At 42.1% G+C, this 42,120-nt stretch carries 30 protein-coding genes and 1 pseudogene; 13 read left to right on the top strand and 18 right to left on the bottom strand.

Annotation, left to right across the window (positions count from 1 at the left end; translation table 11 throughout):
• Nucleotides 1-133: pseudogene (locus RMY31_RS16305) on the bottom strand (photosystem II q(b) protein); the annotation flags it as partial.
• Between the two features lie 169 nt (nucleotides 134-302).
• The gene (locus RMY31_RS16300) at nucleotides 303-653 is read right to left on the bottom strand and encodes a histidine triad nucleotide-binding protein (protein WP_322664260.1); all 351 of its coding nucleotides are present in this window, start codon (nucleotides 651-653) and stop codon (nucleotides 303-305) included.
• 66 nt (nucleotides 654-719) lie between these two features.
• On the opposite strand from RMY31_RS16300, the gene RMY31_RS16295 reads away from it, so the two are divergent.
• Complete coding sequence (locus tag RMY31_RS16295; RefSeq protein ID WP_322664259.1) at nucleotides 720-2,252, top strand: YifB family Mg chelatase-like AAA ATPase; 1,533 nt, start codon at nucleotides 720-722, stop codon at nucleotides 2,250-2,252.
• A 25-nt stretch (nucleotides 2,253-2,277) separates the two neighbouring features.
• On the opposite strand, the gene RMY31_RS16290 is transcribed toward RMY31_RS16295, so the two are convergent.
• A complete protein-coding gene (locus RMY31_RS16290; protein WP_322664257.1) occupies nucleotides 2,278-2,496 on the bottom strand; it encodes a helix-turn-helix transcriptional regulator in 219 nt (72 codons plus the stop codon).
• Nucleotides 2,497-2,663: 167 nt separating this feature from the next.
• Between RMY31_RS16290 and RMY31_RS16285 the strand changes: the two genes are divergently transcribed.
• Both RMY31_RS16285 and RMY31_RS16280 read left to right on the top strand, forming a co-directional pair.
• Complete coding sequence (locus RMY31_RS16285) at nucleotides 2,664-2,900, top strand: hypothetical protein (RefSeq protein ID WP_322664272.1); 237 nt, start codon at nucleotides 2,664-2,666, stop codon at nucleotides 2,898-2,900.
• A 262-nt stretch (nucleotides 2,901-3,162) separates the two neighbouring features.
• Nucleotides 3,163-4,152 carry a glycosyltransferase family 2 protein gene (locus RMY31_RS16280; protein ID WP_322664255.1) on the top strand — a complete coding sequence of 330 codons (990 nt, stop codon included), beginning with the start codon at nucleotides 3,163-3,165 and terminating at the stop codon, nucleotides 4,150-4,152.
• A gap of 104 nt (nucleotides 4,153-4,256) precedes the next feature.
• On the opposite strand, the gene RMY31_RS16275 is transcribed toward RMY31_RS16280, so the two are convergent.
• Together RMY31_RS16275 and sufR are read right to left on the bottom strand one after the other, a co-directional pair.
• Complete coding sequence (locus RMY31_RS16275; protein WP_322664253.1) at nucleotides 4,257-4,517, bottom strand: hypothetical protein; 261 nt, start codon at nucleotides 4,515-4,517, stop codon at nucleotides 4,257-4,259.
• A 117-nt stretch (nucleotides 4,518-4,634) separates the two neighbouring features.
• Nucleotides 4,635-5,342, bottom strand: a complete 708-nt coding sequence (gene sufR / locus RMY31_RS16270) for an iron-sulfur cluster biosynthesis transcriptional regulator SufR (RefSeq protein ID WP_322664251.1) — start codon at nucleotides 5,340-5,342, stop codon at nucleotides 4,635-4,637.
• Nucleotides 5,343-5,584: 242 nt separating this feature from the next.
• Between sufR and sufB the strand changes: the two genes are divergently transcribed.
• The 5 genes from sufB to RMY31_RS16245 all read left to right on the top strand — a co-directional run bounded on the left by sufB (nucleotide 5,585) and on the right by RMY31_RS16245 (nucleotide 11,148).
• Nucleotides 5,585-7,024, top strand: coding sequence for a Fe-S cluster assembly protein SufB (gene sufB / locus RMY31_RS16265; RefSeq protein ID WP_322664249.1), 1,440 nt, complete (start codon nucleotides 5,585-5,587; stop codon nucleotides 7,022-7,024).
• Nucleotides 7,025-7,086: 62 nt separating this feature from the next.
• Nucleotides 7,087-7,869, top strand: a complete 783-nt coding sequence (gene sufC, locus RMY31_RS16260; protein WP_322664247.1) for a Fe-S cluster assembly ATPase SufC — start codon at nucleotides 7,087-7,089, stop codon at nucleotides 7,867-7,869.
• Nucleotides 7,869-9,224 (top strand): Fe-S cluster assembly protein SufD, encoded by a 1,356-nt coding sequence (gene sufD, locus RMY31_RS16255; protein WP_322664245.1) that lies wholly within the window; start codon nucleotides 7,869-7,871, stop codon nucleotides 9,222-9,224. Before sufC ends, sufD begins: the two co-directional genes overlap by 1 nt.
• A gap of 66 nt (nucleotides 9,225-9,290) precedes the next feature.
• Nucleotides 9,291-10,553: a cysteine desulfurase gene (locus tag RMY31_RS16250; RefSeq protein ID WP_322664243.1), complete on the top strand. Its 1,263-nt coding sequence runs from the start codon at nucleotides 9,291-9,293 to the stop codon at nucleotides 10,551-10,553.
• Nucleotides 10,554-10,764: 211 nt separating this feature from the next.
• Nucleotides 10,765-11,148 carry a hypothetical protein gene (locus RMY31_RS16245; RefSeq protein ID WP_322664241.1) on the top strand — a complete coding sequence of 128 codons (384 nt, stop codon included), beginning with the start codon at nucleotides 10,765-10,767 and terminating at the stop codon, nucleotides 11,146-11,148.
• 144 nt (nucleotides 11,149-11,292) lie between these two features.
• Here the strand turns inward: RMY31_RS16245 and RMY31_RS16240 are convergent, their stop codons facing one another.
• From RMY31_RS16240 to RMY31_RS16200, 9 genes are all read right to left on the bottom strand, one after another.
• Nucleotides 11,293-11,703: a phosphomannose isomerase type II C-terminal cupin domain gene (locus RMY31_RS16240; protein ID WP_322664239.1), complete on the bottom strand. Its 411-nt coding sequence runs from the start codon at nucleotides 11,701-11,703 to the stop codon at nucleotides 11,293-11,295.
• A gap of 123 nt (nucleotides 11,704-11,826) precedes the next feature.
• Nucleotides 11,827-13,167, bottom strand: coding sequence for a sorbosone dehydrogenase family protein (locus tag RMY31_RS16235; RefSeq protein ID WP_322664237.1), 1,341 nt, complete (start codon nucleotides 13,165-13,167; stop codon nucleotides 11,827-11,829).
• 93 nt (nucleotides 13,168-13,260) lie between these two features.
• Nucleotides 13,261-15,567: an NACHT domain-containing NTPase gene (locus RMY31_RS16230; RefSeq protein WP_322664271.1), complete on the bottom strand. Its 2,307-nt coding sequence runs from the start codon at nucleotides 15,565-15,567 to the stop codon at nucleotides 13,261-13,263.
• A 393-nt stretch (nucleotides 15,568-15,960) separates the two neighbouring features.
• Nucleotides 15,961-17,055, bottom strand: coding sequence for a response regulator (locus RMY31_RS16225; RefSeq protein ID WP_322664235.1), 1,095 nt, complete (start codon nucleotides 17,053-17,055; stop codon nucleotides 15,961-15,963).
• A 183-nt stretch (nucleotides 17,056-17,238) separates the two neighbouring features.
• Nucleotides 17,239-18,462 (bottom strand): EAL domain-containing response regulator, encoded by a 1,224-nt coding sequence (locus RMY31_RS16220; RefSeq protein WP_322664233.1) that lies wholly within the window; start codon nucleotides 18,460-18,462, stop codon nucleotides 17,239-17,241.
• A gap of 13 nt (nucleotides 18,463-18,475) precedes the next feature.
• Nucleotides 18,476-22,459 (bottom strand): PAS domain S-box protein, encoded by a 3,984-nt coding sequence (locus RMY31_RS16215; protein WP_322664231.1) that lies wholly within the window; start codon nucleotides 22,457-22,459, stop codon nucleotides 18,476-18,478.
• 191 nt (nucleotides 22,460-22,650) lie between these two features.
• The gene (locus tag RMY31_RS16210; protein WP_322664229.1) at nucleotides 22,651-25,341 is read right to left on the bottom strand and encodes a family 10 glycosylhydrolase; all 2,691 of its coding nucleotides are present in this window, start codon (nucleotides 25,339-25,341) and stop codon (nucleotides 22,651-22,653) included.
• A 178-nt stretch (nucleotides 25,342-25,519) separates the two neighbouring features.
• Nucleotides 25,520-26,851 (bottom strand): TIGR03279 family radical SAM protein, encoded by a 1,332-nt coding sequence (locus tag RMY31_RS16205; protein WP_322664227.1) that lies wholly within the window; start codon nucleotides 26,849-26,851, stop codon nucleotides 25,520-25,522.
• 76 nt (nucleotides 26,852-26,927) lie between these two features.
• On the bottom strand, nucleotides 26,928-27,887 hold the full coding sequence (locus RMY31_RS16200) for an undecaprenyl-diphosphate phosphatase (protein ID WP_322664269.1): 960 nt from the start codon (nucleotides 27,885-27,887) through the stop codon (nucleotides 26,928-26,930).
• 295 nt (nucleotides 27,888-28,182) lie between these two features.
• On the opposite strand from RMY31_RS16200, the gene RMY31_RS16195 reads away from it, so the two are divergent.
• From RMY31_RS16195 to nadB, 3 genes are all read left to right on the top strand, one after another.
• The gene (locus tag RMY31_RS16195) at nucleotides 28,183-28,962 is read left to right on the top strand and encodes a DUF3120 domain-containing protein (RefSeq protein ID WP_322664225.1); all 780 of its coding nucleotides are present in this window, start codon (nucleotides 28,183-28,185) and stop codon (nucleotides 28,960-28,962) included.
• A 423-nt stretch (nucleotides 28,963-29,385) separates the two neighbouring features.
• Nucleotides 29,386-29,814 carry a photosystem II complex extrinsic protein PsbU gene (psbU, locus tag RMY31_RS16190; RefSeq protein ID WP_322664267.1) on the top strand — a complete coding sequence of 143 codons (429 nt, stop codon included), beginning with the start codon at nucleotides 29,386-29,388 and terminating at the stop codon, nucleotides 29,812-29,814.
• Nucleotides 29,815-29,985: 171 nt separating this feature from the next.
• Nucleotides 29,986-31,668 (top strand): L-aspartate oxidase, encoded by a 1,683-nt coding sequence (gene nadB, locus RMY31_RS16185; protein WP_322664264.1) that lies wholly within the window; start codon nucleotides 29,986-29,988, stop codon nucleotides 31,666-31,668.
• A gap of 79 nt (nucleotides 31,669-31,747) precedes the next feature.
• On the opposite strand, the gene RMY31_RS16180 is transcribed toward nadB, so the two are convergent.
• From RMY31_RS16180 to btpA, 4 genes are all read right to left on the bottom strand, one after another.
• Nucleotides 31,748-32,071: a hypothetical protein gene (locus tag RMY31_RS16180; RefSeq protein WP_322664223.1), complete on the bottom strand. Its 324-nt coding sequence runs from the start codon at nucleotides 32,069-32,071 to the stop codon at nucleotides 31,748-31,750.
• Nucleotides 32,072-33,111: 1,040 nt separating this feature from the next.
• Nucleotides 33,112-35,340 carry a CHASE2 domain-containing protein gene (locus RMY31_RS16175; RefSeq protein WP_322664221.1) on the bottom strand — a complete coding sequence of 743 codons (2,229 nt, stop codon included), beginning with the start codon at nucleotides 35,338-35,340 and terminating at the stop codon, nucleotides 33,112-33,114.
• Between the two features lie 679 nt (nucleotides 35,341-36,019).
• Nucleotides 36,020-37,006, bottom strand: coding sequence for a vitamin K epoxide reductase family protein (locus tag RMY31_RS16170; protein WP_322664219.1), 987 nt, complete (start codon nucleotides 37,004-37,006; stop codon nucleotides 36,020-36,022).
• Between the two features lie 123 nt (nucleotides 37,007-37,129).
• Nucleotides 37,130-37,984, bottom strand: coding sequence for a photosystem I biogenesis protein BtpA (btpA, locus tag RMY31_RS16165; RefSeq protein ID WP_322664262.1), 855 nt, complete (start codon nucleotides 37,982-37,984; stop codon nucleotides 37,130-37,132).
• A 722-nt stretch (nucleotides 37,985-38,706) separates the two neighbouring features.
• On the opposite strand from btpA, the gene rimO reads away from it, so the two are divergent.
• Nucleotides 38,707-40,044: a 30S ribosomal protein S12 methylthiotransferase RimO gene (gene rimO / locus RMY31_RS16160; RefSeq protein ID WP_322664217.1), complete on the top strand. Its 1,338-nt coding sequence runs from the start codon at nucleotides 38,707-38,709 to the stop codon at nucleotides 40,042-40,044.
• A gap of 36 nt (nucleotides 40,045-40,080) precedes the next feature.
• A complete protein-coding gene (locus tag RMY31_RS16155; RefSeq protein ID WP_322664216.1) occupies nucleotides 40,081-41,613 on the top strand; it encodes a DEAD/DEAH box helicase in 1,533 nt (510 codons plus the stop codon).
• Nucleotides 41,614-42,120: the final 507 nt, after the last annotated feature.

The following is a 42,120-nucleotide window of genomic DNA, read 5'->3' as shown; positions in this document are numbered from 1 at the left end:
TTGCGGCTAGCAACGTTGGAATCATCAATACGCCGAACCAACCGACATAAATCCGGTTTTCGGTGCTGGTGATCCAGTTGCAGAACCGTTCCCATACGTTGGCGCTTTCGCGTCTTTGTAAGGTTGTGGTCATTGTTTTATAAATGCTTTGGTTTTATGAATTGGTAGGTAAACTTGCTTACCTCTCCTCTACCTTAAAAGCAAAATTGAGATTTGTAAAGCAATTTTAATTAAGTATTTATTATGACAACTATTTATTTTTGTGATGAATCACGTCACCAGACGCGATTCACAAAGTTTTATCAACCAGGTGGCCAGTCCATCTGCCGTCCTCCCAGAATATGTAGATGTAAGTGATAGACAGTTTGACCACCGTCAGCATCTGTGTTTATGACAACCCGATAACCGTTGCTTAGTCCAGCTTCTTCGGCAACGCGCTTGGCAGTTAACAAAAGATGCCCCAAAAGAGCTCGATCTTCAGATTCGGCATCATCTAGTTTGGCAATGGGTTTTTTCGGAATGACGAGGATGTGAACTGGTGCTTGGGGGTGGATATCTTTGAATGCTAAAGCTAAATCATCTTCATAGACTATGTTAGCTGGAATTTCTCGACGAATGATTTTGCTGAAAATCGTCTCTGTGGTTTCACTCATGCCGATTTACCTACTCATCTGCTAGAGATTCTAAAGGTTTACTGCTATAGAAGAAATATTTAACCAATGCTTGCTAGAGTCTGGAGTGCATCAATTGTGGGCATCGATGCCGTCAAAGTAGGCGTGGAAGTCGATGTGTCAGGGGGATTACCGGGAATTGTGATCTTGGGATTACCAGATGCAGCAATTCAGGAATCAAAAGAAAGGGTGAAAGCTACATTGAAGAATGCTGATTTTGCCTTTCCTATGCGAAAAATTGTGATTAACTTAACTCCGGCAGATTTACGCAAGGAAGGGCCATGTTTCGATTTGCCTATTAGTGTGGGAATTTTGGCAGCTTCGGAACAAGTGAGTGCTGACTTACTAGGAGATTATCTTTTTTTAGGCGAAGTCTCTCTGGATGGCAGTTTGCGCCCTGTAGCTGGTGTTCTACCCATTGCTGCTACTGCTCAAAAGATGGGAATCGCTGGTTTAGTTCTGCCTGTTGATAATGCCCAAGAAGCAGCAGTGGTAGAAGGATTGGCTGTTTATGGCTGTAAAAATCTTTCTGAAGTGGTTGATTTTTTAAACCATCCAGAGCTTTACAAACCTATGAGGCTAGATGACAAAGTAGAGACGTTAAATACAATGTCTCTACATTTTGCAGATTTGAATGACGTAAAAGGACAGGCTCATGCTCGCCGTGCTTTAGAAATTGCTGCTGCTGGGGGACACAATTTAATCTTTGTTGGGCCGCCTGGTAGTGGCAAAACGATGCTAGCCCGGCGTTTACCAGGTATTTTGCCACCATTGGAATTTGCTGAGTCTTTGGAAGTGACTCGCATTCACTCAGTGGCTGGTTTATTGAAAAATCGCGGTTCATTGGTGCGCGATCGCCCTTTTCGCAGTCCCCATCACTCAGCATCCGGGCCGTCTCTTGTTGGGGGCGGTAGCTTCCCTCGTCCTGGAGAAATTTCTTTAGCACACCGAGGTGTACTTTTTCTGGATGAGTTAACAGAATTTAAACGTGATGTTTTAGAATTTCTCCGCCAGCCTTTGGAAGATGGCTATGTCACGATTTCCCGTACTAGACAATCAGTCATGTTTCCCGCACAGTTTACTTTGGTAGCGAGTACCAATCCCTGTCCTTGCGGTTACTATGGCGATACCATCCAACAGTGTACTTGTTCGCCAAGGCAACGCGAGCAATATTGGGCTAAACTTTCCGGGCCGTTAATGGATCGGATTGATTTGCAAGTGGCGGTGAATCGTTTGAAACCAGAGGAAATTACTCAACAACCTATGGGGGAAGCATCTCTGAAAGTGAGAGAACGAGTGCAACAAGCACGCGATCGCGCCATCACCCGTTTCCAAGGAGAATCAAATCTGCGTTGCAATGCCCAAATCCAGAGTCGTCATCTCCAAAGATGGTGCAAGTTAGATGATGCTAGTCGTAATTTGTTGGAAGCGGCAATTAGAAAATTAGGTTTATCAGCTAGAGCAAGCGATCGCATTCTGAAAGTAGCGCGCACCATTGCAGATTTAGCGGGTGATGATGAGCTAAAAGCTAATCATGTAGCGGAGGCAATTCAATATCGCACGATAGATAGAATGCAATAATGAAGTCGAACTTTTGACATCAAGGCTATGCCTCTTGAGCTTGCATCGACTCTTTTACCGCTTGCACTAACTCTTCTTCTGTACATTCATACAAATCCCGCAGGCGGAAAACTTGCCATACCTCAAGCTTTGGCGTTGTTCTCCCCTTTTCCCAATTGCGAATTGAAGATTCCGCGCAGTCTAAGTCTTTCGCTACGTCTAAGACTGTAAGCCTTGCACGTTCTCTCAAGGCTCTCAAATTCATAGCTGACTAGACCTACTATCTACTTTTGTTATATTGTTAAAACTTAACGCTAAGTATTGACGAACAGTAATAATTTGCACTTTAATCATGATTGAAGAGGCGTTAGTGCATCCCCGGCAAGAGACTCGCTAACGCCTTTCACTAAATTCCTGATGGACAACATAATGATGCCACAAAATACAAATTACAACGATTCTTTGCTAGAGAGTCAGGCGATCGCTTACAAAGAACGTCTTAATTCTTGGGCTATAGCTCGTTTACTTCCTAATATGCAACGGGTGATTATTGCTCGATTTCGCAGTCGTTCTGATGCAGACGGTCATTTACAACGTTTACGTCAGCTGATACCTGATGCTAGCTTCGTGCTGGTGTTTGATTGTCAACGTGACGAAGCCGTAATTTAAGTTTTGGTAGCGATCGCATTCTGTGAGGTAAGGGTGCGATCGTGCTTGGTGGATGTAACCTTGACTGAACTCAAGGTTTTCAGTTAATTCATAGTATTTATCTTCATAATTTAAGTATTTTTATTAAAGTTTTCTTCTCAGAAAATACACTTCATTTTTAAATAAATCTATAGGAAAATACATAGCAGCTTTACATTTTTATTTTTCTATAAGCATATACTCGTAAAACATAAGAGAATCATGCTAAAAATACTTAAACTCTATGTTAGAACCTCAAGTTACAATTGTTGTGGTTCCACGGGAACGCTTCAGTTATACAAAATTTTCGTTAGAAGGTATTTACGCACATAGTGATATTCCCTTTAAATTAATTTACATAGATGCTAATTCGCCTCAGCCAATTAAGCAGTATCTAGAACAACAATCACACGAAAAAGCGTTTCGCTTGATTCGTACAGAAAATTATTTATGTGCTAATCAAGCACGTAACCTAGCATTGCCTTACGTTGATACTAAATACGTTGTTTTCATTGATAATGATGTTCAGGTTACGCCTTATTGGTTGAAGAAACTCGTGCAGTGTGCTGATGATACAGATGCATGGGTTGTAGGGCCACTTTACTTAGATGGAGTACATGGAATAGAAACCCAAAATATTCATATGGCGGGTGGCTTTTGTGAATTTCAGCAGGAAGATGGGAAACTAGACTTACGCGAACAACGATATTTTGCCAAAAATTTATTACCCGCAGTAAAATCTCAACTGCTACGAGAACAAACGCAATTGATAGAATTCCATTGTTTTTTAGTACGTACTAATGTTTTTAACCAGATAGGTTACTTGGATGAGAAATTAATGAATCTTGGAGAAGAGACTGATTTTTGCTTATCAGTGCGTGCAGTTGGTGGGACTATTTATTTTGAGCCAGCTAGTACTGTTATTTATGTACTTCCAGCACCATTGGCATGGTATGACATACCCTATTTTTGGTTACGGTGGAGTGATGCTTGGAATAAAACCTCGCTGAGCCACTTCCAGCAAAAATGGGGTTTAGCCAAAGATGCTAAATTTATTTCTATTGGCTACAAATGGGCAAACCGCCATCGACTGGTTCCTCTACAACCAGTACAAGATTTGCTGTTAAGTATTTTACCTTGGCAACTTAATTCTAATACTTACCTCAATTTTAGAGGATTTGTAGAGAGTGTACTGACTCAGTTTTTTGTAAAAGATAAGAGTCAAGAAATTTAAAATTAAGTCAACTTAAACAATAATTAATTATGGGTAACTTGTAATTTTTATGAGTTACCCATTATCATTTATCTATTGATTATTTTCTGCGATCGCTCCAAATTTTACCACTTCAAAAATGAAGCTTCAATTCCCTCTTCGCGCCTAATCTTACTATCTTTCTCAAACCAAGCAATCACTTGATGGGTTGTCAAATCTTCTATAGCGACATTGTACTCTTGGGCAATATATTTCAAGAGTTTGAGTGATGAAATAGTCAATCTTGTTAAAAACTTTTCTGGCGAAGACAACAAAGCCGCATCTACTTTTGCTGACTCTTCCAAAGTTAAAAATTGTGTTGATGGTTGCTGTGGTGCTACATCCATAAATTGAATATGAAATTTAGTTAAATAATTACTGATGAACAATTGGGAATAGTTGATTGGTAAAGCCCTTTACTACTCAGCAATGATTCACAATTTAAACTAGATTTGGACAAAAATTTACTCATAAGACTTTTGTTTTCGAGCTTGCACTAAATAGCCGCAACGATGTTCGCCATTGATAATCCAGTGGGTGCGTTCTACTGTACAATCTGGTAGTATTGCGGCAAACATTTCTAATTCATGACCGCAAATAGTAGGAAAAGACTCAGCAACGTTGGAAATCGCACAATTATGCTCCATAAAAATAAAGCGATCGCGTAGTGTGTCCCCAGGACTCTCGCCAACCGAAGAGTCATCCAAGTCTACAGCGTGGTACTCTGCCATGAAACCTTCAGCTTTTCTCAGTTCCACTAAATTTTCCACACGCTCTCGTAGCGAACCTTTACCCATGCGATCGCAGTATTCTTGTGCCTTGCGCTCCCATTGTTTTTGTAAAATCGATTTGAATTGGTCATGCCCTACAGTTTCTGCTAAAGTATCCAGCAAGGAAACGGCGAATTCACCGTAGCGATCGCCACTTGGCGATTGCAGGCGATCGCGTCCTTGACGACTCAGTTGATAAACGTGCTGCGGACGGCCCATACCCCCTTGCACTATTGGCGAGTACAAAACTAGCTCCTCCGCCTCCAAATCCTTGAGATGACGACGAATCGCTTGGGGGCTAACATCTAAAACTTCAGATAGCTCAAAAGCCGTTGCTTGTGAGTGTTTCAGCAGATATTCTAGGATATCTTGCTTGGTTGAGGACTGGTGGGTAGTCGCCATCTTCTCTACGAGACGCTTCGCGAACGTTCCAAAAATTTCTCAGAAAAATTGACTTTGACAACAATGTTGTTGTTAATCTAGCTTAAAATGAAGATACATTAAACAACAAATATGTTGTTTTACTCTCCATCCTTATTTTAACAGCCGTGTAACCTACTCGGTAACGCCAGATGAGAATCGGCTAACCCAAGCCCGTCTCCCATCTTTATAGAGATTGAACTGAACACGAGAGATTATTAACGATGAGTGCCACTGTCAAAACCTTAGTCAACCAACCCTACAAGTACGGCTTTGTCACCGATATTGAAGCCGACACTATTCCGCGTGGACTAGACGAGGACGTTATCCGCTTAATCTCCACCAAGAAGAACGAGCCGGAATTTATGCTGGAGTTTCGCCTCAAAGCGTATCGCCAGTGGCAAAAAATGACAGAGCCAACTTGGCCGAATGTTAAGTACCCGCCAATAAATTATCAAGATATCATTTATTACTCCGCTCCGAAACGCAAGACAGAAAAACTCAACAGTCTGGAGGAAGTCGATCCCACCCTTCTAGAAACTTTCGAGAAGTTGGGCATTCCCCTATCTGAACAGAAGCGACTGGCGAACGTGGCCGTTGATGCGATTTTCGATAGCGTTTCCGTCGCCACTACATTTAAAGAAAAGCTAGCCGAAGATGGCGTTATCTTCTGCTCTATTTCCGAGGCACTACAGGAACACCCAGAACTAGTGCAGAAGTATCTTGGTAGTGTCGTCCCCACAGCAGACAACTACTTTGCCGCGCTGAACTCCGCTGTATTTAGTGATGGTTCTTTCGTCTACATTCCCAAAGGCGTGAAATGCCCGATGGAACTGTCTACCTATTTCCGAATCAACTCCGGCGATACAGGACAATTCGAGCGGACTTTGATTGTTGCTGAAGAAGGTAGCTATGTTTCCTACCTCGAAGGTTGCACCGCGCCGATGTATGACAGCAACCAACTACACGCCGCCGTTGTGGAACTTGTCGCCCTCGACAACGCTGAAATTAAATATTCCACCGTGCAAAACTGGTACGCCGGGGATGCTAAAGGTAAAGGCGGTATTTACAACTTCGTTACCAAGCGCGGTTTGTGTCAGGGTGTCAATTCTAAGATTTCTTGGACTCAAGTGGAAACTGGTTCAGCAATCACTTGGAAGTATCCTAGCTGCGTGTTGGTAGGCGATAACTCTGTGGGTGAATTCTACTCGGTGGCGCTGACAAATAACATGCAGCAAGCCGATACTGGTACCAAAATGATTCACGTCGGTAAGAACACTCGCAGCACAATTATCTCTAAAGGAATCTCTGCTGGTAACTCTAGTAACAGTTACCGGGGTTTGGTGAAAGTCAACCCGAAAGCTCAAGGGGCAAGAAACTATTCCCAATGTGATTCGATGCTGATTGGGGATAATGCCCATGCCAATACTTTCCCTTATATCCAGGTGCAAAATAATACTGCCAAGGTGGAACATGAAGCTTCCACTTCCAAGATTGGGGAAGATCAACTGTTCTATTTCGCTCAACGCGGAATTTCCGCAGAAGATGCAATCTCGATGATGATTAGCGGCTTCTGCAAGGATGTGTTCAACCAGCTGCCCATGGAATTCGCAGTGGAAGCTGATAAGCTGTTGAGTCTGAAGTTGGAAGGTAGTGTTGGGTAAAGCTTGTAGTCAGGGCAAAAGGCGCTTTAGCGCCTACTACGAACTAAGAGAGAAGAGAGAACATGATTAGAGAAAATAGTGAAGTTGTGCTGTCAGTCAGAGATTTGACGGCTACAGTTAATGGAACACCGATTCTCAAGGGTCTAAATCTTGAGGTACGCTTGGGTGAAATTCATGCAATTATGGGGCCGAATGGTTCCGGGAAAAGTACTTTCTCCAAGGTGCTGGCTGGGCATCCAGCTTATGAGGTGACTGGTGGTGAGGTGATTTTCCAAGGGCAAAATCTGCTGGAATTAGATCCGGAAGAACGGGCAAGAAGTGGGATATTTCTGGCTTTTCAGTATCCTTTAGAAATTCCCGGTGTCAGCAATTTAGATTTTTTGCGGGTGGCATACAATTCCCGTCGCAAGGCACAAGGTTTAGAAGAATTAGATGCTTTTGATTTTGACGATTTGATTGAGGAAAAGTTGGAAGTGGTAAAGATGAATCCTGCTTTCCTCAGTCGGAGTTTGAATGAAGGTTTTTCTGGTGGCGAGAAAAAGCGGAATGAAATTCTACAAATGGCGCTGCTGGAACCGAAGTTAGCAATTCTGGATGAAACAGATTCCGGTTTGGATATTGACGCGCTCAAGATTGTGGCAAATGGGGTAAATCAACTGACAAGTCCGGAAAATGCCACGATTATGATTACCCACTACCAGCGGTTACTCAACTATATTGTGCCCGATTTTGTGCATGTGATGGCAAACGGGCGAATTATCACTAGTGGTGGTAAGGAACTGGCGCTAGAGTTGGAATCTCGCGGTTATGACTGGGTGCTGGAAGCTGCTGAGGTGGGCGTGTAATGACAATTCAAGTTTCTCCTAGTTCAATTCCTAACTCGGATACAGTCATGACATCTGCTTTGTTGGATAGAGATGCTTATCTGACTGAGTTGTTAAATCAGCTAACTGTGCCTGAAACAGAGGGTTGGTTGCAGGAACTACGCCAACGTGCTGCTAATTGGGTGCGTCACTCAACTATCCCGACTACTCGTGAGGAAGAATGGCGATTTACTGATTTGTCAGCTTTGCGGCAGGTACAATTTCAGGTGGAGACGCAGTTAAAACAGGCGGATATTTCGCCGATACCGGAAGCTGTTAATAGCCGTTTGGTGTTTGTAAATGGCGTTTATGCACCGGAGTTATCAGCCGTTGCAGATTTGCCGTCTGGGGTGGTAGTAAGTAATTTAGCTAAGTTGTCTGTAGGTGAACAGGAACGTGTTAGGCAGTATTTAGCTCAGGCTGAGGGTGCGCAGGAAGTATTTACGGCTCTTAATACGGTTGGGTTAACTGATGTAGCAGTGGTATTGGTGGCGAAGAATGTTGTAGTTGAGACACCAATTCATCTACTGTTTATTTCGATGGTTGGGGAAGTAGCAACAATTTCGCAGCCGCGTTGTTTGGTGGTAGCGGAAGGTGGTTCGCAAGTGAGCTTGATTGAAGAGTATACGAACGGTGCAGCGAAAGAGGCGGTTTACCTTACCAATGCAGTTACGGAAATTTGGGTTGGTGAGAATGCCCAGGTGAGTCATACTAGGGTTGAGCGGGAAGGTGGAGAGGCTTTTCATATCGGCAAAACTGCGATCGCTCAAGCTCGTGATAGTCGATATACCTGTAATGCCATAACTTTCGGTGGGAAGCTGTCACGGCACAATTTAGAGATTTTGCAAACTGGCGAACAAACAGAAACTATCCTCAATGGTTTGACGATAATTGCTGGTAAGCAGGTGGCGGATACTCACAGTGCCCTGGCGTTAAATTATCCTCATGGTACGAGTAAGCAATTGCATAAGTGTATCGTAGGCGATCGCGCTCATGCTGTATTCAATGGCAAAGTTTTCGTTCCTAAACCAGCACAGTTGACAGATGCAGCGCAGTTGAATCGGAATTTGCTGCTATCATCGAAAGCTAGAGTTGACACTAAACCCCAATTGGAAATTACTGCTGATAATGTGAAGTGCGCCCACGGTGCTACTGTCAGCCAATTAGAAGATGATGAAATATTCTATCTGCAAAGCCGGGGAATTGATGAAAATGATGCTCGTAAGTTGTTAATTAACGCTTTTGCTGCCGAAATCATCACCCAAATCCCAGTACCCTCCCTGCAAGAAAATCTGTTCAATACAGTCACTAGTCTGAAGTCCCCAACTACTGACTAATGACTACTGACCATTGTACAGACGCGATTAATCGCGTCTCTACTACTGATAACTGACTAACTACCAATGACTTTCACCACTACCAAAACCCTTGCCGATAAAGTTCGCGCTGACTTCCCGATATTACGTCAGGAAGTCAACGACAAAACTTTGGTTTATCTCGATAATGCCGCTACGTCGCAAAAACCTTTGTTCGTATTAAATACCTTGCGGGATTATTATGAGCAATATAATTCCAATGTCCATCGCGGCGCTCATACTCTCAGTGCTAAAGCTACCGATGCTTATGAAGCAGCGCGAGACAAAGTTGCCAAATTCATCAATGCTGCATCGCGCCAGGAAATTGTTTATACTCGCAATGCAAGTGAGGCAATTAACCTAGTAGCCTATAGCTGGGGAATGAACAATTTGCAGCCAGGAGATGAAATTATTCTGTCGGTGATGGAACACCACAGTAATATTGTGCCCTGGCAGTTTGTGTCCCAAAAAACGGGTGCAGTACTGAAATTTGTGGAACTGACACCTGAAGAAACTTTTGATTTGGAACAGTTTAAACAACTGATTTCTGACAAAACAAAATTGGTATCAGTAGTGCATATTTCTAATGCCTTAGGTTGTATTAACCCAGTGCAAGAAATTGCTAGTATTGCTCACAGATACGGTGCGAAATTCTTAGTTGATGCTTGTCAAAGTGTTCCCCATTTCCCTGTTGATGTACAACATATAGATTGTGATTGGTTGGTCGCTTCCGGGCATAAAATGTGCGCCCCGACTGGGATAGGATTTTTGTATGGTAAGTTGGATTTGCTAGAATCAATGCCGCCATTTTTCGGTGGTGGTGAGATGATTGCTGAGGTGTATTTAGACCATTCTACTTATGCAGAATTACCCCATAAATTTGAAGCGGGTACACCTGCAATTGGAGAAGCGATCGCTCTTGGTGCAGCAGTAGATTATCTTACTAGCATAGGTATGGATAAAATCCACGCCTATGAAGCAGAATTAACAGCTTACTTGTTCCAACAATTAGAGCAAATTCCCCAAATTCGGATTTATGGGCCTAAACCCAATACTCAAGGAGAAGGTAGAGCTGCTTTAGCTACATTCACAGCCGCAGAAGTCCACCCTAACGACTTATCTACATTATTAGATCAAGAAGGCGTTGCTATTCGTTCTGGACACCACTGCACTCAACCATTACACCGCTACTTAGGTCTTCCTGGAACTGCACGGGCTAGTCTATCTTTCTACAACACCCGTGAGGAAATTGATGCTTTCATCAAAGCACTTAAGGAAACCCTTGACTTTTTTGCTGGGATTTTTAGTTAAAAGCAGACAATACTCGATATCACTTGTGCCAATTGTCAATGACAAGCACTACTGAAATAATTGGCACAATTTATTGTGACTGATAAATGTCATTATGCTTTATGCCCTTGTCTTTCAGAATACAACTGTATCTGGTAGTAGCTTGTTTTTGGTAAGTCCCACAATTGGCAGATAAGCGATACACTGGAGAAAATTTTTTGAGGAAGCATTAATGGCACGACCAAATGGGGTAAAAACTGAAACAACTGCACAGGAATTGCCTCCGGTTTCAGAGATTGAAAATACTTTAAAAACAGAAGATTCGCCTGAACTAGTGGAGAATGTCCAGGATATTGACGACATCTTGAACTCACTCAAAACATTACTGAGTACTGTAGAAAAACTCCAAAAAGTCCGGCAAGAAGTAGGCGACATCAAACCTCTGATTGGGCGAATGCTCGATGGCGAACTAGCTACTGGTGAAGAACTTGACCAACTCAAAACAGGTGTAAGTAGTCTTGCTCGTCTTGTTCGTGCTTATAGTGACCATCAAGCAGCGCTGACTAAAGCACAACCTGCTAGAAAACTGCTAGATGAACTGCTTAAACAAGCTTAAATCTAGATGAGAAGTAAGGGACAGTAAGCAAACAATTATTATTCTTCCTCATCTCTCTCATCTTCCTCATCCCACAAAAAAGAGAATGCCGGGAAGCGGTGACATTTCCCTCACCGCGTCTTCTTCTTAAATACAATGTGAATCTTACTTACTTTCAGGTACAGGCTTGACCAAATTTAAGTCATAAGGGCGCTCAGTGTCATCCTCGCCTAAATACTCACCATTTTGAATTTCCAAAATAACGAGCGGAATATGTCCTGGATTTTCTACCTTATGCAGTGTTGCTGCGGGGACATAAGTTGACTCGTTGCGATTCACTAATATTTCTTCTTCTCCACAAGTCACTTTTGCAACACCAGAAACTACAACCCAGTGTTCATTGCGGTGATAGTGGATTTGTGGTTTTATGCTGTGCCTGGGCTTGATTTCAATACGGCTAATTCTATAAGTATCTCCCTCTTCTATCACTTCCACGTTACCCCAGTAACGTGTACCGGAATGGGAAGAAGTTTCACTTATATTATTGGATCGATCGTTATTTTCATTCTGAGTCATAACTAAATCTCTAAATTAGATAACTATTACTATCATTCAGTGTGCTGGTTAGGTGACTGGGTATTGGGGGTATTTTTTATTCTCTTTGTCTCCCTTGTCTCCCTAGTCCCTAGTCCCCAATCTCTAACCACCTGTATACTGAATCCGATAAATCCGATTATTGGCTTCCTCTGTTAATAATAGACTGCCATCGGGAAGGACGAGTAAACCAACTGGCCGTCCCCAAGTAGTTGGTACAGAGGGATTGAGCAAAAATCCAGTGAGAAAGTCTTCGTAGTAGCCTAGCGATCGCCCTTGAGCATTGAAGGGGACAAATACAATTTTATAACCAGTGCCGCGATCGCGGTTCCAAGAGCCACGAAAAGCTACAAAAGCACCATTGCGGTATTTTTCTGGAAACGTTCTACTGTCATAAAACTGTAAACCCAAGGCTGCTGAATGCGCTTGAAACAAGACATCCGGGGTGCGGGTACGGGCTACTAAGTCCGGACGTTTGCTTTTGTCATTCACCTTTTGACGTGGGTCAAGATTGCTTGGTGTCAGGTAAGCATAAGGCCAGCCGTAGAATTCACCTCGCTGGATGCGTGTGAGGTAGTCTGGAACTAAATCATCGCCAATTCCATCCCGCTCGTTGACAGTGGTGTAAAGTTCTTTGGTAACAGGATGGAAATCTAGACCAACTGGGTTACGCAAGCCGTAAGCAAAAGTCTGCTGCTGGGAACCATCCAAATTCATCACTTGTACCGAAGCCCGTGGCAATGGTTCTTCATCTGCATTAGTTCCCGAACCAACTGAGACATATAACTTGTTGCGATCGGGCGAGACTACGACGTTGCGCGTCCAATGGTTGTTATAACCTTGAGCAGGCAAATCGGCGATTTTTTCTCCCTTACCTGTAATCTTGTTTTGACCTTTGGTATAAGGAAAACGCAATACAGCATCTGTGTTACCCAGGAAGAAAGAATTACTTGCAAAAGCCATGCCAAAAGGTCTATTAAGTCCGTTTGCCCTACTAGCAAATATCTCTCGAATATCAGCTACGCCATCACCATTGCTGTCACGCAACAAACGAATCCGATTTTGCCTAGTTTCTGTCACCAGCACATCACCACTAGGAGTTAAAGCCAGCCAGCGCGGAGCATCTAAGTTTTCAGCAAAGACGTTAACTGTAAAACCTCGTGGTACGCGCAACACTGGATTTTGTGGAATTGCTGTGACTTCAGGTTGCTTCGAGGCACTTTCCGTAGCGAAGGGTGCTGGTAAATTTTTCAGGTTTATGCGGATGGGCTTGGGTAAAAGTTCTTCGGTCGGGATGACATTTTTCGGCTGTGTTTTATTCTGTGCTAGTTGAGCAGAAAATGTAGATGCTGGCAATGTAGGACTATCTAAGGAGGCGCGAGTCTGGTTACAGGCTGCTGTTGTAGTGAATAGCAATAGCAGCAAGAACCGCGCAGGGACTTTCATGGCAGTAGAAATTGTACACAATGCCTTTACTTTAGACTTGAAACTTAATATTTGTCGCCAGTCTAAAGTCCGATTTTTATTTATCAATTATCTCTAACCATAAATTAAAAATAAATTTTCCTTTATACAATCCCGCACATTAGGAGTGACATTGCTACCACTATTGAGGCAATCTAATACTAATTTGTTTGCATCCCAGTAATATTGGAGTTGTTCTAAATCTTGTTCATTAAACTCCCAGTCATGACCAATTTGGCGAGTACAGATTATCAGAGTCCGTAATTCTCCAGTCCAAGCTTTGCCATTAGCTTGCCACCATATTTTTAGTGCTTCTCTACCTTTACTTGGCAAGGGTAGCTGGTTTTTCAGTTCTTGTAGTGATTTTTGTAAAGACGGTTTATCTGTCAGCAGATGTCTTAGGTCGAGGGCTAAACTCAGAGCAGAGAAACGCTGGAAAAAAATATCAGCAGTTATTGCCAGACTTACAGTAAGTGCATGAATGAGAGCCAGATCCAATCCCAAATCAAGAGCAAGATTAAGAGCAAGTCTGCGATCCAAAGACATAGCCAAATCTTGGTTGCAGGCTAGAGGATGTTCTGGGGGAAGGGCAATGGTAAAGTAAAAAGCACGCACGCTAGCTACATGATAGAATGTGTCTACAATGGAAGATTTATGTCCTAGCCAGATAAGAAAATCATGCAATTTTGCATTGCTCGTTGCTAAATTATCAATTTTTTGTTTCATTAGCTGCAATAAAGTATCTGCTGGATTTAGCATTTCCACACTTAGTAAAAAGACATTACGCCAATGTTTTTTACCTAGACGATTCACAAATTCTTGCAAGTTTTGAGTATTGGGATTTGTAATAATTTCTCTAGCTGCAAAATACTCTTGAAAAATTAAATGAGAAAAAGAATAAATTCCTCGCGCTCTTTCAATTAGCAATCCATGTTGTGCGGCAATTGCTTTTAACACTGCCACACTTTCTAATTCCAAAGCATCTGCATCAGTTGCGGCATCGGTAAGATAACGTAGATAGTCAGCGATCAGTTGCCGCATTTTAGTTACAGGTAGAAAGTAATCTCCTTGGTTCAAGGAAACTGCTGCTATATGACTGAGTAATTTAATTTTATGTAGCAACGACAAGTCACGATAGACTCGATCTCGTTTGATGCTTCTGGTTTCATCCCAACGCACTAACAGCAAATCCAATGCTTGTTTATAAAGTTCACAGCGATTAGCTGGGAAATCTTGCATCGACTTAAAAACTAAGCAGATGAGATTTAGCAAAAGTGGTGTAGTAACTAACTCCAAGATTTGCAGATTTTCTACCAGTTCCAGCTTTTGGATAAACTTATGTGCCAATATTTGTGCTTCTGCTGGAGAATTTCTCGTAACCGCTAAAAACCATTTCTCTGCAAATTCCGCAATTTGTGATTTATTAAAATCAGCAATCTCTACTTCAGTAAAACCAGGAAAATTATAATAATAAGAAGCGATACGACAAGCAATAACTATCTTATTTTTATAATATTTATCACTGAATTTACGAATTATATTGATAATTTTTCCAGAATCTTCTTTGAGAACTTCGTCTAATCCGTCTAATAAAATCAGCGCTTTACCATGAGAAAACAATGTAGCCATTTCTTGTTCAGAAATGCCAAAATTTATAAAATACTCATGCAAGTAATTTAAGAAACTGATTTGATTACGCCCTTGAATATCTTCAGCAAAGTTTTTCAGAGTGATAAAAATTGGTAAATAGTCTGGTAGAATAATTCCCTGAATACAACTAATAGCAATTGATTGCAAAAATGTAGTTTTACCGGAACCAGGCTTTCCCAGCAACATTAGCTTAGAATATTTTATAACTAAGTCTAGTCCTGAAATCCGTTCCTGAGGTGATTGACTTAAGCCAAAGCGTTTAAATTCATTGGTGTCCAATCTGTGCAGATCGATAATTTCTAGCCATCTCTTACTGGTAAGTTCCTCGAAGATATTGACATCAACATATAACTCATTTAAGTTAATGGGTCGAGCAATATCTAAAAGGTGTAAAGTGCCACACTGAGCTTGAATTTTTTCGTGGTAAACAGACCGCAGCTTTTGTACTAAGGCATGAATATCGAGTGTAGTATCAGCAGGGGTATCTAAAGACGTATATTCATTAATATTTGGTTTTTGTATAATTTCTAAGGGGTCTAGCTCAAGGACAAAGCAAATATCGTTGAAGACATGGCGGTCAACAGGCTTACCAGTAAAGAACTTCCAAATAGGCTGGCGAGTTTCTAAACTTACTTCAGCAGCTAAGTATTCTTGCGTCCAACCTTTGCGTTTAAAAGCCTGTTTAGCCTTTCTAATGCCTTCTTCTGATGCTTGGAGCGATCGCTTTGCCATTGGCATACCACTATAAACTATGTACAAATTTGTCTATTTGAATACAACTTATACAAGTTATACGCTAACTTCAACGAAAAACCCAACACGATCGCAAACATCGAGTGTAGATAATAGTATTCGAGTCAGCCAAATCTACATACCCAACTAGCTTATGGCATTGTCAAGACCAGCTATTGCACCTTGAGCAATGCCCAAGCTTTTATTAGTGCTGAGGAGCCAGCCGCGTGGTGAGGCAGTCAGGTCTTGGGGGTTTCCCCAGGAGGAACTGCCGTTAGCGCAGCGTTAGCGACGCAGGAGCGTCACCCGTAAGGGTCAGTTGTCAGGAGGCAAAAATGAAGAATTATCTACCTTGTCTCCCTTGTCCCCGCGTCCCCCTCATCTTCCCCTACTTCACGTACTACACGGAAGTATTACTGTGACAATAGTTTTTTCTTGCGGCTTGCTTTGAATTTTAAGTTTACCACCGTGTAATTCAGCCAACCGTTTAGCGATGATTAATCCTAACCCTGAGCCTTGTTGCTCGTAAAGTTTACGCTCAAATTGCCGATATGCTCCCAACTCGGCAATCTGATCTGCACTCATACCTCGGCCGCGATCGATAAAGGATAAAACAAAAGTATTGTTAATAGATTTATTTATAATCTGAATCGGTGTTCCTACTGGGGAAAACTTTAAAGCATTATCAAGCAATTCTTCAGTAATTTTATAAATTTTTTTTTCAGATATAATAATATTACATGGATAGAAATCTACTTGCACGTCTGCTTCCCTGCCTAATTTTTTAGCTGTTTCTGCAATCAAATTAGCTAAAGCAAGTGGAGGAAAGGCAGTTTCCTGACTTTGTAGAATTTTAATTTGCTGTGGATCGGTTGCGATAATTTCGAGTTCTGCATACAGCAAAAAGTTTTGAATTAATCTAAATAAACGTTCGCCTGAATCATAAATATATTCTGCCATTTCACGGATAGCTTGTGAGTCTAGTAACTCAGCTTCTTCCATCAGAATTTGCGAAAAACCTAAAATACCATTTAAAGGTGTTCGCATTTCATGAGGAAAAGAGAAGGTAATGCTACTACGCAAATCCTCTAGATTTTTTTGGGTTTGCTGTTTAAGAGTAACTTGTTTTTCTAATCGACAAGAAATAGCAGCCAATAATTCTGCTCTTGTAAAAGGCTTGATTATATAGTCATCCGCTCCCAACTCCATCGCTTGGCGAAAGTCGGTTTTATCAGATTTAGCAGTTAGAAAAATTAAAGGAATTATTGCCGTTGTTGGATTTTGACGTAATGCCTTCAGTGTTTCATAACCATCTAGTTCTGGCATCATGATGTCACAAATAATCAAATCAGGAATTTCCTCTTGGGCTAACCGCACACCAAGACGACCATTTTCTACTCCAATAACTTTAAAATTTTCATTATCTAGCAAGTCTAAAATATTTTGCCGCATATTTATATCATCTTCAATAACTAAAATTTTATTCATATTATTTAAATATATTAATTTTTAGAAAATCGTATGATATAAAATAGTTTGTGTCAAAAAAATCATGGGTAACAATCAAATTAATTTTGCCTGAAAAATACATAATTAACATTACCAAATATCAAATATTTTCAAAAACTTATTTGTATGGCATAAAAACAAAAAAGTGCAAATAAATTTTATTTATACAGGTAGTTTAGGTAAGCGTTTATTGTTCCACAAAAAATTCTCAAATTCTGCTGCTGGTAATGGACGACTGAATAAAAAGCCTTGCATAGCATCACAGTTGTTGTGACGTAAAAAAGACAGTTCTGCTTCTGTTTCTACACCTTCAGCAACTACTTGCATATCTAAATTGTGCGCCATTTGAATTAATGCCTTTGTAATGGCAGATTTTTGGGAATCAGTGGCAACATTATGAATAAAATAACGATCTATCTTTAGAGTATTTACTGGTAAATTTTTAAGATAAATTAAAGAAGAATAACCAGTACCAAAATCGTCAATAGCAATGCTTACACCTAAAGATTGCAAGTCATTCATCGTCGCGATCGCACTATTCACATCTTGCATAATCATACTTTCAGTGAGTTCTATTTCAAGATAGTGTGGTTCTAGATTATTGACTCCTAAAAACTCAACTATTTTTTGGATAAAATCTGGTTGATTAAATTCCATTACAGATAAATTCACAGTCACCTTCAAGTAAGGTACTCCTGCATCATGCCAGGTTTTAATCTGTTGACACACACTTTGCACTACCCATCTATCAATAGGAACAATTAAACCTGTAGATTCTGCTAATGGAATAAATTCTGTTGGGGTTACTAGACCTAATTCAGGACTTTGCCAACGTAATAAACTCTCAGCTGCAATTATTTGTCCAGAACTAATATTGACTATAGGTTGATAATATACCTCGAATTCTTCTAGAAAATTTTGGTTTTTAACAACTCTATGCAAACTAATTTCTAATAACTGCTTTTTAGGAGATAAAATTTTATTTGCAGTTTGATTGGATAGATATTTTTTTAAAGTAGCTTGCCTTTCCAAGCGATTCATGATTGCACTTAATAATTCAGCCCGAGTGAATGGCTTGGTGAGATAGTCATCTGCACCCATATCCATACCTTGGCGGAAATCAGCTTTAGCAGATTTTGCTGTCAAAAAGATGAAAGGAATTGCTGCCGTTAATGGGTCTTGTCGTAATGCTGTTAACACCCCATAACCATCAATTTCCGGCATCATCATGTCACACAATATTAAATCGGGAACTTCGGTTATCGCCAAATTTATCCCAATTCTGCCATTAGCTGCGGCAATAGTTTCAAAATCTTCAGCTTCTAACAAATCTAAAAGATTTTCACGTACTGATTCTTCATCCTCAATGACTAATATCTTGATCATTATTTACCTCAATTTATATTTGATTATTTAATGGTAAAATCACAGTAAACAACGTACTAATACCCAGCGTACTTGTTACAAATATCTCACCTTTGTGAATATCCACACACCTTTTAACAATTGCCAGTCCTAATCCAGTCCCGAGGATATTACCGACATTATTGGCGCGATAAAATGATTCAAATAAGTGTGGGATATCTTCCGGTGGAATGCCAATTCCCCAATCTTGAATTTCAAATATGACTTGTCCATACTGACAAGTAAGAGTAAATTTGATAGTGCAGTTAATCGGGGAATATTTAATCGCATTTGAGAGTAAGTTACCCAAAATATGTTCTAGCAACTTATCATCCATGTAGCATGGCATGGATTCATATTGGCTGATAAAATCAGTGACTTGCTTATTGCTAAGATTAAGCTGGGTTTCTTCGATTAAATGACGGCAGTATGCGACTAAATCGAAGGATTTTGGTCTAAATTCTAGTTTTCCCGCTTCTACCTTGCCAACGATCAAAATATCATTTAAAATCTCAGTCATTCGCTTGACACCAGTTTGAATGCGATGCAGATGAGTGAGTTGTTTTTCTTCGCTCCATTTGTGGCGGTAGTGTTCTAGTAACTCAGAGGAAGAAAGGATGGTACTCAATGGTGTACGGAACTCGTGGGAAGTCATAGAGACAAAGCGAGATTTGAGTTTGCTGAGTTCTTTTTCTTTTTCTAGAGATAATCTTAATTCTTGTTCTAATTGCTTGCGGTCTGTGATGTCTGCCATGTAACCAACTAATTCTAGTGGATTCCCGGTGTCGTCCCGAACTAGCTTGCCTTGGTTGTATATCCAACGATATGTTCCGTCTTTGTGTAAGAAACGGTATTCCAGTTTGTACTGTCCTTGCTGGAATACTTTTACCAATGCAGCCGACACATGTGGCGCGTCTTCCGGATGAATATGACTAGCCCAAAAGCTGGAATCTTCTATCATTTCCTGTGCTTCATAGCCTAGTATGACGTTGACATTTTCGCTGACAAAAGTACCACCAAAATCTCCAAAAGTTTTGGCAGTGTAGATTACGGCTGGGCTGGAGGAAAGTAAATATTGCAGCCGCTGTTGGCTGACAAGTAGTGCTATTTCTGCCTGTCTGCGTTGAGTAATGTCAGTATGGATGCTTACTGTGCCAATCATTTTACCTGTAGTATCTTTAATCGCATCGGCGCTGAGGTAAATTTGTACCATGTGGCCATTGCGCGATCGCATCGTCACTTCACCACGCCATGACTTGCCACTCTGGACAGTAGTAAATATTTTTTCCTGCTCTCCAGGTTGCTGGAAAATCACTCCAGATCCCCCAGCAGCTTGCAATTCTTCCAAGGTATACTCGTAAAGTTCGATATACGCCGGGTTGACGTAAATGGTTGTACCTGTAATGTCGCCGATAGCAATGGCATCACTGGTGCTTTCTATGGCTTTGCGAAAGCGTAAAAGAGAGTCTTGGGCTAATTTGCGGTCTGTAATGTCCGTGGATATCCCACAAACTGCATAAGGGATACCATTAGCATCTTTTAAAGGAAAATTGATAGATAGGTAAGTGTGTAAACGATCTTCCTGAGTAACAACTTCTTCAGCTTCTACGGAAATACCTTCAGCAATTACTTGGCAGTTTTTAGCCGCAAACCCATCGGCAATATCATGAGACCAAATCTCATAAATGCTTTTGCTGACAATCTGGTCTTGAGTAATCTTGAATAGCCGCTCAAACTTATGATTGACCAGCAGGTATCTATTATGAGCATCTACTACATAAATTACTGCTGGAGAATTATCCAAAATTGCCTGTAACTGTTGTTGAGTATCCCGCAATGCTGCCTCTGCCCGCTTGCGAGCAGTGATATCCCGATCCATACCACGATATCCACGAAATTTACCCGCAACATCAAAGACTGGAACACCACTGGTTTCCAGAACAACTAAATGGTTATCTTTACAGATGTTAATCTTCTCCAAACATTTAAACGGTTCTTGTGCAGCAGTAATCTTTGCAAAAACTTTCCCAACACGTTCAGCTTCTTCAGGTGGCATCAAATCAAAGGGAGTTTTTCCTAAGACTGCTTGCGGTTCATAACCTAAGATGTCACGCACTTTGGGACTGACATAGGTATAGACGGTATTTTCATCAACTTCCCACACCCAATCACTGCTAGCTTCAACTAAGTTGCGGAAGCGTTCTTCGCTATGTCGCAGTGCTGCTTCTGTTTGTCTAAGTTCCCGCAGCACTGCTTGCTGTTGGCTAATGTCGGTGATAGTGCCAACGTAAGCTTTGACTTCTCCTACATCTGTTGTCTCTACCACAACTTGACCAAAAACCCAAGTGACACCACCATCGGGACGCTGGTATCGATATTCCAAACGGAACGGCCGTTTGCCAGCAACAGCTTGATTCCACTCTGATGCTACGCGCTCCAGATCTTCGGGATGAATAGCAGCTATCCAGCTACGTCCTATTCCGGCTGCTTTTGTCAATCCAGCAATTTCGCACCAGCGCTCGTTCACGTAGAAGCAATCTCCCATGGCATCCGTGCAAAAAATCCCCACGGGTGAGACTGATGCTATGGTTTGATATCGCTGTTCGCTTTCTCGCAGGGCAATTTCTGCGGATACGCGATCGTCAATATCTGTGTTTGTCCCAAACCAATTAACGATTTTTCCTTGGCGATCGCGTAACGGTAAAGCGCGCACCAAGTGCCAGCGATAAGTTTTGTCGATAGCTCTTAGACAGCGATATTCAATTTCCAAAGGTTCGCCCGTTGCTAAAGAGTTTTGCCAAGAGACTATACAGTTTGGCAAATCTTCTGGATGGACCCATTTTTGCCATCCCCAATCGAGGATCTCTTCTTGAGTGCAAGCAAAGTAGTCAAGAGTGGGTTGGTTAACGTACTCGGTGTTGCCGTTGGCTTGAGCAATCCATGCTTGTTGTGGGATGGATTCAGCTAAGAAACAAAAGCGTTCTTCACTTTTCTCTAAAGCATCCTGTGCTTGCTTGTACTCAGTAATATCTTCAAAAGTACCTAGAATACCTACAACATTGCCTTCGCCATCATGAAGTGGGACTTTATTAGTTTCCAACCAAATTTGTTTGCCATCTGCTTTTAATAGAGGCTCAATTATGTAATATTCGGGCGTATTCGTCTGCATTACCCGAGCATCACATTCGCGGTATAAATCCGCATCCTCTTTCTTGCAAGGCAAATCATAATCTGTCTTGCCCACAATATCTTCTGGACTGTCAAAACCAACCATTTTGGCAAAGTTGCGATTACAACCTAAGAATACGGAATTTCTATCTTTCCAGAAAATACACTGAGGGATAGTATCCATAATTAACTGCAAGACTTGCTGGGATTGCTGTAATTGCTCCTCTATGATTTGGCGATCGCTAATCTCGGATAACAATTGCCGCTTGATTGCTTCTAAGGCGATCGTTCGTTGGGTAACTCGCCTTTCTAGCTCTTGATTCACCTGTTGCATAGAGGTTTTTACATGCCTAAACTCGCTGATATTTATATCGTTCTGAGAGCATTCACCTGTTATTACTTCTATAGGTTGTTCCAATACTCGACAAATACTTTCAGGTGTAACTATCCCGATCGGTTGACCTTGCTCATCTATGATTGGCAATAAATCCAACTGATGCTGGCGTAGCAGTGCTAATACTGTTGTCATATTGTTAAAATCTGATAGCTTCAGTGCGATCGCTGAAGACTGCATGACTTCAGAAATTTTAGTTGTTTTGAAGTCTACCCCTGAAGCTAAAAGCCGCACCACATCTTGCGCTGTAAACCATCCTATTAACTGCGAAACGGAAATTACTAAGACATTGACATCCCACTTGGCCATCAGTGATATCACATCAGATACTGATGTTTCCGGCTCAACTGTCAGTGGCGAACAGTCAATAATTGACTTAAGGCATCGTAGCCAGAGAAGCTGAGGTAGAGCTTGCATAGATGATTATGATAGCTATCATCAGATAATAGTTATCTCAAAGCAGGTTATTTAAATAGGGTTTAAAATTTTTATGCCAAATAAATAATAATATCTTAATTATAAATACTGTTAGTTTTGTATTAAGAAATACAAAGTTTCAGATAATTGATGACTGATAACTAATGACCTTATCAGTCATCAGTTATCAATTATCCTTCAGGATGCAACTGCACCCGCCGCTCACCATAACGCAATAGCCTTTCTATAGTTGCAAGTCGATTTTCCCAAACTTTGACTTGATAGGGATTATCTATAGCCTGTTGGCGCGTCCATACACGAAATTGAGATTTGAACCGAGTCATCGTGGCTCTTGCTGCCAGCAAATTACTGGCAGAAGGTGAGGTGGCAAGCTGATTTAAAGCACTTTGTACCACTTGCGCTTGGTTATTCAAATCTGAAATCCTTGATTGGTCGTTTTGCAAAACCAACTTCCATTCACGTTGCAAGGCAGTATAACGGACGGCAGCGGTTTTAAAAGGCTGTCGCTGAGGAATAGGTTCAGTTGCAGGTTCAACTTTGCCTTGGGTGCTACTAAAGATTTGTTGTAGCTCGTTGTTTAAATTCTCAGCAGCAAAAAGTGCATAACCAGTAACTGGCAAGTCTCTTACGAGTTGGAGTTGATCGAATGCTCCAATTGTTGGCAAGGAAAGTAAACGAATTCCTGGTACCAACAAGGTAGAACCCAATTGGTTAGAGGCTATCCAGGGCTGTGCTAGTCGTTGAAAGCGAGAAGTATCTTGGGCATAGGTCATGGGAACGATTAAATCTATATCTCCTCGTCTTGCCCAAACTTCCCAATGCTGTTGAAGTTTTTGAATTCGTTCTAGTTCTGGTAAAGGAAAAACGGCAACCGACAAAATCAAATTTGCTCGCTTTTGTCGTAACTGTTGTGACACCTGGGCAACAAAGCTATCAACTTGCTGGGTACGAAATTCTGTCCACTTTTGCCATAAGTCGCTTTGGTTGGGAGAAATATTTATGGGATCTATGCCATTCAATTGCTGAAACTGCGCTCTTGCAGCTTTCCCATAGCCGTAAATTCGACCTGCAAATGGGTCTTGAAAAGGATAGCGAATGTAGTCTAACTGTAAACCATCCACATCATAGCGAGTGACAATTTCCTCATACAGCTTGAGTAAGTATTGCCGCAATTCAGGATTAGCTGGATCGAAGAATGGCTTGGTCTGACCAACAGGAATTGTGTTGCCTAAGTTATCGTAGTTGGCCCAATCAGGATGGGCAGCAAGTACTGGGCCTGGGTAATTAGGATTGGCATTAATAATTTCATTGTGACGCTGGTTCCCAGCTGCAAACACCCAAACCCAAGCATGTAACTCTATCCCTCGCTCGTGAGCTAGTTTTACTCCTGCTGCTAGGGGGTCCCACCCACGAATTAACGGGTTTTTCTGTGGTGCGACTTTGCTGGGATAAATAGGGTAACTAGCGTTAACAGTTTCAAAAAAAACAGTATTAATTCCTGACTCTGCCAGCCGATCGAAAACCTGGGCTAATCCTTTTTCGCTACCAGCACGAACAATTGTCCCTCGATCTAACCACACTGCTCGGATTTCTGCCTGAGCTAACCTGCGATCGAGAGGAAATTGCTTCCACAAATTTGCTTTTGTCGCCAGCCACTGCTGACGAGCTAAAGCATAGTTTTTTTGCGCGATCAACTGAGGTAAGTTTTTGGCAACTATTCTTGCTTGTGCCAAAGCTTGGTCTTTGCTAGAAATTACTGCCCCAGGTCTGGTTGAGGCTACTTGAGTGGATTCTCCCTTAACAGACTGGAGATTGGCAACATTAGCAGCATCAACTGATGCTGCTAAATGAGCGCTTTCCACGCGACCAATCAGATTTTCTAGCTCTTGCTGGAGAGCGATCGCTTCGTTTGCATCAATTGGTGCATTAGAGTTGGGTGCAACATCTAAACGCACTGTTTGTTCCAATTGGTCTATGGCCTCTGGGGAAGTCGGTGATGTAACTCTAGGAAGTGGTCTAGGTTTAGGAGCAGTAACGATTGTGGGAGCAGGGAAAGATGAGGCGGATGAGGTAGATGAAGGGGATGAGGGAGATAAGGCGGATGAGGTAGAGCAGTTTGGGGAAGCTCCTTCTACTTTATTTTTGCGGTTTGCTCGCGATGTCAGATGACGAGTAAGAGCAGCTTTTAACCAGGCACTATCTAATGCTGTTGAAGCTACATCTGTTCCCCAGCGCCAGCCTAACAAAGTGGAACGCTCTGTAGTGACTACTGCGGCAGGATTATCTTTAGAGTTCCACACAGCAGCAGTTTGACTAGTAACATCATTAGGAATCACAACACCGCCATGTACTTTGTCAAAAAGTCCGTTTTGGTTTGTCCATTCCTGCATTTTGTCTTTTGAGGGTTTTATCTGTTGCGTGTCATTAAGGCTAAATCCCCAATAACTTCCTAAGAGCGCTCGCAATAACTGGCGTACTCCTGGTGTTGAAAGACTACCTACAGGCCCGCTGGCAATTAGGGTTCCACCCTTACTCATCCATTCCTCAAGAGCGATCGCTTGTGCTGGTGTTAATGTCTCTACATTTGGCATAAACAAGACTCGGCGATCGCCCCAATCGGCTGCGCTCCTCACATCAGCTAGGTCAACTACGCAATAATTTACCCCAGTGGCTTGCAGGCGCTTTGTGATTCCTGTCCATTGCTGCGTATTTTCTTGGCTCTGTACTACGCTCAATACAGGTTCTTCTGCTGCTGCCGTTGCTGGTAAAATACTAAAAAAATTTAAAAGTAAAAATTTAAAAGTAAAAATGAAGAATCCAGTTTTTTTGATTTTTTTATTGTATTTATTCTGATTCTTCACTACTCACTCCTCAGTTGATTATTTAGGCATTACTTATTATTTATCATTCAGCATAACAAGAAATTGCCTCCGAAAAACAACTGAAGTTTTATTAAAATAAAATTCAGCAGGTTTTGTATTACTGTTTCTAATTTTTAATTTTTATTTATTCTGTCTGAAATCAATTTAACAATTTGCGTCAAAAGTCAGCAATACAGGAGTTAATTAATTCTTCAACTCCTGCTATTGGTAAAATATTTGTATTCAACCGACGACCTACTTCATCAATACTCATATCATCTAAAAATACCAATTCCCCATGTTTGAACATGACTTTTGGCAGCAAAATTCCATCACCTAAATCTTGCTCGTCTAAATTTAAAAGTAAATCATGACCAGTTAATAATCCTGTGACGCTAATCTTTTGTCCCCAATAATCACTAGATAAAGCACGCATATTGACTTCTAAACCATCAACTGCATTCAAGCTTTTCAAGATGGGTTGAAATGCTTTTTCGACTGCGTTACCCACTACCCAAGTTAATTTCCGTTTAGGATAGATTTTTGGTGGGAGTAATTTTGTAGCAGACTCTGCAAATTGTTTAAGAAACAAGCGAATGGAACCAACACCGTTATCAATTTGGGGATATTCTTCATATTCAGCTTCGCTTGGTAATTCCTCACCTGCAATCAAAAACCACTCATCGGCTAACCAGGCAAAGCCAGAACCGAATTGTTGACGAAATTGCTGTGAGAGCGATCGCACCCGATAAATCACTTCCTGAGCTTTTTCTGGGGTTACTGGTGTGAGTTCGTCTTTGTCTGGACGAAATCGCGTTAAACCCACAGGTACCACAGCCACTGATGCCACCGCAGGTAATTCCCCAGTGTAAAAGGACGCTAAATCTCGTAAGGTTTGTTCCAGATGTTTGCCGTCGTTTATACCAGGACAAACGACTACTTGAGCATGAATTTGCAGCCGTCTTTCTTGAAACCACTTGATTTGCTCTAATATTTGTCCGGCACGCGGATTTTTCAGCAATCTAATTCTGACTTCGGGTTCTGTAGCATGAACGGAGACGAACAAGGGAGACAGGCGCATTTGTTCAATCCGCTGCCATTCCCTTTCTGGTAAATTGGTGAGGGTCAGGTAAGAGCCATATAAAAAGCTCAGACGATAATCATCGTCTTTCAAATACAAGCTAGAACGCTTACCCGGTGGTTGTTGGTCGATAAAACAAAACGGACAGCGATTATTGCACTGAATTAAACCATCAAATAGAGCAGTTTCAAACTCTAGCCCTAAGTCTTCGTCATAGTCTTTTTCAATTTCAATCTGATGGCTTTTACCAGCAGCATCTAAAACTTCTAGTTCTAGAACTTCATCAGCACATAAAAATTGATAATCAATTAAATCGCGGGGACGCGTTCCATTGATCGCAACGATCGCATCTCCAGCTTCAAAGCCAATCTCTGCGGCTATCGAGTCTGGAAGAACCTTGGTAATTTTGGCAGGACGAATGGTAGACATAGTTACAGAGTTATGAGTTGTGAGTTAGGAGTTATGATAAGTTTTTTAACTCCTGATTTCTCACTCCTAACTTCTATTAAATATTTTTCAACAGTCCCGATCCTATCGCACCCAAGATTGCTACACCAAATGCCAGCCGATACCAAATAAATACCCAATTACTGTGGGTTTTGAGGAAGCGTAATAAGCCAGCGATCGCTATATATGAAAAGATGGCAGCAGAAATCACCCCAGCAATCAGGGGAATCATTCCTGCATTGCCTAACCCTGTTTGTAAAATATCTTTTAATTCAACTAACCCTGCTAGGGTAATGGCTGGAATCCCCAGTAAAAATGAAAATCTCGCCGCTGTTTCCCGTTGTAATCCGATAAATAGTCCCCCTGTCAGGGTAGAACCCGAACGAGAAACGCCAGGGATTAATGCCAAAGCTTGCACTAAACCCATAAATAACCCATCGTTCATCGTCAGGTGTTCAAAGTCCCGTTCGCGTTTACCCAGTTTTTCTGCTAATCCCAATAACAGCGACATGACTATAGAGGCAACGGCGATCGCTGCTAGGCTTCTGATGGGTGAATTATCAAAGTCTGGGATAAACTTTTTAATCAAAAGTCCAAAAAAGACGATAGGCAGTGTTCCTAAGATAATTCCCAGGAATAGGCGAAAGTCGTAATCAGTATAATCTTTACGAGCGATCGCTTTTGTTGTTCCTTTGAGCAGTCGCGTTAGATCCCCCCAAAAGTACCACAGCACAGCGGCGATACTACCAAGCTGAATGATAGCGGTAAAAGCTACCCCCGGATCGCCCCAACCCAACGCTACAGGCACGACTTTTAAATGTGCTGTGCTACTGATTGGCAGGAATTCAGTCATTCCTTGTACAAAACCTAAAATAATTGCTTGCAAGATATTCATTTGTTGCACCCCACTTTCTCCTAGAGTTGGTGGGGTACTCAGAACTTTCATAGGAGCCGCCACTGAAAAAGTGGCAGATGCTGCACTTAAAAGTATGAACCATTGACGTTTTGATAAAGCCATCAGTTTACCTGCGATCGCAGTTATTACAACCAATTACACAAACATCTGCCTAGGGAATTTACCAGGAAAACAGTTGAAGAACACACCAAGTTTTCATTATTCTCTGAGGATTAGGGACAGGAGTTAGTTGTCAGTTGTAAATACTCTTTGCTGCTCCTTTGCTCCCTCATGTCTCCAGTCCCTAACGGTGAGTACAACTTTGGCAAAATTTTATTACAATCAAAATGCCCCCCTAGGGCATTTTTGAATGTGATATCTTAAATAAGATAAAGTTTAGTAACAAATATTAAAAACTTTGATTAATAATACATTGTCCTCCTACAACGCTACTACCGCCTCTATTGATACTGAGATACATTCACCCGACACTAGGCAGAAGAGTATCAGAAAATTGGATTCTATACTCTTCTCATCTCCATCTCTTCCCTTTTCCATAGCTTCCCGACAAAGTTGGTTAGTGTTTGCGGCGGCGGTATTTTTGGTATCAGTGCCAGTCTTTGTAGAAGCGCCATTAGTGCGATCGCTACCCGGTGTAAGTTTGGCGATGACAGGATTTTGGGTATGGCTGAGTTTGTTCTTAATGTCACGTCCTGCAACTTTTTTGTGGGGGGATTTACTCTTAGGCTTTAGCTGGAGTTGGTTGGCAGGAGCGATTTACTGGGGGTGGTTACGTTGGGAACCTTTATGGCATTTACCAGTAGAATCCATAGGGCTACCATTCGCTTGTTGGTGTCTGGTGCGAAATTGGGGCAAGATTGGTAACTGGTTTTATTTAGGTTCTTTACTCGGTACAGTCTTGACGGATGTGTATTTTTACTTAGTAGACTTAATGCCCTATTGGCGGCAAATTATGCAGGTAGAACCCGCTGAAGCATCATCGGTTTTACAAAATGCTCTGACACAAGTACAAACGCCTTGGGGACAATCTTGGGCAGTGATTTTAGCCTTAGTGCTGTTGACAGCCGGGATTTTACCTTTAATTCAAGGACAACGTCACTGGTATGCATTTGGTGGCGCAGTTTTAAGTACTATTTTGGTAGATAGTCTATTTTTATTAGCTGCTAGCGTTGCTTGAGTAGATGAGAGAGCAGGGGAGAGTGTTAACAACTGACGACTGACAACCGCCTCCCAAGAGCCTGTAACAATAATTTTTGGTAAAAGTAGAGTCAAACCAAGTAGCAGCAAATATTGTGGATATTAATAAGCTGTATATTAGTTTCTGATGACTGCTGTGTGTTGATTAAGCTATTAGCTAGTCAATAGTCAAAAGGAGCCAGTTGCGTGCGGTGAGCAGTCCGTTGGGCGGCTAGCCTTCTCCTAGCGGAGACGCTACGCGATAGCGCAGCGAAGCGCGAGTCTTTGAGCGTCACGAGCGTCAGGGAGGTTCCCTCCGCCCTTGCAAACTGGCGTTCAATAGTCAAAGCTATGGACTATTGACTGTTGATGCTTGTTAGCTTAAAGCTGTTTTTTGAGTTTAATGGAAAGAGGTGGAAAAATCGTGAAAGGATTGGTGCGTTTATTAACAGTGTTTAGTTTGTTGCTGGGCTGCTGGGGATGGCTAGGAACAAATCATACAGCCCAGGCTGCTGGTTTCTATAGTTTTTCTATTCCTCAAGTGCCTGTTCTGGCTATTGAACGGCAGAATCGGGCAGACGCTAAGCTAGCAACTGAATTTGGTAAAAAAATTGATTTGAATAATACCAACGTGCGAGCTTTTCAGCAGTATCCAGGGCTATATCCCAATCTTGCTAAAAAAATCATCAAGAATGCTCCTTACCAAAAGGTAGAGGATGTGCTGGATATTGCAGGATTGAGCGATCGCCAAAAACAAACTCTGCAAGCTAACTTCGATCACTTCACCGTGACAGACTTAGAACCTGCCTTCAACGAGGGAGACGATCGCTTTAACAATGGAATCTACAGATAACTGCAATTGCAGTTAATGTAGAATATTCCCACTCCTAATTTTGAGGAGTGGGACTTTTCTATTAGAGTGGGGATAAGCGGACAAGCACAATCAGGGGAAATACATTCCTTTGCTCCCCCTGCTTCCCCTACTTCCCCTACCTCCCTTTCTCCTTTTCCCTCCCCCATAACTTTGCCTCAAACAGATATTCCTAGCCAATTTGATGTTTTAGTAGTCGGTGCCGGTGCTGCTGGACTATACACGGCGCTGTGTTTGCCAGAGGACTTGCAAGTTGGCTTGATTACCAAAGAAACAGTTTCTTTATCCGCCAGCGATTGGGCGCAAGGTGGCATTGCAGCGGCTGTCGCCCCAGAAGATTCTCCTTCACTGCACATTAAAGATACGATGGAAGCAGGAGCTGGCTTATGCGATCGCTCGGCTGTAGAATTCCTTGCCGAACAAGCCCCTAGCTGTATTCAATCCTTGGTTAACTTGGGAGTTGCTTTTGACCGCCACGGCAACGCTTTAGCTTTAACTTTGGAAGCTGCTCATTCTCGTCATCGCGTTCTCCACGCCGCTGACACAACAGGCAGAGAAGTGACTACCACCCTCACGGCCCAAGTATTGCGCCGCCAGAATATTCAAGTTATCCAGCAAGCTTTAGCATTGAGCCTATGGCTGGAACCCCAAACAGGGAAATGTCAAGGAATTAGCCTGTTTTATCAAGGTGAAATCAGTTGGATAAAAGCTGGTGCTGTGGTGCTAGCAACTGGTGGCGGGGGTCAGGTATTTGCCCAAACTACCAATCCGGCGGTAAGTACAGGTGATGGGGTGGCGATCGCTTGGCGCGCTGGGGCTATCCTCCGCGACTTGGAATTTGTCCAATTTCACCCCACTGCCCTTACCAAACTCGGTGCCGATCGCTTTCTCATTAGTGAAGCTGTACGTGGTGAAGGGGCACACCTCGTCGATAACGAAGGGCGGCGTTTTGCTTTTGATTATCACCCTGCTGGTGAACTAGCACCTAGAGATGTGGTCAGTAGGGCGATTTTCAGCCATTTGCAACGTACTGCTGCCGATCCTGCAACTGCCCATGTCTGGCTAGATATGCGCCCCATTCCCGCAGACAAAATTCGTTACCGTTTTCCTAATATCATCAAAGTTTGTCAACATTGGGGCATTGATGTCTTTAATGAACCAATTCCTGTAGCTCCCGCTGCTCATTATTGGATGGGTGGTATCGTTGCGGATCTGGAGAATCGCACTAACATTCCCGGTTTGTACGCGGTGGGAGAAACAGCTAGTACTGGGGTACATGGGGCAAATCGGCTGGCGAGTAATTCTTTACTGGAATGTATTGTATTTGGAGCGCAGATGGCTCATGTGAAGGATGAAGTTAAAAGGATGAAAAATGAAGTCGAAGAATCTGAATTTAGCCTTAATCCTTTAACCTTCGTCCTTTCTGATAATCAGTGGCAAAGCCAGCAAGCACAGATAGATGCACTCAGGGAGAAGTTACCGCGCTTGGTGTGGCAAAGTGCTGGTATTTGTCGAGAACAGTCAGGTTTAGAAGCGGCGATCGCTACTGTAGAAACTTGGCAGCAAGATTTTGCGGCTTTGCTTTTGAGTCAATTTTTGCTCTCTTTACGTCCAAACGAACCAGTGAAGTTCAACATACCAGACTGTGAGAGACAATTGCGACTTTGGGCAGAAACCCGTAATTTATTAGATGTGGCTTATTTAATTCTTAAAAGTGCTGCTTTTAGAACCGAAAGTCGTGGCGGACATTATCGGCTAGATTATCCTCAGCCAGACCCTGCTTGGCAAGTCCACACCCTCGTACAACAACGCCAATGGTGGAAATCTGAGGTTTGAAACAAGTAAGACTATTCTAGCTATGCTTATTCAGTTGTAATTTTTCTCATCCTACTCCTTACTGCCCATTAGTATGGTATCAGCGAGTGCCGCTACCATGCTGACTATCAGGCCCACCATAATTTGGTGGAACATATACGTCTTTTGCGCTTTGAGAATTAACACTTGAAATCGTTGAGCGATCGCTGTCAGTGATGCCCAAAATATCAGCTTTTAAAGTGCTAAAAGAGCCTGTGGTATTGGCGATTTTTGGTATTACTATGTAAACGCTTATACAAAATATCACAGCACTAGTGATTCTGAAGTTCGTTCCCATAAGTTCCCAAAAGTTTTTGTGTATTACTTGCATTCTGATTTCATCCAATATTTTTTTATCTACAGCAGATTTATTTATTTTTTCCAAAAAATTAAATCTTAATAAAATTTTGACTATGAATGGCTAACTTCTTTACTCAAAAGCGGTGGCTAGAATGTGGCATTTCAGCGATCGGCTTACTGCTATAAAACAAGCTAGACTCTTAAGAAATATAACTAATGAGCGACTTTTGGCATCAGTCTAAGGTTAGAGGTCTTTATCAGTATTATTTAGAGAGCTTCATTGAATACTTACAAGAGTATTAACAGGACTATCAAGTTTTAACAAAATATTAATTTTATTGTGTATATGTACTATCTTTATTACTTAATGTCTTTTGACAAGTTAACCGCGTTCACATACTATAGTAAGTTTACTTAAAATTAGATTAAGTAAACTTACGGCAGTAAGGTTACCATTTTATTAATGTTTAATTAATAATTGAGTTACAATTATTAATAATAATACATATTTATTTAATTAAATTTATATAAATTATAGATATTAGAACTTTTTTAACCGGAAGTTAATTGACTAAACTTACGCGATCGACCATGACACTGCACAAATTAACTGGATATTGGCTTTGTTAGACGTGGATAAATAGTACATATATACTATAACATCTGATGCTGTGATTACCGATAGTGGGATTGGGGAGTTCGGGCCTTCTCAGCATACTAATCCTTGGAAGTCAAAAGGAGACAGTGCCGTGGGCAAGTTCCCTAAAGCACTCTCACCAAACGGTTAGGACTTACGCACGTTCTACGAATTCTTCTCTACGAGACGCTGCGCGAAGGCGTTCTTGGTGAAGCAGTCCGGTCTTGGGGGTTTCCCCCATGAGGAACTGCTGAACCCGAAGGGTGGTTCGATAAATTAAGCTTTTTAGCAATTTTTGCGTAAGTCTTAGATGTTAAAAGGTAAGCCCAAACCTAGGTTCGTAAGATATTTCAGACTTGTGTGTACGCGGTAGCATGATCTATATAGGAAGGGTAAGTTAAAGGAAAAAGGAATCTCTTTTACCTCTTCCCTTTTTCCCCGTTTTACCAAGTCCCCAGTCGCTAATCCTTTGAAAACAAACTTATTGATTAAGCAAACTCATAACGGTTTTTGCCGAGGTGCTTGGCACGATACATAGCGGTATCTGCTTGTTTAATCAATGTCTCAATGTTTTGACCATTTAGCGGGTAAATACTAATACCAATACTGGCAGAAACTCTAGTGGTATATCCGTCCAAAACAATAGGCTCAGTGATGCATCCTAAAATTTTTTCCGCAACTTTCGCGGCTACTTGCACGTTGGGAATTGCCCGTAAAATCACGGTAAATTCATCACCACCTAACCGGGAAACAGTATCACTACCGCGTAAAGAGTTACTGAGTCGTTGAGCGATGGTTACTAACAGGCGATCGCCGATTTCGTGTCCGAGGGTATCATTGATTTGCTTAAAGCCATCTAGGTCGATAAACAGCAGTCCTAGCAACAAATTATTGTTTTGTGCCCAATCTAAGGATTCGTAAAGTTGTTCTGCGAAAAATTTGCGATTAGATAAACCTGTAAGAGGGTCGTGATAAGCTAAATAACGCAAATGGTCTTCTTTGCGTTTCAGTTCATTGTTAGAGCGGGATAACTCAGCAGCAGTGCGCCTGAGTTTTTCCTCCTTCTCCTTGCGCTCAGTAATATCTCGAATCACCCCAACTAAAAAGAAATTACCCGCAGCGTCTTTGTGAAGCGATCGCTTAGTGGCAATTAAATGGATTTTTCCAGTAGCATCAGTAAACTCTTCTTCGTTTTCTCGGGGTTGCTGAGTCCGAAAAACAAGCTCATCTTGTTGTCGAAATACATCAGCTTCATGTTTAGGGAAAAAGTCATAGTCTGATTTTTCAATTAATACAGTATCAGAATAACCAATGAATCGACAATAAGTTTCATTTAAAACAATCCATTGATGTTGTTCATTTTTGACAAAGATTGGATCGGCAATTGTATTAATAACTTGCTGTAAAAATTCTTTAGAACGTTTCAGTTCTTCTTGGATATGAGCAATGTGAAAGATCATCCAAATAGCCGACAGACCAAAGGTAAGCAGTGAAGGAATGATTGGTATCCACCAACCAAACAAGAAAGCCAAATATGCACTCAGTATCAATACTAAGCAAGAAAACAAAATACTGAGGATGCTATGACTTGGGCGTTGTATTCGCCATGTGATTACAGATCCTAGATAAGACCAGGTAAGAATCCACAAGTATTCCCATGGTTCAGACCATACCTTTAATAAAGGTCGATCTTCCAAGGCAGCTAAGATTAACTCACTAATAAAATGGGCTTGCAGTTCAATACCTGCAACAGGCTGTGCTGTACCCATGAGACGACTAGATTGGGGAATAAATACAAAATCCTGGAGACTGGGGGCTGTGGAACCAATGAGTACAATGCGATCGCGTATCCAGCTTGTTGGTACTTTGTTATTTAGCACATCGCTCATAGTTACCTGCCGATAACCACAGCGTTTTTTAGAACCACTACCCTCACAGCCTGGTTTGGGAAAGTTGGAGAGAATTTGGTAGCCTCTGTCATCAGCACCCACATAAGCACCATCATTTGCTTGAAAGCGATTAAATACTGCTTTCCCCAACTGCAAATAGTCAGGGTTATTGTATGCTTTTTGAGGAGTAATTCCCCTTGACTGTAAATAAAGTAAAGCCAGCTTCAGGGCAAAACTTTCGTGTACCTGTTTACCAACATGCCAATACAACAAGCTGCGACGTATTTTGCCATCAGGATCGTATAGCACGTTGTTAAAACCCACTTGGTTTTGATTTAGACCTAGTGGAGGTGGAACACCAACTTTTTTATTTTTGTCATTTGCTAACAGTTCAATACCAATCAAGTTCGGCATTGATTTATAAGCATCAAGCAGTTCTTTATTACTAGGCTCTCCCTTCAAATCATTACCGGGTACTAGCAAATCCCGGTAGATATCTAAGCCAATCGCTTGGGGTTGGTGAACATTTATTTTTTGCAATAGCTTAGCTATTTGGCTATCTGGAATTGGCCAGGTGCCTACTTGGCGTAAAGAAGCTTCATCAATTGCGACGATAGTAATGCGGTTATCTGGCTGTTCATTTGGACGTAAGCGAAAAAATTGATCTAATACTGCCAACTCTAAAGATTGCAATAATCCTACAGAGCGTATAAGCAATATGCAGATTGCAACACTAGAGGCAGTAATCAATTCTCTGTATCCTCTACCAAGCGGTTGCTTAAGTCCCAACCTTAACTTTACAAGACGCTTGCCTAGCTGCTTACTCATTCCCATTACCTAGTGGGGAGAAATAATCTTTATTTCCTATAGCTATCGACTACTGAGCAAATATAGCTCAAGCAAGAACTATACTTACTTTTTCAGAATCTTTTCGATTTAGTCTGCTTCCTCCAGAAAATTTTGGTAATTTTGATAAATGATTATTTGTAATAACTCATTATTTGACCAAAGAGAAACTAGAATCTTCACGCCTATTAGGGTGATTTCAGTAAAAAAATTATTAACAAAGGTATTTTTTAGTAACTCTCAGTTAACAAATGTTCTCTTTCAGTGCATGTACAATTATCTGCCGCAAACTCTTTTGCATGTCGTAAAGATGGAACATCAAATTGGATAAATATAGTTTCGGACACGCTGGAGATATATTTTACAATATGCTCAGATTTATCCTCAGACTCAAACAATACTAGCTTGGCAATTTAGTATAAATTAAAAAAGTATTTTTTAAGTGATTTTACTTAAATAAAAGACTTTTAGCCTGCTTTGTTTGTAGATTATAATCGTAGGCAAATCGAAAATTTGTAATAGTGGGTAAGACAAAGGTATTTCAGAAAATAAAAAAGTCAACTGGAATAATACTGCATTCAACCAGTTGACTTTTTGGTACGAGAGTAAAGTTATGAAAAACAGACTTGCAGAAACGTTATGAAAAACAGACTTGCAGAAACTAGTTGAAATACTTAAAGACCGTGGAACCTGTATAACCAGAAATTTTGGCTAGTTCTGCCAGGTTTTGGACTCCGCTATAAGTTTGACCATTGATAATCCAAGTCGGGAAGCTTTGTATATTAGCGGCTCTACACACATCTGGTTTACCTTTTGGGCTATCACCAGCGCATTCTATCTTAATATTATTGTTCTCGATAATTTGATAAGCTTCTTGACCAAAAAGCAACTTCTGTTCGTGGCAGTGAGGACACCAATAAGCAACGTATTCTTTAGCACCTATTTTTACCAGATGACGTGCTAATTCAATTTCTGCTTGACCTGATGTAGTAGTGATTTTCCAACCAAATTCGGGGTTAGGAATGTCATTGGGAGAGGGAAGAAAGGATATTTTCTCTCCTTGACCAGGAGTTGTAACACCTGATTGATTAACACCAGAATATAGGCCTAAAGTGCCAATCAGCGTCACCATTCCCACAAGAATGGCAGTAAAAAAGATTTGCCCGACATCCTCCCACTCACGTCCAACGATTGTCAGCACTAAAAGACTCAGGGAGAACAAAGCCGAACCAATACAGTAAGGACATAAGGCTTTAATTTGGAATGCCAGCAAGTACATCAAGTAACCGCTGAAAACAGACATAGCGATCGCCCCTACCAACAACAACCACCACGTCCAGTTTTCCAGTTGTTTGTTGGTATTGTTTTCTCCTGATTTTGAAACCAAGGGAGCCAAGGCAAATATCACCATACTGGTGTATGCCAAAAATCCAAATAAAGCTAATGGTTGGCCCAAAACTGTTGCCCAAGGACTAGAAAGCACATCATTACAGCCTTTGACACCAGCCTGTGCCACACATGCTGCACTGCCTCCTGTTAACTTCTCTACAGTGAGATAACCCGTTATCAGGGCACCAAGTCCGGCGATCGCGGCAATCAATGGACGCGACCATTTATGAATCCAGGGAGTAGAACGGCGGCGAATCATAAACTGCGGTTAGAGATTGGGAATTGGGGATTGGGGAACTCTGGATCCCCTCTGGGGATTAGGGCAATGGGGATTAGGGATTGGGACTTTTGTTGAAGTCATTATTCCCTACTCCCGACTTACCTAAGAATGTAAACTAACTGAGGAAGAGGAAATGGATTTACTGTCACTTTTGGAGTTCCAACTCCGATGTGCAGCTTCCACAAATTGACTGACGCGAATTGGGTCAATTGGTTGCTCGATGCGACCTTGGCGTTTCAAGGAACTGGAAACTATTACCCCGTTTGCTGCCTGCATCAGTGTAGCAATATTCTCCCAATCGGCTCCACTCCCGATAAATACGGGAGTGCCGTTTGCCGCACCACAAGCTAGTTCCAAATCTTCTCGGTTAGGTGGACTACCTGTCGCCCAGCCAGACAAAATCACCGCGTCTGCCAAACCCCTTTCGATTGTGTCTTTCACAGCAACTGTGAGATTTGGCGAACTCAAAGGACGGGCGTGTTTTACCAACACATCCGCCAGGATTTTGACGTTGCAGCCCAATTCTCGGCGATAGCGAAGTAATTGATGAGCCTCTCCTTCAATCAATCCCTGATCGGTTGCCATTACCCCTGTTAGGACATTAACGCGGATAAATTGTGCCTGCACACAGTTGGCGATCGCCATTGCACTTTTGGCATCGTTCCGCAAAACGTTTAAGCCTATGGGCAATGTCACCAAATTCTGTATCCTTTGCACCACTACGGTCATGGCACTCACAACTGCTGGATCGACTTGATTTTTCGTAAACGGCGCGTCAAAAAAATTTTCCACAATAATGCCATCAACGCCGCCACTTGCTAGGGCTGTTGCTTCTTGTTCGGCGCGGTCAATTACCGCTTTCAAGCTACCTCCCCAGCGGGGCGAGGTCGGCAGTGGTAGCAGGTGAACCACACCAATAATCGGCGAGCGAGTTTTAAATATCTGATATAAGTCCACGTCTTTAATCTGCTTTGCAAAGTTCAGAGTCCAAAAGCCACAGTCTAAAATCTTTTGAATGTTGACCCCTTCGGGTTTGCCAGTTGGAGCAACTGGACTCACCGTGCTGGCTCACTTTTGACTCTTGACTTCGTTAACTAGCTGGTAAAATGCGTTTTACGATGGTCGTTTTACTGCCTCTGTCCTAGGATGGAATTTGGCGTAAAACGTCTCATAAGATATGTTAAGATAAAACCTGGCTACAAGAGGAGTTTGCCACTCACAAGACGCAAGGCAGCTTCCCGTGGTTTAGGCATCTCGCCGCGCATAGTCGTAGGCCAAGCCCAAGCTTAAGGGTAGCATTACTGCTTTACTAGGCGTAGTCGCGAGCGCGATTTCCCTGAGGGTAGCGACTTCTCACAACAAGCCCTTTGGGCGGCTTCCCGACGGGTAGATTAGCAACGCACACGCTGCGGTAGTGTAAAATACCAACAGGCGATTTGTTAAAAAACATTACAAGTGTCAAATGTACCTAAAGACACTTAATATTACCCTGGGAAACAGACTAATAGTAGAAATATCATAACATGACCTTAAATCGTCAAGGTCATAACTCCGCATACAGTTGCTAGGAGAGGAAAGGTTCTTCTTAGCGCTGTAATTACAAGGGTGTTATTCACAAAGTGTGATGATTATGGTCTTTGTATTTGACTGCAAGAAAAAACCGGAAAATTTTTCAAAATATGGGTGGAAAGCCAATAATTGCAATTTCTCACTTGGGCTGTGAGAAAAATCGAATTGATACAGAACATATGCTGGGACTGCTCGTAGAAGCAGGCTACGATGTAGATACAAATGAAGAGTTAGCAGATTACGTAATTGTCAATACATGTAGTTTTATTGAAGCCGCAAGAGAAGAATCTGTCAGAACCTTGGTAGGACTGGCAGAAACCAACAAAAAAATCGTGATTACTGGCTGTATGGCCCAGCACTTTCAGGCGCAATTATTGGAGGAATTGCCTGAAGCTGTGGCTGTAGTCGGAACGGGTGATTATCACAAAATTGTCAATGTAATTGAGCGTGTAGAACAAGGAGAGCGGGTCAAACAGGTTAGTGTAGAACCAACCTACATTGCCGATGAAACCACACCGCGCTACCGCACTACGACTGAAGGCGTAGCCTACCTGCGAATTGCAGAAGGTTGTGATTACCGATGTGCATTTTGCATAATTCCCTACCTGCGAGGTAAGCAGCGATCGCGTACCATTGAATCGATAGTTGCTGAAGCGGAGCAACTGGCTAGTCAAGGCGTACAAGAAATTATTCTGATTTCCCAAATCACTACTAATTACGGTTTGGATATATACGGTAAACCAAAGTTAGCCGAATTACTCCGTGCTTTAGGCAAAGTAGACATACCGTGGATCAGAATGCACTACGCTTATCCCACCGGACTGACTCCGGATGCGATCGCGGCAATCCAAGAAACACCGAACGTTTTACCTTATCTGGATTTGCCTCTACAACATTCTCATGCCGATATTCTCCGTGCGATGAACCGTCCCTGGCAAGGACGTGTGAACAATGAGATTATCGAGCGCATCAAAACAGCACTACCAACAGCAGTACTGCGGACAACATTTATAGTTGGCTTCCCCGGAGAAACTCAAGAAAACTTTGAGCATCTATTAGAGTTTGTCCAACAACATGAATTTGACCATGTGGGTGTATTTACATTTTCACCAGAAGAGGGAACCCCTGCTTACCAGCTACCCAATCAGTTGCCTCAAGAACTGATGGATGAGCGGCGGCATAGAGTCATGGAACTTCAGCAGCCAATATCGTGGCGCAAGAATCAACAGGAAGTAGGCAAGATAGTTGATGTCCTGATTGAGCAGGAAAACCCTGAAAGTGGGAAATTGATTGGTCGTTCAGGTAGATTTTCCCCAGAAGTCGATGGTCAAGTCTATATCGAAGGTAAAGCGAAGCTAGGAACCATCGTGCCAGTAACGATCCATAGTGCTGATACATACGACCTCTACGGTCAAGTTGTCAAGAGTTACGCACCAGTTTCAGTATAAGAATCCAAAAGCAAAAAACTAAACCTAGGAGATTTGATGAACTTTTCTTTTCAAGAATTAGGCATTTCACAAGAACGCGTTGAGCAAATAGAAAAAATCGGTTTTACCACACCTACTAATATTCAGGTACAAGCCATTCCCCAATTGTTAGCAGGTCGTGATGTTGTAGGTCAATCCCAGACAGGAACTGGTAAAACAGCAGCCTTTTCGCTGCCGATTTTAGAGCGGTTAGATGTACAGCAGAAAGCAGTGCAAGCCCTGGTTTTAACACCAACCCGCGAGTTAGCAATTCAAGTTCACGATGCCATCGCCCAATTTATGGGTAATGACGGATTGCGAGTATTAGCAATCTATGGTGGTCAATCGATCGACCGCCAAATTTTACAACTAAGACGTGGGGTTCACATGGTTGTGGGTACTCCAGGACGAGTCATAGACTTGTTAGAGCGAGGCTGTCTGAAGCTCGATCAAGTAAAGTGGTTTGTGCTGGATGAAGCTGATGAAATGTTGAGCATGGGCTTTATCGACGATGTGGAGAAAATCCTCTCCCAAGCACCGCAACAGCGGCAAACAGCTTTATTCTCAGCGACAATGCCGCCATCAATTCGGATGTTGGTGAACAAATTTTTGCGATCGCCGGTGACTGTCACCGTTGAACAACCAAAAGCTGCTCCCAACAAAATCAATCAGGTAGCTTATCTCATCCCCCGTCACTGGACAAAAGCCAAAGCTTTACAGCCAATTCTGGAAATGGAAGATCCAGAAACAGCCTTAATCTTTGTGCGTACCAGACGCACAGCAGCAGAACTCACCAATCAACTGCAAGCAGCCGGTCACAGTGTCGATGAATATCACGGAGACTTGTCCCAACAAGCACGGGAGCGTTTATTGAGCCGATTCCGCAATCGTCAGGTGCGCTGGGTGGTAGCCACTGATATTGCCGCACGGGGTTTGGATGTCGATCAACTATCCCATGTGATCAACTACGACTTACCTGATAGCGTAGAAACTTACGTCCACCGCATTGGTCGTACTGGTCGAGCTGGTAAAGAAGGTACGGCAATTTCTTTAGTACAGCCTTTTGAGCGCCGCAAACAACAAGCATTTGAACGCCATAATCGCCAAAGTTGGCAATTGCTGTCGATTCCTACACGGGCACAGATTGAAGCCCGGCACATCATGAAATTGCAAGAACAAGTAGGGGAAGCTTTGACAGGCGAACGTCTGGCTTCATTCTTGCCGATAGTCAGCGAACTAATTGAAAAATACGATGCTCAAGCGATCGCCGCAGCCGCATTGCAAATCGCTTACGATCAAACTCGTCCCGCTTGGTTGCAATCAGACGTTGAGATTCCTCAAGAGGAAGCTCCGGTACCCAAACCCAAACTGAACAAGCGCCGCGATTCTGGCGAGAGAAGCCGTTCTACTTGGGTCAAATCAGACAACAGCATTGGAGACGATGAAGGACGTGCTACTCCCAAGCCCAAACTGCGGACAAGCCGTCGCGACTCTATTTCACCTGTTAATCACAAGTTGGGTTCGCCTACAGCTAAAGAGTCTGCTTCCTAAAGGGGGAGTGCTGAAGAGCTAGCCACGTGGTGAGGTAGTCTGGTCTTGGGGGTTTCCCCTATGAGGAACTGCCGTTAGCGCAGCGAAGCGCGAGTCTTCTCCCAAGGGGAGACGCTACGCGAACGAGCGTCAAGGATTTCCCGACTTGAGGGGACTGGCGTTGCTGAGTGCTGAGTGCTGAGTATTATTCTTTCTACTCAGAACTCATAACTCATCACTCATCACTTAACCTTAAGAGGCAGCTAATACCAGTTTGGATTTTAGATTTTGGAGCCACTGCATTTAATAAGCTTTTGACTGCTCCATCTGTCGCAATCATTTTTCAAATTGGTATAACTTCTACTATCAGCTTGTAGGAACATAGATTAATACCATTTCACTAAAAAAATGATAAAGATAATTAGGGAATAAATATGAGCAGAAGTTGATGGCAGGAGTCACCAAAGTAAAAATAAAAGAATCAGCCGAGGAATTACATGAGCTGCTGAGAAAACAAAAAACAGCATT

The sequence above is a fragment of the Dendronalium sp. ChiSLP03b genome (genome assembly GCF_034531165.2).
In the GTDB taxonomy this organism is placed as follows: domain Bacteria; phylum Cyanobacteriota; class Cyanobacteriia; order Cyanobacteriales; family Nostocaceae; genus Dendronalium; species Dendronalium minutum.
The sequence above is the reverse complement of the archived record's forward strand: the minus strand, read 5'-3'. Positions and strand labels throughout refer to the sequence as shown.

Coding starts and splice junctions, on each gene's coding strand:
- RMY31_RS16300 (WP_322664260.1), bottom strand. CDS start 653: ATGAGTGAAACCACAGAGACGATTTTCAGCAAAATCATTCGTCGAGAA.
- RMY31_RS16295 (WP_322664259.1), top strand. CDS start 720: ATGCTTGCTAGAGTCTGGAGTGCATCAATTGTGGGCATCGATGCCGTC.
- RMY31_RS16290 (WP_322664257.1), bottom strand. CDS start 2,496: ATGAATTTGAGAGCCTTGAGAGAACGTGCAAGGCTTACAGTCTTAGAC.
- RMY31_RS16285 (WP_322664272.1), top strand. CDS start 2,664: ATGCCACAAAATACAAATTACAACGATTCTTTGCTAGAGAGTCAGGCG.
- RMY31_RS16280 (WP_322664255.1), top strand. CDS start 3,163: ATGTTAGAACCTCAAGTTACAATTGTTGTGGTTCCACGGGAACGCTTC.
- RMY31_RS16275 (WP_322664253.1), bottom strand. CDS start 4,517: ATGGATGTAGCACCACAGCAACCATCAACACAATTTTTAACTTTGGAA.
- sufR (WP_322664251.1), bottom strand. CDS start 5,342: ATGGCGACTACCCACCAGTCCTCAACCAAGCAAGATATCCTAGAATAT.
- sufB (WP_322664249.1), top strand. CDS start 5,585: ATGAGTGCCACTGTCAAAACCTTAGTCAACCAACCCTACAAGTACGGC.
- sufC (WP_322664247.1), top strand. CDS start 7,087: ATGATTAGAGAAAATAGTGAAGTTGTGCTGTCAGTCAGAGATTTGACG.
- sufD (WP_322664245.1), top strand. CDS start 7,869: ATGACAATTCAAGTTTCTCCTAGTTCAATTCCTAACTCGGATACAGTC.
- RMY31_RS16250 (WP_322664243.1), top strand. CDS start 9,291: ATGACTTTCACCACTACCAAAACCCTTGCCGATAAAGTTCGCGCTGAC.
- RMY31_RS16245 (WP_322664241.1), top strand. CDS start 10,765: ATGGCACGACCAAATGGGGTAAAAACTGAAACAACTGCACAGGAATTG.
- RMY31_RS16240 (WP_322664239.1), bottom strand. CDS start 11,703: ATGACTCAGAATGAAAATAACGATCGATCCAATAATATAAGTGAAACT.
- RMY31_RS16235 (WP_322664237.1), bottom strand. CDS start 13,167: ATGAAAGTCCCTGCGCGGTTCTTGCTGCTATTGCTATTCACTACAACA.
- RMY31_RS16230 (WP_322664271.1), bottom strand. CDS start 15,567: ATGGCAAAGCGATCGCTCCAAGCATCAGAAGAAGGCATTAGAAAGGCT.
- RMY31_RS16225 (WP_322664235.1), bottom strand. CDS start 17,055: ATGAATAAAATTTTAGTTATTGAAGATGATATAAATATGCGGCAAAAT.
- RMY31_RS16220 (WP_322664233.1), bottom strand. CDS start 18,462: ATGATCAAGATATTAGTCATTGAGGATGAAGAATCAGTACGTGAAAAT.
- RMY31_RS16215 (WP_322664231.1), bottom strand. CDS start 22,459: ATGCAAGCTCTACCTCAGCTTCTCTGGCTACGATGCCTTAAGTCAATT.
- RMY31_RS16205 (WP_322664227.1), bottom strand. CDS start 26,851: ATGTCTACCATTCGTCCTGCCAAAATTACCAAGGTTCTTCCAGACTCG.
- RMY31_RS16200 (WP_322664269.1), bottom strand. CDS start 27,887: ATGGCTTTATCAAAACGTCAATGGTTCATACTTTTAAGTGCAGCATCT.
- RMY31_RS16175 (WP_322664221.1), bottom strand. CDS start 35,340: ATGAGTAAGCAGCTAGGCAAGCGTCTTGTAAAGTTAAGGTTGGGACTT.
- RMY31_RS16170 (WP_322664219.1), bottom strand. CDS start 37,006: ATGATTCGCCGCCGTTCTACTCCCTGGATTCATAAATGGTCGCGTCCA.
- rimO (WP_322664217.1), top strand. CDS start 38,707: ATGGGTGGAAAGCCAATAATTGCAATTTCTCACTTGGGCTGTGAGAAA.
- RMY31_RS16155 (WP_322664216.1), top strand. CDS start 40,081: ATGAACTTTTCTTTTCAAGAATTAGGCATTTCACAAGAACGCGTTGAG.